The organism is Thermodesulfatator autotrophicus (assembly GCF_001642325.1).
Taxonomy (GTDB): domain Bacteria; phylum Desulfobacterota; class Thermodesulfobacteria; order Thermodesulfobacteriales; family Thermodesulfatatoraceae; genus Thermodesulfatator; species Thermodesulfatator autotrophicus.
The window spans coordinates 1-40,560 of sequence record NZ_LSFI01000026.1 but is presented as its reverse complement, the minus strand read 5'-3'; the positions used below and the strand labels follow the sequence as shown (position 1 = coordinate 40,560).

Genomic DNA, 40,560 nt, shown 5'->3' with positions numbered 1-40,560 from the left:
CCTGTCAGATTAAGTCTGAGCTAATGCAATTTTATAACATTATCAAGCCGGATATCATGGAGATAACAGGATTTTCCGTATCTATAAACACGATCATTTACAAAATCTACTTTTAATCTTATATCCTGAGGAAAGATAACGAGGCGAACAAAATCGCGGGAATCAACTTCTTTTGAAAAAGAAAACCCTGCTTCCTCAAAAAGATCAATAACTAATCGGAGGTCTTCTCTAAAAAGCTGGTTTTCATTATTAAAAAAATCTAGGTCATCACTATAACGAACTTGATAGTAAAAGCGATTTAGAGCAGTGCCACCTGTTAGATAAAAATTATGAGAAAAATTTTTTTTAAACACGATCCCAAGGACTTTGTCCTGTGCCTGATAAACTTTTTGATAATATTTATAAAGGTCGCCACTTTGCTCGGGGGATTTCATTTTTTTCTCCCAGAAATATGTTTCTCCATACTTTAATGCGCTGAGAAAGCCAGCTAAATCTTTGATGGGGGCTTATTTTTTTAAGATAGCTCTTTATTTCTTCATCAGAAAACACTTTTGTTAAAATAGCTGGGTCTTTAAGGTTTAAAAAAGCTTTCTCAAAGATAAAAAAACGTTCTTTTTGTCGTGAAGGATCAGAAAGAATCAGAATGATTTCCTCCTCATTATAGGTGTAATCTCCCCAAAAGGCTTCTTTTAAAATAGTATGAGCAACTTTCTTAATAAGTTTTCTATTTTTACAATTTTTCATGTTTTTTAGAACTTTTATAAATCCATATTACTGGACACCTTTGGCGACTGGCAAAAATTAACTCTTTTTTAACTTCTCTCATATTCCTGAAATACATACCACTAAATCTTATCTGACTCTCTTACCAAGATCCACTATTTGCAAAAGTTCCTGAACTTTTGCAGAGGGGATCTCTAGTACTTACGCCTAATTTTGGTGAATTCTCCACAATGATTGAGTGTCAAGGGATAGGGGTGTTTTATATGCCTATCAACTGTCAAACTCAGGTGGATCAAGCGTTTTTTACCATGGTGCTCATTAGAATAGCGATGAGACTTGCTTGGTGGTTGCTCCGCTAATCTTTGGTCCCTAAGATGATTTTGGAACCCCCGGTGGGGGTTATCTCTTTGCTTACATTTCTAAATATACGAGCCAGGAAGGGGGTTTCATCACGGGCAAATTTGCGGTTTTCTGGAGACCCCATACTGGCCAGGCGGATATAGTAGAGCAAGCGGATAAAGGGGTGTTTGGGCTCACAGTGTTCCATCATGGTAAAACAGCCACCAGGTTTAAGTACGCGCCAGGCCTCCTTCAGGGCGGCGTTTCGGGTGGCCGGGTCTAGTTCGTACATGGCGTGGGAACAGGTCACGGCGTCGAAGCTTTCGTCAGCAAAGGGAAGACGGGCTACATCGGATAACACAAAATATAAGTTTTTAGTTTTTAATTTTTGAGCTTTTTCGCAGGCTTTTCGTAACATACCTTTTGAAAAGTCAACACCTACTACCAATCCGTCTTTCCCGGCAACTCTGCTGGCTGTAATAGCTACAGCGCCTGTTCCTGTACAAAGGTCAAGTAAAGACCCGCCGGGTTTAAGGCCTGTTTTTTTGATCAGTAGTTCCCTTAAAAAGGCCCGTTTATCACCGCTGTGAAGGGAGATGATTTTGTCATAAAAATGAGAAAATATATCGTAATATTTACGTCGCCAGCGCTTCATATATTCTTAAAAAGCTCCTTCTGTCTTGGTTCTTTTTCTTTTATATCCCAGGGGGTGCAGAATTCAAAGGGAAGATCAGGGTTTTTACAGCCGCAAATTTTAACGGTAAGGCCAAAGGCCTGGCCTATTTTTTTAAAAAGGGCATAACCCTTTTCCCTTATTTCTCTTCTGGCAAGCTTGGTGGTAGCCGAAGTTATTACCTGGCACCAGGGTTCTCCTTGATAAGCCGGAAAAATCTTTTGCCAAAGAGTTTCTGGCAGTTCTTTTTGCATTTGTTCAATTACCTTTGGTCGAAGTACTAGGTAGCTGACCGACACCCTTTTTACTCCAGCTGCCGCCAGATGTCTCATGATGGATTCAATAGCTTCTTCTCGATCACTCACGTTAGGGATAATGGGGTCCAAGCGCACAGCAGGCTCCAGGTCAAGCCTAGCCGCATGCTCAATTTGCCTTAGACGTAAGTACGGCGATGCCGTTTTGGGTTCAAAAAGCTTATGATAGTCTGAGTTCAAACTTACCAGACCAAACGTTGCTTTAATCAAGCCTTTATGTTCCTTGAAAAGAGAAAAAATGTCTTCTGGAATGCGCCCTTTGGTGAGGAATGAAATGGCAACCTTTGCTTCCAGAAATATTTTTATGCATTCCGAAGTCACTTTTAGGATATCTTGATTGGGTTGAAAGGCATCACTTGCTGTGGAAAAGGCTACGGCTTTTGGTTTTCTATTTCTTCTTATTCGGGAAGCAAGCTCTGCTTTTATTTTTTCCGGTAAATTTTCGTAAAGGTGAACTTCGTTTTCAGGGGTTTCAGGGAATACCCTGGCATAACAGTAAACACAGCGGTGAAGGCATCCTCGGGTTACATTTATCGCTGGGATATCTTTTAAACACCCAAAGGCAGGCTTTTTAAGGACCTGTGACCTACGGATTATTTTTACTATTTTCATGGGATTTTAGTTTGAAACATTTAGAAAAATTCAGACAGAGGTTTGAAATCGCCATACTCACTACCTCGCTTCATGAGATTGCTTCGCTTCGCTCATAATGACAAAGATAGAACTTGCAATAATAGCGTAAACTGTCCTAAATACCAAAGAAGAGTTTATATCATCGGCCATTTATGCCATCTACTATTATTTTCTATTTGCAAGCTGCTAGCTCCAGTCCCTGGCCCCTGTCTGGGCGAAGCAGCCTCTTGAATAAAGTATATTTTACAAGAGTCTAAACTTGTGAATAATAAACGTTTTGATAACATTTCTTTAATGAGTCAAAATATTTTGGGTTTTCTGTTTAAAAAAATAACTTTTCCTATCTCTGGGGTAAAAACTTGGCTATTTTTACCTCCTTTGGTGGCCTTTTGCCTGGCTTATTTTGGTAGTATGGCCGGGGTTACGGGAGCCTTTCTCCTTCTACCTTTTCAAATAAGTGTTTTAGGTTATACAGCCCCTGGGGTTTCGGCCACCAATTTTTTTTATAACCTTTTTGCCATTCCCGGAAGCCTTTGGCGCTATGCGCGTGAAGGAAGGCTTAACTGGCCCCTAGGTTTTTTTATCTCTTCTGGGAGTGCCCTGGGAATTGTCTTTGGTTACTTTCTACGAATCAAGTTTTTGACCGAGCCTGCTAGGTTTAAACCCTTTGCCGGGCTGGTGCTCCTTTATCTGGCTTTTCGTCTGGGCAAAGATTTATTACATGGAGAGAGAAGGCCACCCCCTGCTAAAAAAGAAGCCATTTTTTATCTAAAAGTATCGCTTAAAGAAGTTTCTTTCTGTTTTGACCAGAAAATATATTCCTTTCTTCCGACCAGGATATTCGGTGTTTCCCTGCTAGTAGGAATTGCTGGAGGAGCTTATGGAATTGGAGGCGGAGCCATTATGGCCCCTTATTGTGTGAGTGTATTAAAATTGCCCATTCACACCGTAGCAGGAGCTTCTTTAATGGGGACTTTTGTTTCATCGGTGATCGGCGTGATAGTTTATGCCCTAGGCATAGGCGCCGAAGGCCTATCGACTAAACCCGATTATTTTCTTGGTATTTTGTTTGGAATAGGGGGCCTGGCTGGTGGTATTTTTGGAGCTCGAACCCAGAAGTTTATCCCTGAACACCCTATAAAATTTGGGCTTTTTCTAGTGGTAATACTGGTTTCTCTGCGTTATCTTCTAGGGTTGTAACTTTAAATAATTTCTAACTAGTATTAAATCCTATTTTCTTGCTTCTTGCCTCTTTAAGGAAAACAAATTTCATGTTAAGAAGGGATAAATTGTCAAGCAGGCTCTTCCATACCCGAGCTAGAAATTGAATAAGGAGGTTTTTATGCCTAAGTGGAACCCTGAAAGAAGATTATTGGACCATGAACATACTAAATTTTGGCAACACCGTTTACAGGATGTAGATGAACCTAATCTTATGAAAGAGGTTTTTCCCTATGATGATGTCCCCTATGTAGATTTTGACCATAAATATGTCATGCCCATGCCGGCCAAAGATATCTGGATTACGGATACTACTTTTCGTGATGGCCAGCAGGCACGCCCTCCCTACACGGTTGACCAAATCGTTAAGCTTTTTGATTTTTTGCACAAGCTTGGCGGGCCAAATGGAGTCGTTAGGCAGACAGAATTTTTCCTTTATACCAAAAAAGACAAGGACGCCGTCATTAAGTGTCTTGAGCGAGGGTATCGTTTTCCAGAAATCACCGCCTGGATCAGGGCCAAGGCCGAAGACTTAAAACTGGTAAAAGAAATGGGCATAAGGGAAACAGGTATCCTTACTTCCTGTTCTGATTATCATATTTTTCTCAAGCTCAAAAAAGACCGCCGCCAGGCCTTAAATGACTATCTGGCCATTGTAAAGGCTGCTCTTGAAGAGGGGATTACTCCTCGCTGCCATTTTGAAGACGTAACTCGGGCTGACATCTACGGTTTTGTTATTCCTTTTGCTATTGAGCTCATGAAATTAAGGGAAGAGTCAGGCATTGATATCAAAATTAGGCTTTGTGATACCCTTGGGGTGGCAGTTCCTTATCCTGGTGCAGCTCTTCCTCGCAGTGTGCCAAAACTTGTACGGGCGCTTATTGATGAAGCGGGAGTGCCAGGAGAACTTCTTGAGTGGCACGGCCACAACGATTTTTATAAGGCGGTAATAAATGCTACTACAGCCTGGCTTTACGGCTGTGCCGCGGTTAACACCACCCTTCTGGGCTATGGTGAAAGGACCGGCAATACCCCTCTTGAGGCCATGATATTTGAATATATCTCCTTAAGAGGCACGCATAACGGTGTTGATACCACGGTTATTACTGATGTAGCTGAATTTTATCGTCGAGAGCTGGGAGATAAAATTCCACCTAATCAGCCTTTTGTTGGTTCTGAGTTTAACGCCACCAAAGCTGGCATTCATATCGACGGCTTGCTTAAAAATGAAGAGATCTATAATCCTTTCAATACCCTTAAGCTTCTTAAAAGGCCCATAGGCATAATTATTACGGATAAGAGTGGAACCGCAGGTATTGCTTATTGGATAAACACCCACTTTGGCCTTGAAGGAGATAAGCGTATTGATAAAAAACACCCGGGAGTGGCTAAAATTTACAAACAAATCATAAAACAATACGAAGCCGGGCGCATTACGCCCATGTCTAACGAAGAAATGATGCATCTGGTGAGACGTTACATTCCAGAACTTTTCGTCTCTGAGCTTGACCGCATGAAAGAAAAGGCCTCAAAACTTCTGGTAGATCTGGTGGAAAAACTGGTTGAGAGACCGGAAATACGTTCACTTGATCCGGAAAAGATTGTCCCTCTTTTGAGGGAAGTGTTAGAAGAACATCCCTACATTCAATTTATTTATGTTATAAACCAGGAGGGTAAACGAATAACCCCTCTGGTGACCCATTTAGAAGATAAATCTCGCTATGAACATCTCTTAAAAGACGAAGACTATTCAGATCGTGATTGGTTTATAAAGCCCTTTAAAACTGGCAAGGTATATGTAACGGATTTTTACACTTCAAAAGTTACCAGTGCCCTTTGCCTTACCGTTTCAGGACCTATTCGTAACGAATACGAAGAAGTGGTTGGCGTGCTTGGTATGGATATTCGCTTTGAAGACCTGGTCAAGATGGAAGAAGAAGAAAACCAAGAATAAGCCAAACCGTGTTCAAATAAATTTTCTGCAAAAGGGCCAACTGGCCCTTTTGCTGTTTATATGTAGTCGTCATAAAAGAGGACATAGTTGCCGAAGTGAGCCCAGATCCCTTCGCTGGCGCTCGGGATAAGCAAAGCGTTTCGGAAATTGATTTAGCCTCTGATGATGCCTCGCATAACAGAGTGAGCGAGAGGCCATGCAATGACTGACCTGCCGGGGCATTTGATGAGTCCTGCGACGCAGTTTTAAAACGCCATAACATAAATAGATTCGTTTTTAGCTTTTTTAGACTATGAAAAAACTATAATTTTATATTATGCTCAACAACAAACGCTGAATAGGGGTAAGCCTATGAGTGAATTTGAGGAAACGCTGGTTATAAGCGAAGTTCCTGAAGGTGAAAACATCGAAATTCCAGAGGAACTTCCCTGTCTTGCTGTTCGCGATATTGTCCTTTTTCCTTCCATGGTGGTGCCTCTTTATATAGGTAGAGAGCCATCTCTGGCAGCGGTGGAAAGGGCCCTCAAGTCTGACCGTTTAATCGTCATTCTTACCCAAAAAGACCCTGACGTAGATGAGCCTAATCCTGAAGACGTTTACCACACAGGGGTAGTGGCAGTAATTATGCGCACTTTAAAGCTATCTGATGACCGCCTTAAAGTACTTGTGCAGGCGGTTGCCAGAGCCAAGGTTACTGCTTTTTTACAAACCAGGCCTTATTTCCAGGTAAAAATTGAACCACTGCGTGAGGAAGAGCCCGAGGAATTAGACGTTGAGTCTGAGGCCCTTATAAGAGAAGTTAAGGAGACTACTGAAAAAATTCTGGCCTTAAAAGGTCAGCTTACACCGGAGCTTAACACCGCCCTTGATGGACTGGATTCTCCTGGCCGTTTAGCTGATTTTATTGCTTCACACTTAAGGCTTAAAACCAGTGAAGCCCAGGAATTACTTGAAATAGTTAATCCTCTGGAACGCTTACGGAAACTATATCGCTATCTTTTGCGGGAACTTGAAGTGGCTACAGTGCAGGCCAAGATTCAGACAGAAGCCCAGGAGGAGATGAGCCGCACGCAGAGGGAATATTTCTTGCGTGAACAATTGCGGGCTATCAAGCGAGAACTGGGAGAAGTTGATGAGCATTCCCGTGAGATAGAGGAGTTTAAAGAGCGCATAAAAAAGGCTCGTATGCCTAAAGAAGTGGAAAAAGAGGCCTTGAAACAGCTCAGGCGCCTTGAGATGATGCATCCGGACTCTGCTGAGGCTACTATTGTGCGTACTTATCTAGAATGGCTGACAGAGCTTCCCTGGCGCAAGCAAACCAAAGATAAACTTGACCTCAAGCGAGCCAAAGAAATACTTGATGAAGACCACTACAACCTCGAAAAAGTAAAAGATCGCATTCTTGAATACCTGGCAGTAAGAAAGCTTAACCCCAAGGCCAAGGGGCCGATCCTTTGTTTTGTGGGGCCTCCAGGAGTGGGCAAAACTTCCCTTGGTCGCTCTATTGCCAGGGCTTTGGGGCGTAAATTTGTGCGCATCTCCCTGGGAGGCGTTAGAGACGAAGCTGAAATCCGCGGCCATCGGCGCACTTACATTGGTGCTATGCCTGGGCGTATCATCCAGGGGCTTAAACAGGCAGGTACTAATAACCCGGTCTTTATGATTGACGAGGTAGATAAGCTGTGCGCCGATTTTCAGGGAGACCCCGCTGCGGCTCTCCTAGAAGTTCTTGATCCTGAGCAAAATACCTCTTTTGTGGATCATTATCTCGGTGTTCCTTTTGATCTTTCCAAAGTGATGTTTATATGCACAGCCAACATGACTGATCCTATCCCCCCAGCCTTGAGAGACCGCATGGAGATAATTTATATCTCTGGCTATACCTCTGAAGAAAAACTCGCTATTACCAAAAAATATCTTTTACCCCGTCAGCTTAAAGAGCATGGCTTAAAACCTGAAGATATTCAAATTTCAGATGAAACCATTTTAAAAATCATCAATGAATATACCGAAGAGGCTGGCCTCAGAGAGCTTGAGCGAAAAATTGCTGCCATCTGCCGAAAGATTGCCAGGCGCATGGCTGAAGGGGAAAAAGGCCCCTTCAGGGTAACACGCCAGAATCTTCACAAGTATTTAGGTCCACCGATCTATGTTTTTGAGCTTGAACAGGAAAAAGACGAAATAGGGGTAGCTACCGGCCTTGCCTGGACTCAGACTGGCGGTGAAGTCCTCTACGTAGAAGCACTGGTTATGGAGGGAAAGGGAAACCTTATTTTAACCGGGCAACTGGGAGAAGTTATGCGTGAGTCTGCCCAGGCGGCTCTTTCTTATACCAGAGCCAAAGCCAGGGAATGGGGAATCCCCAAAAATTTCTATGAAAAATATGATATACATATCCATCTTCCCGCTGGCGCCATTCCTAAAGATGGGCCAAGTGCAGGGGTAACTCTGGTTACGGCTATGATTTCAGCTCTGGCTGAAATTCCTGTGTCAAAAGACGTGGCTATGACTGGAGAGATAACTCTTAGAGGGAAGGTCCTTCCGGTAGGTGGTATAAAAGAAAAATCTCTTGCAGCTCTACGCAAAGGAATTAGAAAAGTAATTATCCCTGAGAAAAACCTGAAAGACCTTGAGGAAATTCCCAAACACATGCGCCGTAAAATTGAGTTTATACCAGTGCGCCAGGTAGACCAGGTGCTTGAAGTGGCTCTTTTGCCTGAAAAGCGTAAAAAGAAAACACATCGGAAAACCGAGTAAATTTTAGAGAGGGAGGTAGCTATGTTTTTTCCTGAATATAGGCCCCGTCGTCTTCGCCGAAATGAAACCTTGCGTTCTTTGGTACGGGAAACTGAACTTTCATTAAACCACCTGGTTTATCCCCTTTTTGTGGTGGAAGGTCAACACGTAAAAGAAGAAGTCTCTTCTATGCCGGGGGTTTTCCGCTTTTCGGTTGATTTATTAAAAGAAGAAATCAAAGAGATTAAAGACCTTGGCCTTCCAGCGGTTATTCTTTTTGGAATTCCGGCTAAAAAAGATGAGATAGGCTCTGAGGCCTACGCCAAAAAGGGAGTGGTTCAGAAGGCCATCTCAGCTATTAAAAAAGTGGCGCCTGAGCTTCTGGTCATCACTGATGTTTGTCTTTGTGAATACACCAGCCACGGCCATTGCGGTATTATCAAAAACGGAGAGGTGGATAATGACCTTACCCTTGAACAATTAGCGCGTGTAGCTGTTTCACACGCCAGGGCTGGGGCAGACATGGTGGCCCCATCTGATATGATGGACGGACGGGTGGCTAGAATTAGAGAGGCCCTTGATGAGGCAGGTTTTTCGCATATTCCCATTATGAGTTACGCGGTAAAATATTGTTCAAGTTTTTATGGGCCTTTTAGAGAGGCGGCTGAGTCTGCCCCCCAGTTTGGTGACCGCCGAAGCTATCAGATGGATCCAGCCAATGTGCGTGAAGCCTTGAGAGAAGCTGCTTTAGATGTAGAAGAAGGGGCAGATATCTTGATGGTGAAGCCAGCTATGCCTTACCTTGACGTGATTGCCCGTTTGCGAGAAGAATTCAACCATCCCATAGCGGCTTACCAGGTGAGTGGAGAGTACGCCATGATAAAAGCTGCTGGTAAAATGGGGTGGCTTGATGAAGAACGGGCCATGATGGAAAGCCTTCTTTCTATTCGTCGGGCAGGGGCTGATATCATTCTCACCTATTTTGCCAAAGAGGTGGCCAAGAAGATAGCTAAATAGCATTTTTGGGCGGAACCCTCTTTTTGAGTTATGGCCCCTTCAGATAAAAAGTTCAGGGCTCAAGAAATATTTTTGCTTTCCCTGGCCCATTTCGTACATGATGTATATACTGCTTTTCTTTCACCTCTTTTGCCGCTTTTATTAGAAAAACTATCCCTTTCCCTTACACGAGGTGGTTCTTTGGCCGCTGTAATTCAGCTTCCTTCTTTGATGAATCCCGTTTTAGGGTTCTTGGCCGATAGAGTGAACCTTAAATATTTCGTAATTTTTGCTCCGATGTTTACGGCCATATTTATGAGCCTTATAGGCCTTGCCTCTAATTACTTTATTCTTCTTCTAATGCTTTTCCTGGTGGGAATAAGTGTGGCGGTGTTTCATGTGCCGGCCCCTGTGCTTATAGCCAGGATGGCTGGCCCTAGAAAAGGGCTGGCTATGAGTTTTTTTATGGTTGGCGGAGAGCTTGCTCGTACCGTAGGCCCGCTTATTGCTGTGACTCTTGTGAGTCTTTGGGGGCTGGATGGCTTATGGCCGGTTATGTTTGCTGGAATAGCCATGTCCGGAATACTTTTCTTACACTTGAGAAAAGTTGATTTTATTAGTTATCAATCAAAGCCCAGGGGCCCTCTGATGTTTTCCGGTTTTAGGCGCATTTTTTTGCCGCTCACGGGTGTTATCGCCGCTCGGAGTTTTATGCATGGAGCCTTAACGGCTTTTTTGCCAACCTATATTAAAATGAGGGGAGGAAATCTCTTCCTCGGCGGATTGGCCTTAAGTGTCTTTGAAGCCGCAGGGGTGGTAGGTGTATTAATCGCAGGGCCCTTAAGTGACTTTCTCGGCCGTTCTAAAACACTGGCTATTTCTTTAATTGGTGCTCCTGGGTTTATTTTCCTGTTTCTGGAAACCAATGGTTTATGGCAGTTTTTAGCTTTAATTGGTGCTGGAGCCACTCTTCTTTCTACTACACCGGTTATGTTAGCTTTGGTTCAAGAGCATGCTAAGGAAAGTCCGGCTATGGCTAATGGTATCTTTATGATGCTTTCTTTTGTGCTTAGGTCTTCAATGGTAATTTTTATAGGTCTTCTCGCTGACAGATTTGGACTCCATACCACTTATTACATAAGTGCTATTCTGGGTATGCTGGCTCTTCCTTTACTTTTCTTCCTCCCTCATAAGGTCTAAAGAAAGTTTTTTTCTTTGGGGTGAGGCTAAATTTTTCAAACTTGCGGGCGAAAGGAAGAAGTCTCCGTTCAAAAGAGCCTAGCAGCTGGTTATATTGAATAGTAGTTTTTTCAAGGGATTTACCCAGATCTTCTAGATGTTTACTTACTTTTTCCAGGCGGCTATACATTTCTCTAGCGGCCTGTATGAGTTCCTGAGCGTTTTCTATGAGGGCTGTTTCCTGCCAGCTAACAGCTACAGCCTTTAGCATGGCCAGTAAGGAAAAAGGCGTGGCCAGAATTACTTTTCTTCGGGCCGCAAATTCAAATATGGTTGGGTCTTCCTTGTAAGCTGCAGAAAGGAGGCTTTCAGCAGGTAAAAATAGAATGACAAAGTCAGGGGTGCGCTTAAATTCTCGGCGCAAGGCCTCCCAATAGGCCTTTTGAGACAGGCCCTTTATATGCTCTTTTATAATTCTGGCTATATTTTTATCCTGATTGAATACAGGTGCTTTGGCGTCAACCGCTAAAACTTTTTCTCCTGGAAGGTGAATTACAAGGTCAGGCCTTAACCCTTTATCTGTAGTAACCTGGGAGCTAAAATCACAATGTTCTACTAGACCGGCTAATTCTACTAGACGTTTTAACTGAATTTCACCCCAATGCCCTCTTTGTTGAGGGTTTTGAAAGATACCTTTGAGCATAGAGGTCTCTTTCTCAAGTCTTGGCAAATGTTCTTCCACTAAAGTTTTGAGCCGTTCTTCAAGTTGGCCATAAGTTCTGGCACGCTGGTTTTCTAGGCGTTTGATCTCTTCTTCTAACCTTTGCAGGTTTTCATGTAAGGGGAGGGTTAGTTTTTCTAAATGTTTTTCCCGGGCCTCAAAAATTTCGCGGGTTAAATGCCCGAGAATCTGGGCATTTTTTTCTACTATCTGGCCAGAAAGGCCATTAAGGCTTTCATTTATATGCTTTACTATTTCCTGGGAAAGCTTTTCTTTTTCACTTTTGAGGTCTTGAAGCTGCTCTTCAAGAAGATTTATCTCTTTTTGCCTAACCACCCAGGCCAGGCCAAAGCCTATAGCTAAACCTCCAAGTCCTAAAAGTATCTCCCACATATCTTTGTCCTTTAAAAACTTTCAAAAAATACTAGACGCTTTAAGTGAAAAATTCTATTTAAAAAATAGAGAGGTTCAAAACATTTTAGGAGATTCTGTTATAGATAAATGTTTAACACGGCTTTACCTGCACCGATAATATTAAAAGGAGTATTCATTACTCTACTGAACTCCGCCACGAGGCGACGTTTTCGCGGTGCAATAACTTCGTTTTTTTCATTACAAGGAGGTCCGCAAAGCCGACGTAGCGACCCAACAGGTTATTACGAGGAGCACGAAGTGCGACGAAGTGACCCACAACAGGGTCATTGCGAGGAGCACGAAGTGCGACGAAGTAATCCCCTGAGATTGCTTCGCTCCGCTCGCAATGACTCCCTTTATTTGTCACTGAGAGGAACATTTCCCCATTGTCACTGCGAGTGGAGCGGTTCAGTCTCACCAGATAGAGGAAACGAGAGATTGCTTCGGGGTTTCGCCCCTCGCAATGACACAGAAAAAAAAAGAGCAGCCTCGCAATGACGGCGAAAGGATTCGCAATGAGCGGGAGGAACATTGCAATGGCAAGGAGGGAGCCTATTGTGGTAAAGAAAGGCCTTATAATGGCCGCTCCAAAATTATCATCTGTTTTGGGCATACATTAATAAAAATACGGTCTGGCATTATAAAATGGGCCTGTAATGTAGTCAAAAGCAAAAGCTATTTTTTTCACAAAAAGAAATTTTACGCTATCAACGAGAGTTATGCTTCTAAAATCCTTTGGATTAGCAGGGTTTAGTTTTCTATTAGTGAAAAAAATAACAATATATTGACGTTTTAAAATTTAGGAATTAAAAAAACAAAACCTATAAAGGAGGTCCTTATGGACAAAGAAAAAGAATTAATAGCCAAGTATGCTGAGCAAGATGAAGAGCTTCGCAAACTAGTGGAAGAACATCGTGCTCTTGATGAGCGGCTTGAGGAGTTTCATCGGCGTCCGTATCTTACCGCCGAAGAGGAAGTAGAAAAAAAGAAAATACAGGTCCAAAAATTGGCTTTAAAAGACCAAATTTTAGCTATTGTGGAAAAATATCGTAAAATGGAGGAGGAAGGTAAATAGTGGCTAAAAAAATGACAGGGGCGCAAATTATTGTTGAAGCACTTAAAAGAGAAGGAGTTGACATTATTTTTGGCTATCCAGGTGGGGCAGTCATTGATATTTACGACGAGCTTTATCGCACCGAAGGCCTGAAACATGTCCTGGTGAGGCATGAGCAGGGAGCAGCGCATGCAGCTGATGGCCTGGCCCGTTCTACCGGTAAGGTAGGGGTTTGTCTGGTTACTTCTGGTCCAGGAGCTACTAACACTGTTACTGGAATTGCCACCGCCTACATGGACTCCATTCCCATGGTTGTTCTTACCGGGCAGGTGCCTACCAAACTGATCGGTAATGATGCTTTTCAGGAAGTAGATATTACCGGGATTACGAGGCCCTGTACTAAACACAATTTTCTGGTTAAGCGGGTGGAAGATCTCGCCTGGACTTTGAAGGCTGCTTTTCACATTGCTCGCACTGGTCGTCCAGGCCCGGTTCTGGTTGATCTTCCTAAAGATGTCCAACAGGCAAAAACCGAGTTCCACTGGCCCGAAGAGATAAGACTTCGCAGTTATAACCCCACCTACGAACCCAATAAACGGCAGGTGGAGAAGGCTTATCGTTTGCTTGAAGCCTCAACCCGGCCGGTAATTCTGGTGGGTGGTGGGGTTATTGCTTCAGGAGCACACGAAGAGGTTAGAGAGCTTGCCGAGCTCCTTCACATACCGGTTACCATGACACTTATGGGTTTGGGAGGCTTCCCGGGAACTCATGAGTATTCTTTGGGAATGCTCGGTATGCACGGTACCTATTACGCCAATATGGCGGTGGCTAACAGTGACCTCATCATTGCGGTAGGTGCCCGTTTTGACGATAGAGTTACCGGAAAAGTTGATGCCTTTGCTCCCATGGCTAAGATTGTACACATAGATATTGATCCAACTTCTATTCAAAAGAATGTTCGAGTTGACATTCCCATTGTGGGTGATTGTAAGCGCTCTTTGGCTAAACTCCTTGAGGTTGTTAAGAGTGTGGCGCGTCCCAGTAAGCTCTGGAAAGAACAGTTCAAGGAGTGGTGGGAACAGATTGACATCTGGCGCAGGCGCTATCCGCTTTCCTACAAGCAAGAAGGAGAATACATAAAGCCTCAATTTGTTATTGAAAAGATGTACGAGCTCACCAAGGGAGATGCCATTGTTTCCACAGAGGTCGGGCAGAACCAGATGTGGACAGCCCAGTTCTGGAAGTTTGACAAACCACGCACGCTTCTTTCTTCAGGTGGTCTTGGGACTATGGGTTATGGCTTCCCGGCGGCTATTGGCGCTCAAATGGCCAACCCTGATAAGCTGGTTATAGACTTTGCCGGAGACGGTTCTATTCAAATGAACATTCAGGAAATGGCCACGGCTATTGACCAGCGTTTACCTATCAAGGTTATCATTCTTAACAATGGTTATCTAGGTATGGTTCGTCAGTGGCAGGAGTTATTTTATGACCGGCGCTACTCTGCCGTTGAGTTTGCTACTATTCCTGACTTTGTCAAACTGGCAGAGGCTTACGGAGCGGTTGGCTTAAGAGCTACCAAGCCCGAAGAAGTTGAGCCTGTTTTAAAGAAGGCCCTTGAAACCAAGAACCTGGTGCTGGTTGACATTCATATTGCGCCTGAAGAAGGCGTTTTCCCCATGGTTCCCGCAGGGCGGGCTACTACGGAAATGATTCTGGTATAAGGAGAGGCATATGGAAAGAAAGCATACTCTTTCAGTGCTGGTTGAAAATACTCCTGGGGCCCTGGCTCGTATTGTTGGGCTCTTTACAGGCAGAGGTTTTAATATTGATAGTCTTTGTGTAGCGGAAACTCTTGACCCTACTCTTTCTCATCTTACTTTGGTCACTCATGGTGACGAAATGATTATTGAACAGATAATCAAGCAGTTACGCCGTTTAATTGATGTCTATAAAGTGGTTGATGTTACTGAAGAGTCTGAATTTGTAGAAAGAGAAATGGCCCTTATAAAGGTAAAGGCTGAAAAAGATACCAGAGCTGAAGTTCTGCGGATGTGTGACATATTTCGCTGCAAGGTGGTGGACGTAAGCCCAAGGACTTACACCATTGAAGTTACCGGGCCTGAAAGTAAGCTCAAAGCTGTTATTGAACTTTTAAAACCTCTGGGCATCAAAGAAATAGTCCGTACCGGGCTTATAGCCATGAAACGCGAAAAGAAAACCGTGTAACAATTTGGTAAATTAATAACGATGCTAAGGGGTAGGTAAATATTTTGTTGCCTACCCCTTAATTATTTCTTAAAACTAATATTGTGGCCAGGTTACCCTCAACCCCCCATAGTCTTAAGCTAGAAGAACTTTTTAGTTTTCTGGAATCATCTTTTTCAGGTCTTTCCTTGAAAGAAGCCAAAAAACGTTTTGAAATCTATGGCCCCAATGAACTGGAAGAGTCTCCTAAAAAGTCTCCCCTAAAACTCTTTCTGGCTCAGTTTGCCAATGTCTTAATTTTTATTTTGCTTGTGGCAGCAGGTATCTCTTTGCTGGTGGGAGATAAAATAGAAGCTGTAGTCATACTGTTAATCATTTTGGCCTGTGGGATATTGGGTTTTCTTCAGGAGTGGAAGGCGGATAAGGCCCTGGCCGCCTTAAAAGAGATGGCTGCTCCTGAGGCGGTGGTTGTTCGTGAAGGAAAACATCTTAAAATTCCAGCTCGTGAGGTGGTTCCTGGAGACATTCTGGTGCTTACAGCAGGGGACAAAATAGCCGCTGATGTGCGTCTGGTGGAAAGCGTAAACCTTAAAATTGACGAAGCCCCTCTTACGGGAGAGTCTATCCCGGTAACCAAAGACGCGTCTCTTATTTTACCTCCAGAAACTCCCCTTCCTGATAGACGCAATATGGCCTTTGCTGGCACCACGGTGATTAATGGCCGAGGCCTTGGCCTGGTGGTGGCTACTGGAAAGGCCACAGAATTTGGAAAAATCGCCCATATGCTTAAAGGGGTGGAAGAAGAAAAGACCCCTCTTGAAAAAAGGCTGGCAGTCATAGGCCGCTGGCTGGGAGTTTTATCTCTAATCGTAGCCGCGGTGGCGGCGGCCTTTGGTATAATGCGAGGACATTCCTGGCTTGAGATGTTTCTCTGGGGTGTTTCTCTGGCAGTGGCAGCCGTGCCTGAGTCTCTCCCCGCTGTAGTTACTGCTGCCCTAGCTATAGGTGTTTCGCGTATGGCTAAACGACGGGCCATTGTAAAACGTCTCCCGGCAGTGGAAACCCTTGGCTCTACCACGGTTATCTGTACGGACAAAACCGGCACCCTTACCAAAAATGAAATGACAGTTAAAAAGATATGGGCTGGAGACAAACTCTTTGAAGTTACAGGCGCAGGTTACGAAACTCAGGGGCAGATTTTATACCAGGGAAAGCCAGTAGATATATTTCATCACCCAGACCTTTATCATACTCTTTTAGTAGGTCTTCTTTGTAACGATGCCCGTTTAGAAGACGGGAAGTTTATAGGAGACCCTACTGAGATAGCCCTTCTTGTGGCCGGCCTTAAAGCAGGCCTTAAGCCAGAGGCCTTTGAAAGGGTAGCAGAGGTTCCCTTTGATAGTGACCGTAAAAGAATGAGCGTGGTGGTGCGTGAGAGGGCAAACGGGCGTTACTTGGTTTTGACCAAGGGTTCCCTTGAAAGCATTTTAGATGTTTCTTCTCACTATCAGAAAGATAATCAGATTCTTCCCTTTACGAGTAAAGAGAAACAAAAACTGGTCCAGATAACTGATAACCTGGCCGATGAGGCCCTAAGGGTTATGGCCTTTGCTTTTCGTGAGACAGAGCACATGCCTTCTCAGACCGAGATAGAAAAAGATCTTATTTTTTGTGGGCTCCAGGGCATGATAGATCCCCCCCGGCCAGAGGTGCGAGAAGCTGTTAAAAAGTGCAAAGAAGCTGGCATAAGAGTAATCATGATAACCGGAGATTATGCCAAGACAGCCCTGGCTATAGGATATGATTTGGGTATTGTTTCAGAAAGAAGTTCAGGATTTGTTTTAACGGCCAAAGAGGTAGAAACCTTTTCTGACCAGGAGTTAAAGGAAAAGCTGAAAGAGGTTTCCATCTTTGCCAGGGTTTCTCCATCTCATAAGCTTCGTCTAGTAAAGCTTTTGAAAGAAGAGGGCCATGTGGTGGCTATGACCGGTGACGGGGTAAATGATGCCCCGGCCTTAAAGGCCGCTGACATTGGCATTGCTATGGGCATTACCGGTACCCAGGTGGCTAAAGAGGCCTCAGATATCATTCTCGCTGATGATAACTTTGCTACTATCGTAGCAGCGGTAGAAGAGGGCCGGACTATTTTTGATAACATCAAAAAATATATGTTATTTCTGTTGAGCTTTAACCTTTCAGAAATTTTGGTGTTGATAGCAGGTTTTTTAAAAGGGCTAGCTCTTCCTCTTACGGCTATTCATATCCTCTGGATTAACCTGGTCACTAACGGGCCGCCAGCGCTCGCTTTGGGGGTGGATCCACCTTCACCAGATCTTATGAAACGTCCCCCCAGGCCGCCAGAAGAAGGAGTTTTTACCAGGAGGCTTGTTGCTTTAATTACGGTTTTTTCTGTGCTTATAGCTCTTTTTTTATTACCAGTCTTTGATTATGCTCTTTCCAGTTCGCAATCGGTAATATTTGCCCAGACAGTTTTATTTACAGGTTTTGTTCTTATGGCGGTGGCAGTGGCCTATGTCTCGCGGTCAGAATATTTGAATATCTGGAAATTCAATCCCTTTGCCAACAAATGGCTGAACTTAAGTGTTCTTTTTATGGTAATTTCTCAAGTTGTTATTGTTCAGTGCCCGTTTTTTAATAAGTATTTGCATACTGTTTCTATTCCTGGGAAGTGGTGGTTTATACTCTCTGCGTTGGCCCTATTTTATCTTTTTCCAGCAGAACTATTGAAAAGCCTTATAACTCGCCTTTTTCGTTATTAACCCCCCTGCCCCACAGGGGCATGGAGGTTAATAAATTTTTCGGAAAAAATACCAAAAGATTGCTTCGCTTGCCCCGGGGAGAGCGAAGGGTCTCCCCGCAGTGATAAGTTGATATTCTCTCGCGGTGACCAATGGGATGTCACCGCAGACCTCCACATTCTCTTTTTGTCATGGCAAGGCCTCTTCCTTCTGAGTCATCGCTAGCTTTTTCTAATGTTTTTGTCATTGCGAGCCACGAAGTGGCAAAGCAATCCTTGTCGCGAGGCGACACCGTCGCCATGGTGATCTGAATATAACATTAGAATTTTTGTTAATATCCTTTTGAAGCCTTTGCAAAAATATTGACTAATCAATCTTTCCTTAAGACCCTCTGAGACTGCTTCGTGGCCTTTGGCCTACTCGGAGTGACAAAGTAAACTTTTAAGATTTTGCAAAGGTTTCCTTTTTATCTGATAGAGACAGCTCTGATTTGTTTCAGGTCAGTTAGACCTTGAAGCACTTTCCAGATACCATCCTGTTTTAGGGTAAGCATGCCAGCTCTCATGGCGGCGTCTCTTATTTCATGAACCGGGGCGTTTTTTACGATGAGTTCTCTTATCTCGTCGTTGGCTACCAGTAGTTCATGAATGGCCAAACGGCCTTTATAACCGGTATTGTTACAAGAGGAACAACCTCTAGGCTTGAAGAGAGTGGCTTCTTTAAAAGCTTCTCTGGTAAGCGGAGTGGTAGGATGTTCTCCGTATTCTTCTATCAAAAGGTCTATTTCTTCTTCTGATGGTTGGTAAGGTTCTTTACAATTAGGGCAAAGCCTTTTAGCCAGACGCTGAGCGAGGATGCCAAGAAGGGCATCAGCAAAATTGTAAGGGTCCATACCCATGCCTAATAATCTGGTAACTGTTTCAGGAGCACTGTTGGTATGAAGGGTAGTAAAGACTAAATGTCCAGTCAAAGAAGCTTCAATTACCGTGCGAGCGGTCTCTTCATCTCGCGTTTCACCAATCATTATGATGTCAGGGTCTGCTCTTAGAAAAGACCTAAGCACCCTAGCAAAATCAAGCCCAATTTTAGGTTTAACCTGGACTTGACGTAAACCTTCCTGGACGATTTCTACCGGGTCTTCCGCGGTCCAGATTTTTTTGTTGGGGGTATTAATATATCCCAGGGCAGCATGTAGGGTGGTGGTTTTACCCGAGCCTGTAGGCCCAACTACCAAAATAAGCCCATAGGGCATTTGCAATAACTTTTTGAAGGCCTCAAGGTTTTCTTCTCTTAAACCAAGTTTATCAATAGGCATAGCCTCTACTGAGGCCAAAATTCGCATGACCACGTCTTCATTATTTTCAATGGTGGGTATGGTGGCTACACGTACTTCAAAGGACCGACCGTTTTTGAGCCTGAACTTGATTTTCCCGTCTTGGGGTAGGCGTTTTTCAGCCTGAACTTGATTTTCCCGTCTTGGGGTAGGCGTTTTTCAGCGATGTCAAGATTGGCCATGATCTTTATACGGGAAATAAGCGGCCTTTTGTAGGCAAAAGGGATTTTACGTACCAGGTGGCACTCACCATCTATACGGTAGCGTACTTGAGCACCGCGTTTACCTGGCAAAGATTCTATGTGAATATCAGAGGCCCCTTTGCGATAAGCCTCTTCTAAAATATGGTTAGCTAACTGAACAACGACACTGTTTGAAAGATCTTCTTCTGTAATCTCTTGGTCTTCTTCTTCCTCAACTATTTCAAGCTCAGAAAGGTCTTCAGGGAGATCAAAGTCAGATTTGCCGTAAAAATAATCTATGAACTTATAAATATCTTCTCTTATCCCTACTTTTATTTCAAACTTTTGGGCCTTTAGCACTTGGCGGATTAAGTCAAGGCGCATGCTGTCAGAGGGATCTTCCATTAGGAGAACAATTCGTTCATCACTTTCTTCAATAGGTATGCAAACATTTTGCTTAAAAAAACTTTCTTTTATTCCTGCAAGGCAGGAAGGTTTAGGCCCTAAATTTAATTCGTTAAACTCAACAAAAGGATAACCATAATATTCTGACAAAGCCTGACCAATATCAGACTTGGGGATACCGAAATTTTCTATTAACACAAATTCCAGGCTATTTCCTGTTTCCTGGCTTATTTTTTTAGCTTCTTCATAAGTCTTTTCGTCAAGGATACCGTTGGCGAAGAGGAGTTGCAGACGTCCAAATTTTTCCTGAAGGGCTTTTAGTTTTTCAATTTTTTGGGCAACATCTAAATAATGGGTGTTGTAATGGTAGGCTTTACTATAGGCATCAAGGGCTTCTTTTATTTTGTTTAGCTTTTCATAAGCCTTGCCTAGAAGATAATTTAAAGCAGCGTGTTCATCTAAGGTGAGCTCAGGGATTTCTAGGGCTAGTTTGATGGTATTTATGGCTTCTTCAAAGCGGTCAAGTTCAAGAAGGCACTCAGCTAGACCACGATAAACTTCCGGGTTTTGTGACCCTTCGTTAATTAAATTCTCAAAAATTTCAAGAGCTGCTTCATAAAAGCCGCCTTCTTTAAGAACTTGAGCTTCTTGGATAAGCTCTTCTTCAGAAGCTTCTACTTCAATAGGCAAATCTTCTTCTAATTTTTTTTGCTCTTTTAACTCTTTAATTTCTTCTATGCGTTTTAAAATTTTTTCTTTAAGGCCATTTTGAGAAATATCTTCTTCGTATTGAGAAATAAGGACTTCCAGAGCTAAAATAGCTTCATCATAAAGTCCCTGAGAAGCGTAAACTTCTGCTTCATTTAGTATTTGTTCAAAATTTGGTGCATTCATTATATTTTTACAATTGGAAATTCTTTATTTTCTATGAAAACAACCTGACTATCTCCTTTGCTCACTTTAAAGCTCTTTTCAGGGATTTCTATAAAGACGGCTTCGTTCAATAAAAGAACACCTCCGCGGTTATTTTTCCAAAGAATCATAATGAATTCCGGCTCTTCTGCCCTTTTAATTACAGGTAAAGACATACTTCTTAGTTCTTGTTCGTTTTTTTTAGATAAATCTCCTTTAAACTTATTTTTGAGTTTTATGAAAGAAAAGAAACGCCAAAAACCAAGCAAGGTTATAAGAGGGAATTTTTCATCTTTTATTTTATTTTCCCACCCCGGCTTAAAAGGACCAAAATAGGCTACCTGAGAAGCTGGGACGATAAATTCTTCTTCATCTACAAAGCAATGATAGCCTTCTTTAAAAATATTTTCTTTTTGATAAATTTTTGGTTCTCGCTCTTTAGAAACTGTTTTTTCTCTGGTAAAAGTTTTTTTAGTGGTTTTAGTTTTCTGGAGAACTTTTTCTCTTATTTTTTCTAAATCAGGTTGCTCTTCTGGTGGAAGGGCTTTAATAACTTCTTCTATTTCATTAATGGATTTCTGACATAGCCCTAACCAATGTTTAGTTTTAGGGGAACGGCTGAAAAGCCATTTTAGCATTAAAAAGCGTTGATAATCATATACCAATTGTTTAATGAGGATGTTTTTAACTTTGTCTTCCTGTGTTTCAGGCTCTTGTTTTAGTTTTTTGAGAGCGGATTGTAATTGTTTAATATAAGGGTCTATCTCTTTTCCATGGATAACTATTAAGTTTAAGGCCACTATTCCTTGATGGAGGAAATGTAGCCATTCAGGGCGTGCTTCTTCTGGCCTTTCTTTGAGCCATTGGCCTACTTCATATAGCAAGTCAAATATGGGATAAAGATCCTGGTCTGCTTTTTGTTTTATTTCTTCTAAGGTAGTTAAAAATTCAAAAGAGGTTTCAGGTGTGACTTCCCATTCAAGACTCAGAAGAGAAGCAGCAATTCGCTCAAGGTCTTTTTGACTGAGGGTTTCGCCTTCTTTTTCTTCTTCATCAGTTTCTTCAGAAACCAGCCGCAAAGTTTCTTCAAGTTGTGGGAAATTTATTACCTTGTTATCTTCGGCTTCGAGAGAAGGTTCTATTTCGTTAAGAGGTTCTAGCTCGAGTTGAACTTTTACCTCTTCTTCGTCAGCTGCTTTTGAGGACGAAGGTTCTATTTTTCCAAAAATTTCGTCTATAGCTTTGTCAACTGCTAATTCAAAGTCTTTGTCATTGGGAAGGCTCATAAAATGCCTCCTTGGGCTTTAGCTGTTTTTTTGGCAAAAATGTATTTATTGGCTACGTATTTGACGGTACGTTTACTTATTTCCCTTAGGGTTTCAAAGACGCCTACTCCTTTGACAGCAGCGGCTTCAAAATAAGGAGCTTTAAGTTCTTTATTAAGATCGTTTTCTAATTCTTCTATGGTTAAAAGAGGGATATTTACTGAAACCAGGTCTCTTTTATTGTATTGAAAGACTAGGGGTATTTCTTCTAGAGTTAAACCATATTCTTTGAGGTTATTTCTTAAATCCAAGAGACTTTCTATGTTTTTTTCTCGTCTTTTTCTCAAAGAGTCTGCTACAAATACAATGCCATCAACGCCCTTTAAAACCAGTTTCCGGGTGGCCCGGTAATGGGCTTGCCCAGGGACGGTGTAGAGTTGAATACGTATATCAAGACCGTGGATTTTCCCAAGGTTTATGGGTAAAAGGTCAAAGAAGAGAGTGCGATCTCCTTTGGTTTCAATGGTTAAAAGTTTACCACGGTATTTTTCGGCTACGGCGTTGTAGATATAAAAAAGGTTGGTAGTTTTCCCGCAGCGCCCGGGACCGTAGTAAACAATTTTGCAGTGTATTTCTCTTTTGTGAAGATCTATTAAAGCCATTTAGCACCTGCTAATCGTCCTCTACTAATAAATTGAGAAGGTCCTGAGATATCTGGTTTACCCTTAAACGAACTAGCCCCAAAGGGGTTTCATCAGTGAATATAGTTACCAATATAAATTCTTTACCTATTCGACTAAAATGGATGTTATCTTTTTTGCCCTTGTGATAAAGGATAGAAAAATCTTCTTCCCCTAAAAGCTTGGCAATTTGGGCCGTTGCTCCAAAGTTAGCTGCAGCCAGGGCTGCTAAAGAGGTAGTATCAACCCCGTTTTCTTTACCTGAAGAAGCAATAACATTTCCTGCTTCATCTATCAGGATAGCCAATGAGACCCCGATAGATAATAATTGCTCTTTAAGCACTCCTTTTAATTTTTTTACTCTTTCTGAAGTAAGAACCATCATAGCCATCACTCTTTTTTTCGGACCTCCAAAAAGAAAACTTTAAAAAATTTTTTTGATTTAAGTTTTTTAAGTAAAAGTTCCGAAAAAAGAGTTGATGGATGAAAAAAGACTTGCAGAAATAACTAAAAGGCTTGATAAATTACCTACTCTTCCTCAAACAAGTCAAAAAATTTTAAGTGCTATTGAAAAGGATGCTTCGGCTAAAGAACTTGAAAAAATCATATATGAAGACCAATCCCTAGCCGCTAAAATTTTAAAATTGGCAAATTCTCCCCTTTATGCCTCTGCCAGTGGAGAGACAAAGAGTCTCAAAATGGCTATTGTGCGCTTGGGTTTTGGAGAGGTGCGTAATATTGTGTTAGCAAGCGCTTTAAGCTATATCCTTAAACCTTCGGCTACTTTTAAAAAGTTTGATATGCTCCGTTTATGGATACATGCTATAGGGGTGGCTCGGGCAGCTTTTTTGTTGGGAGAGGCTGAAAAAAGCGAGGCAGAAACTCTTTATTCCGTAGGGTTGTTACACGATATCGGTCGTTTGGTGTTAGCTGTTTTTTTGCCAGACCATTTTTTGAAAATTTTAGCTATTCAAGAGGCAAAGGGTTGTTCTTTTTATGAAGCAGAAAAAGAAATAGGAGTTCTTCATGATGAAATCGGAGGATATATAGCCCAAAAATGGTGTTTTTCTGAAGATTTTGTAAAAGCCATAAAAAATCATCATCAACCAGTTCAAAATGGAAAAATAGATAAAGGAGCAGCTTTTATTTTTAAGGCTGACCTTATTGCCAGGGCAGCAGGTTTTGTACCTGAAGAAGGTTACAATAAGCTGCCTAAGTGGCCCAAAGCTCTTCCTTTAAATAAAAATGAGTTAACCAAAATTATACTTATCCTTAAAAAAGAAAAAGAAGATCTACTTCAAGCCTGGCATCCTATTATTGCTGCTTGAATTTTTAATGATCAAAAATCTTTTTGTTTTTACCTGGATTAGGATTTAAAAGAATATGCAAAATTTTTAAGAAAAAATGCCTAATAATAGCCTTCTTTTTTCCTTGACATAGAATTTAAATCTTACTAGGCTCGCCATAACAAGGAGTAGAAAAACTCTTCAAGGAGGTTAATTGATGTCGGAAATTAAAAAACATGACACCCCAATGATGGAAGAACTGAAGAAAGGCCCCTTCCCAAGCTTTGTAGATGACATTGAGCAGTACGGTGAAAAACACAAGAAACAGGCCTGTTTCGACCTTTTAGGCCAGCTTGAACTTTCCTACAAGCACAAGGAAACACACTGGAAGCACGGTGGTATCGTTGGCGTCTTTGGTTATGGTGGTGGTGTTATTGGCCGCTATTCTGATCAGCAGGACAAGTTTCCTGCAATTTGGGCATTTCACACCATTCGTGTAAACCAGCCCGCTTCTAAGTTTTATCACACCTCTGCCTTGCGCAAACTTTGCGAAATGTGGGACCATCGTGGAAGTGGTATGACGAACTTCCACGGGTCAACTGGTGATATTATTCTCCTGGGTACTGTTACTGAGCAGCTTGAACCTGTATTTTTTGATTTAACTCACCAGCTCAAGATGGACCTTGGTGGCTCTGGTTCAAACCTGCGTACTCCGGCTTGCTGTGTGGGTAAGGCCCGTTGTGAGTGGAGTTGTATTGATACCCAGGAACTTTGTTATGACTTAACTATGACTTATCAGGATGAGCTTCACCGTCCAGCCTTCCCTTATAAGTTTAAGTTCAAGATTTCTGGTTGTCCTAATGACTGTGTGGCTTCTATTGCTCGTGCTGACTTTTCTATTATTGGTACCTGGATTGACGATATCCGGATTGACCAGGAAGCTGTAAAAGCTTATGTGGGTGGAGAACTTAAGCCCAATGCTGGTGCTCATGCTGGGCGCGACTGGGGTAAATTTGATATTCAAAAGGAAGTTATTGACCTTTGCCCCACCCAGTGCATGTACTGGGATGGTGAAAAACTTCATATAAACAATAAAGAATGTAACCGCTGCATGCATTGTATTAACGTAATGCCTGAAGCTCTCCGCCCTGGAACAGATACTGGGGCTACCATTCTTATGGGTGCTAAAGCTCCTATTCTTGAAGGTGCTCAGCTTTCTACGGTTATAGTACCCTTTATTCGTCTTGAGCCCCCTTATGATGAGCTCAAGGAAATCATTGAAAACGTCTGGATGTTCTGGATGGAAGAAGGTAAGAACCGTGAACGTCTTGGTGAACTGATGCAGCGCGTAGGTCTGGCTAACTTTGTAGAAACGGTGAAATTAAAGCACGTACCTCAGATGATTAAAGAACCTCGCTCTAACCCCTACGTCTTCTGGAAAGAAGAAGAAGTTGAGGGCGGTTGGAAGCGAGATATTAAAGAATATCGTGAACGTCACCCTGCTTAGGTTTGAAAAAATCGGGGCCATAAAGGCCCCTTCAATAAAAAGTTTAAAAAGAAGGAGGTAAATATGTCTGAGATTTATGAAAAGATTCAAAAAGCTGAATTAGATGAAATTTTCTCTAAACCTTATGATCCGGAGTTAGGTGAGAAGCTTTATAATCCCCAAAAACCCATGGAAAACCGTATCACTGATATCGGACCTCCATATTATGCTCAGTTTTTTCCCCCGGTTATCAAAAAGAATTATGGTAAGTGGAAGTCTCACGAGATTATTGAGCCGGGTGTATTAAAGTATACCAGCGAAACTGGTGATGTAGTCTATGTGGTAAGAGTAGGTACACCGCGCTTGGCGACCACTGATTACATCCGTGAAGTCTGTGAGATTGCAGATAAGTATTGTGATGGTTATGTCCGCTGGACTACCCGTAACAATATTGAATTTCATGTAACTGATGAGGAAACTTTACGTGCCCTCAAAGAAGACCTTAAGAGTCGCAAACATCCAGGAGGTTCTTATAAGTTCCCTATTGGTGGTACTGGTGCTGGTGTAACAAACATTGTTCATACCCAGGGCTGGGTCCATTGTCACACTCCGGCTATTGATGCTTCTGGTATCGTGAAGGCAGTTATGGATGATTTGATAGATTATTTTGAAAGTATGACGCTTCCGGCTCAGGTGCGTATTGCTCTGGCCTGTTGCTTGAACATGTGTGGTGCGGTTCACTGTTCAGATATAGCTATTCTTGGTATTCACCGTAAGCCGCCTCTAATTGAAGATGACCGTTTAGAATATGTTTGTGAAATTCCGCTGGTCTTGGCTTCTTGTCCTACTGGTGCTATTAAACCCGCCACGGTAGAAATTGACGGCAAAAAGAAAAAGACTGTCCGTGTCCAGGAAAGCCGTTGTATGTTCTGCGGTAACTGTTATACCATGTGTCCGGCTATGCCCATTGCTGACGGAGAAGGTGATGGTGTAGCTATTTTGGTGGGTGGTAAAATTTCTAACCGTGTTTCTGCTCCTAAGTTCTCTAAACTGGTTATCCCTTATATTCCTAATGAGCCTCCTCGTTGGGAAACCACTGTTAAATGGGTACGCAAGATTCTTGAAACCTACGCCAAGCATGCTCGTAAATATGAACGTGTAGGTGAATGGGCAGAACGTATTGGCTGGGAACGTTTCTTTGAGCTCTGTGAAATTCCATTCTCTTCTAAGACTATGGATGATTATCGTCTGGCTTATGATACTTACAGAACTTCTATGCACTTTAGGTTTACCAGCCACGTGGATATTAAATAATTTAAGGAGGTTGTTTTTATGGATATAGAAGAGGTCAAACAAAAGATTCTTGAATTTATGGAAAAGAAAGCCAAAAGTAAGTCTAAGATTTATCTAAAAGATATGCAGAGGGCTATACCTGATGCCAAGCCCATGCTTATTAAAAAAGCAGCTAACCAGTTAGTGCAGGAAGGTAAGCTTGAGTACTTCTCCACTGGTTCTACGGTAATGTACAGCCTGCCCGGACAGGATCTCGAAAAAGGAATGACTCAGGAATAAAAAAAGGGGCCGGGTAAAACCGGCCCTTTTTTTAGGTTAAATTTATTTCCTTTCAGGATCTTTTATAAAATATCCTGAAGTGATTTTTTATCTATTACTTAGATTATTTTCTTGTCCAAATGAAATAGAAAACGTTGTAGTGTTATCATTAAGTAAAATTCTATCTTAGACTGCTTCGCTTGTCCTGGGCGAAGCGAAGGATCTCTCGCAGTGACTGGCCCATTTTGTCACTTGCGAGGCCTGGTTTGAGCCGAAGCAATCTCAACTCTACAATGTCAGAGACTGCTTTGCTTCGTTCGCAGTTACAAAAATATGTCATTGCAAATCACCATCCTAGTCATTGCTAGCCAAGAAGTGGCGAAGTAATCTTTGCCGCGAGGCGATACAATCGCCGTAGCGATCTCAACTTTAACTCAGAATTTTGTAAGGGTCTCAACGAATATAACAAAGTTATAATAATTTTTTTATAAGTTTGGGTTGAACTTTTTCATTTACTATCTTTTCAGTATCTACTACCTTTAGTTTTTCAAATAAAAAGTTAAATTTTTCAGCCAAAGAAGCCATTATTTCTTCTTTTATTTCGGGTGCTAAGTCCCACCACTCTTTTTTAAAAGGGCCGAAGCCTTTTTTGCGCACTTTATAGATAAATTGGGCCTCGGTCATGCCTTCTTTCCATTCATTTTTAAAGTTTTCTTTTAAGAAGCTATAAATTTTTTGACGGAAATCTTCTGGTAACGCCGGGTGGTCATAGATCAGGTTTTGAAAACCTGTAGCTAGGTGTATTTCACAGCACCCGACTTCAGGAAAGAGATGAAACATTTCATCGGGAAGAGTAGAGGCTCCGTGTTGAACTGCTCCTGCCAGGCCAAATTCCTTACGGGCTATCTCTGAAAGTGTTTTAAGAGTGTCAAAGTCTACTGCTACTTTGGCCACTGAGCCATCAGGTAACACTACGCCTCCGTGGGCCGTACCAGTTTGCACGCTGATTTTTGAAATACCGGGTTTTCTCTTTAAGTGGGCCAGATATTCTTCCATAAACGCCCTTAATTCTTCAGGGGTGCTATTTTCGCCGCCTATTTCTCCTATTTCTCCGCCTATGGTTACAGTAACGCCTTCTGGCTCGTGTTCGCGAATATAATCTGTCATCTCAGCGGTAAGTAAGGAATTGTAGTGCTGTTGTTCCCGAAGAGAGTCTTTTTCTAAAATCACCAGCGTAGAGGCGTCAATGTCTATCTGATAAAACTCTGCCTCCAGAGCCTCGTTAATAAGCTTTATGATATTTTGTTTTTCCTTTTCAGGTGCAGCCAAAAAGGCCTTACGGTTGAATTGAAAGTGGTCTCCCTGAATGAAGACAGGGCCTTTATAACCTTCTCGGGCAGCCGCAGCCGTTACTACACTTGCATATTCTAAGGGACGCTGTTTGGTATAGCCCATTTCTGAACGGGCGATTTCAAAAATCACTGCTCCCACATTACGCGAGATAGCTACCCTAAAAACCGTGCGGGCGAAGTCATAAGTAAGCCCGCGTATGTTTATAGCTGGCACGGTAAAGCCTAAAAATTCCCTGGCCATTTCCTTATAAAGGCCAAAAATAGAGGCAGGGATGGCCCCAAGCGCCTTGGCTACTTCTTTTACCAGAGTAAGACGCCTGTTTTTAAGCTCCTGGTCTTCGGTAAAGACAGCCTCATAAACCAGGTGATCAAGAGAGGCCCGGGCCTTTTCAGTGTCAGCTATTTTTATACCTTCCTGGGTTATTTCAAAGCCATTCATTTAAGCCTCCTTTATTTTACGGCTGAATAGAAGATAAGCGGTATGGGCTACCATTCTGTCCTCAGGCCTCAGCCTTTCAGGATTAGTTTTATAAAATCTCAGCATAATTTCTAGTACTTCGGTGTTTACAAAAGGGAGTTCTTCCAATGCTTTTAAAGTTTCACTAACTTGGTTGGCAGTGGGCAAAAGCACTCCTAAAGGACAGCCTGGTTTTAAGGCCTGCCAGGCGGCTTTAAGTAAGTCCCAGGGAGTTTTAAGGTCAAGAAATACCGCGTCAACTTCTTCTTTTTCGTCAAAGCTTCCCTGGGCCTCTCCTTTGAATATTACCCTTTCGGCCAAGCCAAAGCGGGTTAGGTTTTCTAAGGCTACTTCCTGGAAGCGTTTTTCTTTCTCATAACTTATCACCCGGCCATCCTTTCCTACCGCGTGGGCAAAGGCAATAAGGAGGCTTCCTGAGCCAGTGCCACACTCAAGTATGGTCTTGCCCGGTCCGGCGTCAAGGCGCAGTAGTATGTAACCGATATCTTTGGGATAAATTATCTGGGTTACCCTTTTTAGCTTCATTAAGTAGTCATAAACCGTAGGCTTTAAGGCGTAAGCCTTGGTGCCCTTGGCTCCTAAAATAGTTGAGCCGTAAGGCTTTCCAATTAATTCTTCCAGGTTAAAGCTGTCGCGATGGGTCTGAAATTTTTTGGCTGTGGCTTCTATTAAATAAGTGCGCCCTTCTTCCGTGCAGAAAAGTATCAGGTCTCCAGGATTAACTTTCATCTTCACCTGCCTCGTAAAAGGCTTTGTAGGCACGAAATGTCATATACAAATCGCCCTTGTGAATTATTTCAAAGGGAGAATGCATGGAAAGAAGGGGAGGCCCGCAGTCTATAATGTCCATTCCGTGATAGGCAAGATATTTGGCCACTGTGCCGCCGCCGCCTTCGTCCACCTTGCCAAAAGAGGCTGCCTGCCACACCACCCGTGCCTTATTAAGCACTCGTCTAAACCAGCCTACATATTCAGCGTGGGCATCATTGGCGGCGTATTTGCCGCCGTGGCCGGTGTATTTGGTCACCACCACACCGTGGCCAATCTTGGCGTCGTTTTGTTTTTCGTGAACTTCTATATAGAAGGGGTCAATACCTGCTGTTACATCTGCCGAGATAGCCTTGGTCTTAAAAAGGGTTTCAAGCACTATATCTGCTCCAGGAGATAGCCCCTGAAGCTTCAAAAGGTCGTAATAAATTTTTTCCAGAAGTCGGCTTTTGGCCCCGGTGTTTCCGTCTGAGCCAATCTCTTCTTTATCAAGAAAAAGAGCTACCGAAGTGTAAAGCGGGGCTTCAAGATTCAGAATAGCCGCCAGGGAAGCAAAGGCAGAGCTTCGGTCATCGTGGCCGTAAGCTCCAATAAAAGCTCGGTCAAGCCCCACGTCTCGTGCTTCTCCTGCTGGCACTACTTCAAGCTCAGCGCTTATAAAGTCTTCTTCCACCAGGCCGTAGCGCTCGTTTAAAAGCTTTAGCACCCCCAGTTTAACCCGTTCTTTTTCGTCAGAGTCAGGAAGGGGAAGGCCTCCAAAGAGGACATTTAGCTTTTCTCCCGGTATAGCCTCAGAGAGCTTTTTGTCTCCCTGGGCTTTGCGAGCCAGGTGAGGTAGAAGGTCACAGATGGTAAAAACCGGGTCATTTGGGTCTTCACCTATTTTAATTTGAACTTTTTCACCATCAGCCTTAATTACTACACCGTGAAGGGCAAGTGGCATAGCTACCCAGTGGTATTTTTTTATGCCACCGTAGTAGTGGGTCTTAAGGAAGGCCATTTCAAATTCTTCCAGAAGAGGGTGGAGCTTAAGATCAAGCCTCGGGCAATCAATGTGGCTGGCAATAAGGCGTACTCCTTCGGTAACAGGTTTTCGCCCTGCTACCACGGCCACTACCACTTTATCACGAAAGACATGGTACCACCTGGTGCTGCTCGCCGGGCTAAAGCCCCTTTTTTCAAGAAGTTTTACGATTTCAGCAGCACACTCCCTTTCGGTTTTGGCGGCGTTCAAAAAATCTTTGTAGTCTGCCGAAATAGTTTCTATGGCTTTTTTTTCGTCGTCTTCAAGCTTGTCCCACACGTGGGGGGAATTATAAGCCAGTTTTTCTTTTAACTCTTTAAGCTCGGTTTTCTCAGCCATACTACCCTCCCGCAACTTCAGTGTTAATAGCCGATTTTTCTCTATGTTGAGAACATACTTGGTCTAAGTCGTCATTATTGATAATAAGAGTATAACTTAATATAGTTTTTAAATTAATTTTTTTTGAGGCATCTATTCCTACTATTTTCCCTTCTTTCGTTGTGTCAATATTTACACCTTCTTCAATTTCTATGGTTCCATCTGGTTTCATTTTATCACTTAACTTTATATAAATAGCATCTGCTTCTCTATCATAATAAATTTTCATTTCTTTTTCTCCTTTTTAGCGGATAATTAGTTATTACTGAAAAATTTTCGTTTTTAATTATGTTTTCAATATCAGTTAAAGGAATATTATAAAGTTTTGCTCTTCGTTTTGCGTGTCTAGAAAATACAATTTTTTTCATTTTAACTTTTTAAGTTTGGTTTTTTCAGCCATACTACCCTCCTAAGCTAAACTTTGTCCGTTACCACGAGGTGGAGTGCGACGGGGTGAAGGGGTAAACTCTACCGAAGGTTGCTGGCGCATAGGTTGTGGAAAGAGGCTCATGAGTTCGTAAATCTCTTCAGGCATTTGGTTGCTCACAGGTAGCCCCAGAGCCTTGGCTTCGTCATAAGTTATGGGATAATCGTGGGTCCAGCGCCCTTGAGAAAGGAGTTTGGCAAGTTCCTTTACTTTATCTTCAGAGAAACGGCCATTTAGAAGTTCTTCCAGGTTATATTCCATTTGATTTAAGGCCTTTTCCGCTACGTCGGCAAGAATTAGGGTTTCGTCATCTATTTTGTCAAGAGGTTTGGTCTGGCGAACTTTTACCAGAGAAGCTGCTGGAAACTGGCCAACCTGGGGGTCAACTGGCCCAAGGACAGCGTGTTCACCCATGACGATTTCGTCGGCAGCAAGGGCTATCAAGGTGCCACCACTCATGGCGTAATGGGGCACAAAGGCCGTAGTTTTAGCCTTATGTCGCTTTAAGGCCTTGGCAATTTGCAAAGAGGCCAGCACCAGGCCGCCCGGGGTATGAAGTATTATGTCAATAGGGACATCAGGGTCTGTCATATGGATGGCGCGTATGACCTGTTCGGAGTCGTTGATATCTATAAAACGCATAATGGGAAATCCCAGAAGACTCATAGTTTCCTGACGATGCACCAGAAGAATTACCCGTGATTTACGTTTTTGTTCTAACTTTCTAATCATCCTTTGGCGGGCAGCCTCAAGAAATTTCTGCCGTAAAATAGGCTGCATCATCATAATAATGAAAATGAGCCAAAAGATATCAAAGCCAGATACACCAGACATAAACTTCTCCTAACGATTAAATTTTTCTCCCAAATTATAAGAAACACCCCAGGGGCGGACTTCATCCCGAAAACATTTTTTCCCTACACAAAATAGACGATGTAAAAAGAGACCTACTAGAAACCCCCCTATATGAGCCCACCAGGCTACCCCTCCTACAATTTTCCCGTGAAGTATAGAAAGCGTCCCTGAAAAGAGCTGCAACAAATACCACCAGCCGATATAAAGTACTGCTGGTATTTCAAAGAAAAAAGGAAAAAAGAAGATGGGCACCATTACAATAACTCTTGCCAAGGGAAAAAGCCCATAATAAGCGCCGAGTACTCCTGAAATAGCTCCTGAGGCACCAATCATGGGAATAGTAGAATCAGGATGAAGCCATACGTGGATCAAGGTTGCAGCTACTCCACATAACAAATAAAAAATGAGAAAGCGTTTGTGCCCCATGCGGTCTTCTACATTGTCGCCAAATATCCAGAGCGTCCACATGTTTCCTAAAAGATGAATCCAGCCCCCATGCAAAAACATGGCGGTAAAAAGAGAGATTACATTTTGAAAAGCTTTTCCGGCTTCCCCAAAACCAAACTGAGTTATGCGGGCGGGTACCACCCCGAAGTTAATCACCAGAGCTTCTCGAACAGAGACGGGCAAATTAACCATGAGAATGAATATCAGAGTATTCAGTATGATAAGACTAACCGTAACCACTGGAAAGGTTTTTCTAGGGACTATGTCTTGTATAGGGATCATCCCAGGGCTCCTATAGCTTCTCCTCTTACATTTTTACGAAAAGTTTCACTTCTGGAAACTAGTTCCTCAAAATTTTCTTGGCTTGTTTGGCCAAACTCAGCTATGTTGGACCAGTTATTAAGTGTTTCAGGGAGAGTTTTACAGGGTTTGAATTCTTTTTGGGTAGCTTCTTTCAGTAGGGCTTCTCGCCCCCCTTTGGCAAAAATTACTCCCAAACAGGCATGAAAAGCTGCCTGTGGTGCCAGGGCATAAAATTCAGCGGCACGCAGAGCGTAACGGTTACCATTGAAAGAAACGGTGCCTCCCCCTCCTTCCTTTACTAGTTCAAAGGCCTGGACGTCGGTTATGCTGTCGCCAATGTAGAGAGTTTCTTCTAGAGACAATCCAGTAAAAGAAAGGCTGCTTTTTACAGCCTTAGCTTTTTCTGACCCTCCAATTGGGTTTACTTTGTTTAGGAAATAGCCAGCGTTAGTTTCAGGGATAATTTCCCAGAAAATTTCTTCAAGTTTTAGAACAACTTTTTGGCTTTCAGCTGGGAGGTCGCTTAAGCTTTTGGCATCATCAGGGATTTCAATCATGGGTAATGTAGCTATTTCCTGGGCGATCTTTTGTAAGAGTTTTTTTTCCTCTGGAAGCAATTTTATTTTTTCCATATCCACTTCAGTGCAAAAGACATTTTCCATGGGGAAAGAGGAAATTTCACAAAGAGCTTCAAGATAAGGCCGGTAGCTTGTGCTTATTATAAATGTAGGCCAGGTTTTTTGGGCAAAACGTAGAAACGAGATAGCCTCAGGAAGGACTTTAAGGGTCTTTTTAGAAAATTCGCGCATAATTTTATTGGTCACATCATGGGCTTTTAAAAAGGGCAAAATTAGTTTAAGGGTGTCACCAGCTTTATATCCGGGGCGCTTTTCTACATCAGCCAAGAAGTCGTCATATTTTGAAATAAGAGCAAAAAACTTGTTCCCATTAGGAATAAAGGTCTCACATAGTTCAAAAGCGTTATCATTTAAAGTAAGGGGGCCTTCACAGTCTAAATTTAGCTGTGGCATATTTACCTCCTTTTGCTCTTTTCTAATAAATTTTTCTAGGATAATCTACCCATAAAAAGAGATAGGGGGAGGGGAATGAAGAAACCCAGAAGACCATGGCTTGATATTTTTTTCCAAGAACAATTTTTAAGAGTGGAAAGGTTTCTTTATATTTTAGTAGCTGTTTTGATTTTGATGGCTTCAGCGGTGGTTATTTATGACGGAGCAAAGGCCCTATATAATCTTATAGTTGATTCTCACGATTTCACTCATGGCCTTCTTAAAGTAATGGATCGCTTTCTCTTAGCTCTTATGTTTCTTGAAATTTTACACACCGTTCAGATTATTTTTGGTGAGGAGCATCATCTGGCCTGTGTGGAACCTTTTATAATGGTGGCCATTATTGCTTCAGTAAGGCGTCTTTTAATACTTTCTTTTGAAATTTCTCATGCCGGGCAGGTTCCTATTGAGAGACTTAAAATGTTTTTAATAGAAATGTTTATTATAGGTGTTTTGATTATTTGTTTAGTAGGGGCGGTGATTTTCTTACGTCGTTCTAGAGAAAGAAGGAGGCAAGATTAATGGAACATGGAGACCGCATTTTAGTATTGGATTTTGGCTCGCAAACCACTCAGCTTATTGCCCGCCGGGTAAGGGAGCTTCATGTCTATAGTGAAATAAAGCCCTGCACGGCTTCTCTTGAAGAAATCAAAGCTTTTTCTCCCAAGGGGATAATCCTTTCAGGAGGACCGGCAAGTGTTTATGATGAAGACGCTCCCACTGTACCTAAAGAGGTATTTTCTCTGGGAGTGCCAGTGCTTGGTATTTGTTATGGCATGCAACTTATGACTCATCTTTTAGGGGGAAGGGTTGAGGCCAGTAATAAAAGAGAATTTGGTCCGGCAGAGTTAAAAATCATTGACAATAGCGACCTTTTTTATGGTTTGGCCCTGGATAGAACTTATCGGGTGTGGATGAGCCATGGAGACCGGGTAGAAAAGCTTCCGCAAGGCTTTGGGGCCATTGCTGAAAGTGAAAATTCTCCCTACGCCGCCATTAAAAATTCCGAAAAAAGTCTGTACGGGGTTCAATTTCATCCAGAGGTAGCTCATACTGAAATCGGCCAGGAAGTCCTGGCTAACTTTGTTTTAAGGATCTGCGGTTGTAAGCCCACCTGGACTATGAAATCCTTTATTGAAAAGGTAGTGGAAGAGGTTCGTCAAAAAGTTGGCCCTGATGAAAAGGTTATCTGTGCTTTATCTGGGGGTATTGATTCTACAGTTACGGCTGTTTTAGTTCACCGGGCTATAGGTGACAGGCTTATCTGTATATTTGTTAATAACGGTCTTTTGCGCAAAGGTGAGGTAGAAAGTGTTTTAAACCTCATGGGCTCTCTTGGTCTTAACCTTCACTATGTTGATGCCTCAGAACGCTTTCTTGAACGCTTAAAAGGCGTTACTGACCCGGAAAAGAAGAGGCAAATCATTGGTCATACCTTTATTGAAATTTTTGAAGAAGAAGCCAAAAAAGTAGGCCAAGTAACATATCTGGCTCAGGGAACTTTATATCCGGATGTAATAGAAAGTGTTTCTTTCAAGGGTCCTTCGGCTACCATTAAAACTCACCATAATGTTGGAGCTCTTCCTGAGCGCATGAAATTAAAGCTTATAGAGCCGCTTCGGGAGCTCTTTAAAGATGAAGTGCGAGAAATCGCCCGCGAACTCGGCCTTCCAGAAGACATTATTTATCGTCAACCCTTTCCAGGGCCAGGGCTTGCCATTCGTATTCTGGGGGAAGTTACTAAAGAACGCCTGGAAATACTTCGAGAGGCAGACGCCATTGTACTTGAAGAGATTAAAAAAAGCGGGTGGTATCGTAAGGTTTGGCAAAGCTTTGCCGTGCTTTTGCCTATACGCACGGTAGGGGTTATGGGGGATTACCGCACTTATGAGCATGTTATTGCTATAAGATGTGTGGATAGCGTTGACGCCATGACCGCTGACTGGACACGGCTGCCTTATGACCTTTTAGCTCGTCTTTCTAACCGCATTATCAACGAAGTGCGAGGGGTTAATAGAGTGGTTTATGATATTTCTTCAAAACCACCAGCTACTATTGAGTGGGAATAAAATGAAGGGGGCTTAAGCCCCCTTATTTCTACCAAGGTTCTACATAAAGTTCAAAGTAAGCCCGAGCGTGGGCACAGGCCGGGCATTCTTCAGGGGCTTCAAGTCCTTCATGAATATAACCGCAGTTTCGGCAGCGCCATTTTACTTCCAGTTCGCGTTTAAAAACGCGACCTTCTTCTATTAAGCGGGCAAAGGCTTCATAGCGACGTTCGTGATATTTTTCGGCCACGGCAATACGTTCAAAAATACCCGCTATTTCAGGAAAGCCTTCCTGGCGAGCAATTTCAGCAAACTCTGGGTACATCTCCTTCCATTCGTAATTTTCTCCGGCGGCAGCGTGCTTTAAGTTTTCTAAAGTGGTGCCAATTTTGCCGGCAGGAAAAGAGGCACATATTTCAAGTTCACCACCTTCTAAAAGCTTAAAAAGCCTCTTGGCATGCTCCTTTTCGTGGTTGGCTGTTTCCTCAAAAATGTGAGCAATTTGAACAAAACCTTCTTTTTTGGCTACTGAGGCAAAGTAAGTGTAACGATTGCGCGCTTGAGATTCTCCGGCAAAGGCCTTTAATAGATTTTTCTCTGTCTTGGTTCCTTTAATTTTCATTCCATCCTCCTTAATATATCTTTTTAGTAGAGTTATACTTTAGAACAAAGTTTTGTCAATAATAATTCTAAGTTCTTTGATAATTAAAAATCAAATTCCTGCTTTAATTTCCTGGATAGCAGGGTAGAAACCATATCATAGGGATTTTCCTTTTTATAAAGGACTTGGTACACTGCTTCGCAAATGGGAGTTTCCACGTTAACTTTCTGGGCAAGTTTTCGGACAGAAGCGGTGGTGCGAACACCTTCTGCCACTTGTGTGAGGCCGGCTAAAATATCTTTTAGCTTTTCTCCTCGGCCCAGTCGTAAGCCCACGGTACGGTTACGGGAAAGGGAGCCGGTGCAGGTTAAAACCAGGTCTCCCATACCGGCAAGCCCTGAAAAGGTAAGAGGGTTAGCGCCAAGCTTAACTCCTAAACGGGAAATTTCAGCCAGCCCCCGAGTAATTAGAGCTGCCCGAGCGTTCAGGCCTAGTTCCAGGCCGTCAGAAATTCCTACCGCAATGGCAATAACGTTTTTAAGGGCTCCGGCTAGCTCTACTCCCATAACATCCAGGCTTCGGTAAGTGCGAAAATATTGGCTGGCAAAGGTTTTTTGGACGAAAGAGGTGATTTCTTCTTCATACCCAGCGATGGTTACCGCTGTGGGAAGTCTTCTGGCCACTTCTTCAGCAAAGCTAGGCCCAGAAAGGACTGTATAAAAAGAATGCCACTCGGGAAATAGAACATCTTTTATTACCTGGCTCATGGTGGCAAGAGTTTCTTCTTCAATGCCTTTTATGGTGGATACCAGGGGAACAGGTTTTTCTGGAAGATAATCCCGTAAGCTTTTTAAAGTTTTACGCAAGGCATGAGAAGGTACAGCTAGTACTATCAGCTCTGATTTTCTTAAAACATTTGGTTCAACAGTAGCTTTAAGGTTGTTAGGTAGTTTAATTCTGGGAAGATAAAATGGGTTTTCATGACGTTTATTGATGCTTTCACAGACCTCTTTACGTCTGGCCAGAAGATAAACATCTTTACCCTTTTCAGCCAAAAGCTTACCAAGGGCAGTGCCCCAACTACCTGCGCCTATAATGACCACTTTCATAAAGTTAATTTAAAACTTAAATTCGCCAGAAATAAACCTCAAAAAAAGACTTTTCCTAAATTCCTGTAGCGCACAGCGAACTTCACGATTTAATATGTCCTTCATTTTATTACTTTCTGTTACCACCAGGATCCTTTTCCATTCTTTTTCTGTTTCCAGGTATTATTGGTTATTATCCAGACGCGTTTATTTTTACTTAAGACTTCATGAACTAAGCCATTTTCTTTCAATATTTTGAAGAGACCTTTGCAAAATTCCATGAAAAACCATAATTCCCATGATAAACTTAATCAAAAACTAAAGGAGTCTGGTAATGTTCCATAATAACTCTCCTCAACTAACCATTGGCGAACATCTTGTCTACCAAAATCTACCTGAAGATTTTCTCTCTCGCATTAATAAACTTATCGACTGGGCTCCTTTTGAAAAAATCTTTGGCCAACTTCACCCCGCCAAGGTTGGCCGTAAAGCCTATTTCTCGCTTTAGAAAAGACCTCAAATCCATGAACCTCTATAGGGCTTGCTTTGATGAGCTTAAACGTCAGCTGGCCCAGAAAGGTTTTGAGCTTAAAACTGGCAAAATCGTAGATGCTCGCCTGGTCAAAGCTGCTAGAAAACCCGGTAAAGGCGACAACGATGCTTCAGGCAAAAAGACCATTTATGGCCTATAAGGATCATATTTCTGTTGAGCCCAAAAAATAATTTTGTAACGGAGTTTGTGTGTACTGCGGCCAATGTACATGATTCACAGGTAATGGAGGAGGTGCTTGAAGGCGATGAGAAGGCCATTTTTGCGGATAAGGCCTATGACACCAGGAGCTTCGTCGGAGGTGCCCAGGGAGAATAAATTTTGTGGAATTTTCTACAAAAGACAGAAGGGGAGAGCTCTTTCGAAAAAACCAGAAAAAGCGCAACAAAATATTTTCGCGGCTCAGGAACAAAGTATAAATGGTGTTTGGATATTCAGTTTACATCTTAGTCGAGCCAGAGCTAGATACGTAGGACTTTTTGCCAACGAGATTCATTTGTTTTTGACATGTTTTACCTACAATTTGCTTAATCTTTCGTGGCATTTTAAGAAGAAATGGGCTTTTTAGGGGGAAGGCAGGCGAATTATGCCCAGAATAAGAAAATATATGAAAGAAACAGCAATAAAAGTAAAAAGAGGCGAGATATAATATAAGATAAGTTTTGGTGATGGCTACAGAAATTTTTATTTTTGGTTAATATTTGTATCATACAGGTAGAAAGATTTTTTGATTTACGAAATTTTGCAAAGTTCTCAAAAGAATTTAGTTTCCAAAAACTTAAAAAAATTAAACGATGGGTAACAAATTTGATCGTCTGCTTTATATCTTAAATCTTCTTGATCAAAGACAAAAGGTACGTGTCTCCCATCTTGCTGAAGAACTGGGAGTTTCCGAAAGAACCATATATCGCTATCTGCGTTCCTTACAAAATGCCGGCTTTCCTATCTTCTTCGATCAAGAGAAAAGTAGCTATTCTTTTCCAGAAAACTTCAGTCTTCGAAGGGTTTTTCTTGAAATAGAAGAAGTCCTTATTTTTGCCCTGGCCAAAGAGCTCCTTACGCCAAGTTTAGGGGAAGAGGCGGCTAAAGTTTTAAATCAGATTGAAAAAAAGACTATTTCTCAAAACAGGCTGTCTGTAAACTTTGAAGGTATTTTGGCCATCCAAACCCATTCTGTGAGTCCTTACATCCTGAATCTTCTGCGTGATATTTCTATCGCTATCAAAGAACATCAAATTGTTGAAATAGAGTATGAAAAAGAACCTGGCAAAAGGAAAGAGCTCCGGCCAATAGAACCATATTTCGTTTTTTTACTGGAGACTTTTGGTACGTGCAGGCCTGGTGCCGTAAGAAAAACGACTTGCGCACCTTTGCTTTGGATAAGATCCGTTCATGGAAGCTTACCGAGCAATATTTTCTGCCCAATAGAAATGTCTCTTCAGTGAAAGAAGTACAGGAAACTTTTGGTCCTTATATAGGCGACGAAATAGAAGAAGTGGTAATACATTTTGCTCCAGAGGTTAGACAATATTTCCTTCGCAAAAAGTGGATCAAGGATCAGGAATACCGAGATTTAGATAACGCTTGGCTTGAAGTGCGTTTCAAAGTGCGCGGCATAGAAGGTTTTAAACATTGGCTCTACCGCTGGCTACCATATTTTAAGATCGTCTCCCCAGAATGGCTACGAGAAGAGGTTAGGAAAGAACTAAGCCAAGCACTACGGATAGTGTCCTAAATCTTTTGTGTGTCACGATTATCAGAATTTAGAATGCCAAAATCTGGCATGACATGCCCCTGTCAGTCATTTGTCTTAATCTTCCTCTCAAAAGATATTCATCTTCTTTGACAACCGAATAAGTCAAGAAAATTATCAAGTAAACACTTGAACCAATAATTAAAAGGAGGGGCCCTATGCGAAAAAGAAGGAGAAGGATTTTAGATCTTCAAGTCTCTTCCATAGTGTTTCGTCAACTGTGTCCGCAGGATAAGAGGCCTTCCTCCGCAAGCTCCTCAAAGCCTCTTAGCTTCCGTGAACGGTATCTCTCCTCCAGGCTTCTGAGTACCAAATAGACCACCTTGTAAAGCGCCCCAAGCTCACAAAAAACCTCTATTACCTTGGCCCTACGCTTGACCTCCTTGATCAGCCT

36 protein-coding genes and 2 pseudogenes are annotated in these 40,560 nt (G+C 42.4%); 18 read left to right on the top strand and 20 right to left on the bottom strand.

All coding sequences use genetic code 11. From position 1 onward, the window contains the following. Nucleotides 1-20 precede the first annotated feature (20 nt). From TH606_RS06330 to TH606_RS06315, 4 genes are all read right to left on the bottom strand, one after another. Complete coding sequence (locus TH606_RS06330; RefSeq protein ID WP_068542099.1) at nt 21-434, bottom strand: nucleotidyl transferase AbiEii/AbiGii toxin family protein; 414 nt, start codon at nt 432-434, stop codon at nt 21-23. Continuing rightward, the gene (locus TH606_RS06325) at nt 400-744 is read right to left on the bottom strand and encodes a hypothetical protein (RefSeq protein WP_068542098.1); all 345 of its coding nucleotides are present in this window, start codon (nt 742-744) and stop codon (nt 400-402) included. The genes TH606_RS06330 and TH606_RS06325 overlap by 35 nt, the downstream gene beginning before the upstream one ends. Before the next feature lie 334 nt (nt 745-1,078). Then, complete coding sequence (locus TH606_RS06320; RefSeq protein WP_068542097.1) at nt 1,079-1,717, bottom strand: class I SAM-dependent methyltransferase; 639 nt, start codon at nt 1,715-1,717, stop codon at nt 1,079-1,081. Then, a complete protein-coding gene (locus tag TH606_RS06315) occupies nt 1,714-2,661 on the bottom strand; it encodes an SPL family radical SAM protein (protein WP_068542095.1) in 948 nt (315 codons plus the stop codon). The genes TH606_RS06320 and TH606_RS06315 overlap by 4 nt, the downstream gene beginning before the upstream one ends. 282 nt (nt 2,662-2,943) lie before the next feature. On the opposite strand from TH606_RS06315, the gene TH606_RS06310 reads away from it, so the two are divergent. The 5 genes from TH606_RS06310 (at nt 2,944) to TH606_RS06290 (ending at nt 10,789) form a co-directional block, all read left to right on the top strand. After that, nucleotides 2,944-3,882: a sulfite exporter TauE/SafE family protein gene (locus TH606_RS06310; protein WP_231887751.1), complete on the top strand. Its 939-nt coding sequence runs from the start codon at nt 2,944-2,946 to the stop codon at nt 3,880-3,882. A 142-nt stretch (nt 3,883-4,024) separates the two neighbouring features. Continuing rightward, the gene (locus tag TH606_RS06305) at nt 4,025-5,857 is read left to right on the top strand and encodes a triose-phosphate isomerase (protein WP_082863553.1); all 1,833 of its coding nucleotides are present in this window, start codon (nt 4,025-4,027) and stop codon (nt 5,855-5,857) included. 351 nt (nt 5,858-6,208) lie between these two features. Continuing rightward, nucleotides 6,209-8,614 (top strand): endopeptidase La, encoded by a 2,406-nt coding sequence (lon, locus tag TH606_RS06300; protein ID WP_068542094.1) that lies wholly within the window; start codon nt 6,209-6,211, stop codon nt 8,612-8,614. Between the two features lie 21 nt (nt 8,615-8,635). After that, entirely contained in the window at nt 8,636-9,610 is a 975-nt protein-coding gene (gene hemB / locus TH606_RS06295) for a porphobilinogen synthase (RefSeq protein WP_068542092.1), read from the top strand. Nucleotides 9,611-9,640: 30 nt separating this feature from the next. Then, nucleotides 9,641-10,789 (top strand): MFS transporter, encoded by a 1,149-nt coding sequence (locus TH606_RS06290; protein WP_068542090.1) that lies wholly within the window; start codon nt 9,641-9,643, stop codon nt 10,787-10,789. Here TH606_RS06290 and rmuC read toward each other — a convergent pair. Next, nucleotides 10,734-11,882, bottom strand: coding sequence for a DNA recombination protein RmuC (gene rmuC / locus TH606_RS06285; RefSeq protein WP_068542088.1), 1,149 nt, complete (start codon nt 11,880-11,882; stop codon nt 10,734-10,736). The genes TH606_RS06290 and rmuC overlap by 56 nt on opposite strands. 859 nt (nt 11,883-12,741) lie before the next feature. Between rmuC and TH606_RS06275 the strand changes: the two genes are divergently transcribed. The 4 genes from TH606_RS06275 to TH606_RS06260 all read left to right on the top strand — a co-directional run bounded on the left by TH606_RS06275 (nt 12,742) and on the right by TH606_RS06260 (nt 17,945). Beyond that, complete coding sequence (locus TH606_RS06275; protein WP_068542084.1) at nt 12,742-12,978, top strand: DUF465 domain-containing protein; 237 nt, start codon at nt 12,742-12,744, stop codon at nt 12,976-12,978. A gap of 11 nt (nt 12,979-12,989) precedes the next feature. Then, entirely contained in the window at nt 12,990-14,681 is a 1,692-nt protein-coding gene (gene ilvB, locus TH606_RS06270; RefSeq protein WP_068542101.1) for a biosynthetic-type acetolactate synthase large subunit, read from the top strand. A 10-nt stretch (nt 14,682-14,691) separates the two neighbouring features. Further along, the gene (gene ilvN / locus TH606_RS06265) at nt 14,692-15,186 is read left to right on the top strand and encodes an acetolactate synthase small subunit (RefSeq protein WP_068542082.1); all 495 of its coding nucleotides are present in this window, start codon (nt 14,692-14,694) and stop codon (nt 15,184-15,186) included. An 83-nt stretch (nt 15,187-15,269) separates the two neighbouring features. Then, nucleotides 15,270-17,945, top strand: a complete 2,676-nt coding sequence (locus TH606_RS06260; RefSeq protein ID WP_082863552.1) for a cation-translocating P-type ATPase — start codon at nt 15,270-15,272, stop codon at nt 17,943-17,945. A gap of 445 nt (nt 17,946-18,390) precedes the next feature. On the opposite strand, the gene TH606_RS12005 is transcribed toward TH606_RS06260, so the two are convergent. The 5 genes from TH606_RS12005 to TH606_RS06235 are packed head-to-tail and all read right to left on the bottom strand — an operon-like array spanning nt 18,391 to nt 23,086. Then, nucleotides 18,391-19,350, bottom strand: coding sequence for a GspE/PulE family protein (locus TH606_RS12005; RefSeq protein WP_269451049.1), 960 nt, complete (start codon nt 19,348-19,350; stop codon nt 18,391-18,393). Beyond that, entirely contained in the window at nt 19,305-20,738 is a 1,434-nt protein-coding gene (locus tag TH606_RS12000; RefSeq protein ID WP_068542076.1) for an ATPase, T2SS/T4P/T4SS family, read from the bottom strand. The genes TH606_RS12005 and TH606_RS12000 overlap by 46 nt, the downstream gene beginning before the upstream one ends. Next, the gene (locus TH606_RS06245) at nt 20,738-22,042 is read right to left on the bottom strand and encodes a hypothetical protein (RefSeq protein WP_068542074.1); all 1,305 of its coding nucleotides are present in this window, start codon (nt 22,040-22,042) and stop codon (nt 20,738-20,740) included. Before TH606_RS06245 ends, TH606_RS12000 begins: the two co-directional genes overlap by 1 nt. Beyond that, nucleotides 22,039-22,683: a GTP-binding protein gene (locus tag TH606_RS06240; protein ID WP_068542072.1), complete on the bottom strand. Its 645-nt coding sequence runs from the start codon at nt 22,681-22,683 to the stop codon at nt 22,039-22,041. The genes TH606_RS06245 and TH606_RS06240 overlap by 4 nt, the downstream gene beginning before the upstream one ends. 10 nt (nt 22,684-22,693) lie before the next feature. Further along, nucleotides 22,694-23,086 carry a roadblock/LC7 domain-containing protein gene (locus tag TH606_RS06235; protein ID WP_068542070.1) on the bottom strand — a complete coding sequence of 131 codons (393 nt, stop codon included), beginning with the start codon at nt 23,084-23,086 and terminating at the stop codon, nt 22,694-22,696. A gap of 94 nt (nt 23,087-23,180) precedes the next feature. Here TH606_RS06235 and TH606_RS06230 point away from each other — a divergent pair, with 94 nt between their 5' ends. From TH606_RS06230 to TH606_RS06215, 4 genes are all read left to right on the top strand, one after another. Next, a complete protein-coding gene (locus tag TH606_RS06230) occupies nt 23,181-24,029 on the top strand; it encodes an HDOD domain-containing protein (protein ID WP_068542068.1) in 849 nt (282 codons plus the stop codon). Nucleotides 24,030-24,204: 175 nt separating this feature from the next. Further along, nucleotides 24,205-25,494, top strand: coding sequence for a dissimilatory-type sulfite reductase subunit alpha (dsrA, locus tag TH606_RS06225; RefSeq protein WP_068542067.1), 1,290 nt, complete (start codon nt 24,205-24,207; stop codon nt 25,492-25,494). Nucleotides 25,495-25,662: 168 nt separating this feature from the next. Next, nucleotides 25,663-26,787, top strand: coding sequence for a dissimilatory-type sulfite reductase subunit beta (dsrB, locus tag TH606_RS06220; protein ID WP_068542100.1), 1,125 nt, complete (start codon nt 25,663-25,665; stop codon nt 26,785-26,787). Nucleotides 26,788-26,805: 18 nt separating this feature from the next. Further along, on the top strand, nt 26,806-27,045 hold the full coding sequence (locus TH606_RS06215) for a dissimilatory sulfite reductase D family protein (RefSeq protein ID WP_013907031.1): 240 nt from the start codon (nt 26,806-26,808) through the stop codon (nt 27,043-27,045). Between the two features lie 450 nt (nt 27,046-27,495). Here TH606_RS06215 and TH606_RS06210 read toward each other — a convergent pair whose 3' ends face one another. From TH606_RS06210 to TH606_RS06180, 7 genes are all read right to left on the bottom strand, one after another. After that, entirely contained in the window at nt 27,496-28,815 is a 1,320-nt protein-coding gene (locus tag TH606_RS06210; RefSeq protein ID WP_068542065.1) for a class II fructose-bisphosphate aldolase, read from the bottom strand. After that, a complete protein-coding gene (locus TH606_RS06205) occupies nt 28,816-29,583 on the bottom strand; it encodes a tRNA (adenine-N1)-methyltransferase (RefSeq protein WP_068542063.1) in 768 nt (255 codons plus the stop codon). Then, nucleotides 29,573-30,985: an aminopeptidase gene (locus TH606_RS06200; protein WP_068542061.1), complete on the bottom strand. Its 1,413-nt coding sequence runs from the start codon at nt 30,983-30,985 to the stop codon at nt 29,573-29,575. The genes TH606_RS06205 and TH606_RS06200 overlap by 11 nt, the downstream gene beginning before the upstream one ends. Nucleotide 30,986: 1 nt before the next feature. After that, the gene (locus tag TH606_RS06195; RefSeq protein WP_068542059.1) at nt 30,987-31,253 is read right to left on the bottom strand and encodes a DUF2283 domain-containing protein; all 267 of its coding nucleotides are present in this window, start codon (nt 31,251-31,253) and stop codon (nt 30,987-30,989) included. Between the two features lie 180 nt (nt 31,254-31,433). Further along, the gene (locus TH606_RS06190; protein ID WP_068542057.1) at nt 31,434-32,285 is read right to left on the bottom strand and encodes an SDH family Clp fold serine proteinase; all 852 of its coding nucleotides are present in this window, start codon (nt 32,283-32,285) and stop codon (nt 31,434-31,436) included. Nucleotides 32,286-32,294: 9 nt separating this feature from the next. Continuing rightward, nucleotides 32,295-33,035 carry a rhomboid family intramembrane serine protease gene (locus TH606_RS06185; RefSeq protein WP_068542056.1) on the bottom strand — a complete coding sequence of 247 codons (741 nt, stop codon included), beginning with the start codon at nt 33,033-33,035 and terminating at the stop codon, nt 32,295-32,297. Next, complete coding sequence (locus TH606_RS06180) at nt 33,032-34,087, bottom strand: hypothetical protein (protein WP_068542055.1); 1,056 nt, start codon at nt 34,085-34,087, stop codon at nt 33,032-33,034. Before TH606_RS06180 ends, TH606_RS06185 begins: the two co-directional genes overlap by 4 nt. A 75-nt stretch (nt 34,088-34,162) precedes the next feature. Here TH606_RS06180 and TH606_RS06175 point away from each other — a divergent pair, with 75 nt between their 5' ends. Both TH606_RS06175 and guaA read left to right on the top strand, forming a co-directional pair. Then, nucleotides 34,163-34,648 carry a phosphate-starvation-inducible PsiE family protein gene (locus TH606_RS06175; protein ID WP_068542054.1) on the top strand — a complete coding sequence of 162 codons (486 nt, stop codon included), beginning with the start codon at nt 34,163-34,165 and terminating at the stop codon, nt 34,646-34,648. Then, the gene (guaA, locus tag TH606_RS06170) at nt 34,648-36,195 is read left to right on the top strand and encodes a glutamine-hydrolyzing GMP synthase (protein WP_068542053.1); all 1,548 of its coding nucleotides are present in this window, start codon (nt 34,648-34,650) and stop codon (nt 36,193-36,195) included. Before TH606_RS06175 ends, guaA begins: the two co-directional genes overlap by 1 nt. Before the next feature lie 28 nt (nt 36,196-36,223). Here guaA and rbr read toward each other — a convergent pair whose 3' ends face one another. Together rbr and TH606_RS06160 are read right to left on the bottom strand one after the other, a co-directional pair. After that, nucleotides 36,224-36,796 (bottom strand): rubrerythrin, encoded by a 573-nt coding sequence (gene rbr / locus TH606_RS06165; protein ID WP_068542052.1) that lies wholly within the window; start codon nt 36,794-36,796, stop codon nt 36,224-36,226. 83 nt (nt 36,797-36,879) lie between these two features. Further along, nucleotides 36,880-37,884 carry an NAD(P)H-dependent glycerol-3-phosphate dehydrogenase gene (locus tag TH606_RS06160; protein ID WP_068542051.1) on the bottom strand — a complete coding sequence of 335 codons (1,005 nt, stop codon included), beginning with the start codon at nt 37,882-37,884 and terminating at the stop codon, nt 36,880-36,882. A 313-nt stretch (nt 37,885-38,197) separates the two neighbouring features. Here TH606_RS06160 and TH606_RS12150 point away from each other — a divergent pair. The 3 genes and pseudogenes from TH606_RS12150 (at nt 38,198) to TH606_RS06145 (ending at nt 40,148) form a co-directional block, all read left to right on the top strand. Beyond that, a pseudogene (locus TH606_RS12150) lies at nt 38,198-38,981 on the top strand (transposase). A gap of 226 nt (nt 38,982-39,207) precedes the next feature. Then, complete coding sequence (locus TH606_RS06150; RefSeq protein WP_068542049.1) at nt 39,208-39,858, top strand: helix-turn-helix transcriptional regulator; 651 nt, start codon at nt 39,208-39,210, stop codon at nt 39,856-39,858. Beyond that, nucleotides 39,744-40,148, top strand: coding sequence for a helix-turn-helix transcriptional regulator (locus TH606_RS06145; RefSeq protein ID WP_197460518.1), 405 nt, complete (start codon nt 39,744-39,746; stop codon nt 40,146-40,148). Before TH606_RS06150 ends, TH606_RS06145 begins: the two co-directional genes overlap by 115 nt. A 232-nt stretch (nt 40,149-40,380) precedes the next feature. Here TH606_RS06145 and TH606_RS11870 read toward each other — a convergent pair. After that, nucleotides 40,381-40,560: pseudogene (locus tag TH606_RS11870) on the bottom strand (IS256 family transposase); the annotation flags it as partial.

Excerpts from the sequence above, each read along its gene's own strand:
- TH606_RS06205 (WP_068542063.1), bottom strand. The coding sequence starts at position 29,583 with ATGAAAGTTAATCCTGGAGACCTGATACTTTTCTGCACGGAAGAAGGG.
- TH606_RS06235 (WP_068542070.1), bottom strand. The coding sequence starts at position 23,086 with ATGATGGTTCTTACTTCAGAAAGAGTAAAAAAATTAAAAGGAGTGCTT.
- TH606_RS06245 (WP_068542074.1), bottom strand. The coding sequence starts at position 22,042 with ATGAGCCTTCCCAATGACAAAGACTTTGAATTAGCAGTTGACAAAGCT.
- TH606_RS06320 (WP_068542097.1), bottom strand. The coding sequence starts at position 1,717 with ATGAAGCGCTGGCGACGTAAATATTACGATATATTTTCTCATTTTTAT.
- lon (WP_068542094.1), top strand. The coding sequence starts at position 6,209 with ATGAGTGAATTTGAGGAAACGCTGGTTATAAGCGAAGTTCCTGAAGGT.
- TH606_RS06230 (WP_068542068.1), top strand. The coding sequence starts at position 23,181 with ATGGATGAAAAAAGACTTGCAGAAATAACTAAAAGGCTTGATAAATTA.
- ilvN (WP_068542082.1), top strand. The coding sequence starts at position 14,692 with ATGGAAAGAAAGCATACTCTTTCAGTGCTGGTTGAAAATACTCCTGGG.
- TH606_RS06305 (WP_082863553.1), top strand. The coding sequence starts at position 4,025 with ATGCCTAAGTGGAACCCTGAAAGAAGATTATTGGACCATGAACATACT.
- ilvB (WP_068542101.1), top strand. The coding sequence starts at position 12,990 with ATGACAGGGGCGCAAATTATTGTTGAAGCACTTAAAAGAGAAGGAGTT.
- TH606_RS06325 (WP_068542098.1), bottom strand. The coding sequence starts at position 744 with ATGAAAAATTGTAAAAATAGAAAACTTATTAAGAAAGTTGCTCATACT.
- dsrA (WP_068542067.1), top strand. The coding sequence starts at position 24,205 with ATGTCGGAAATTAAAAAACATGACACCCCAATGATGGAAGAACTGAAG.
- TH606_RS06275 (WP_068542084.1), top strand. The coding sequence starts at position 12,742 with ATGGACAAAGAAAAAGAATTAATAGCCAAGTATGCTGAGCAAGATGAA.
- TH606_RS06240 (WP_068542072.1), bottom strand. The coding sequence starts at position 22,683 with ATGGCTTTAATAGATCTTCACAAAAGAGAAATACACTGCAAAATTGTT.
- TH606_RS06200 (WP_068542061.1), bottom strand. The coding sequence starts at position 30,985 with ATGGCTGAGAAAACCGAGCTTAAAGAGTTAAAAGAAAAACTGGCTTAT.
- guaA (WP_068542053.1), top strand. The coding sequence starts at position 34,648 with ATGGAACATGGAGACCGCATTTTAGTATTGGATTTTGGCTCGCAAACC.
- TH606_RS06190 (WP_068542057.1), bottom strand. The coding sequence starts at position 32,285 with ATGTCTGGTGTATCTGGCTTTGATATCTTTTGGCTCATTTTCATTATT.
- TH606_RS12000 (WP_068542076.1), bottom strand. The coding sequence starts at position 20,738 with ATGAATGCACCAAATTTTGAACAAATACTAAATGAAGCAGAAGTTTAC.
- TH606_RS06185 (WP_068542056.1), bottom strand. The coding sequence starts at position 33,035 with ATGATCCCTATACAAGACATAGTCCCTAGAAAAACCTTTCCAGTGGTT.
- TH606_RS06180 (WP_068542055.1), bottom strand. The coding sequence starts at position 34,087 with ATGCCACAGCTAAATTTAGACTGTGAAGGCCCCCTTACTTTAAATGAT.
- TH606_RS06175 (WP_068542054.1), top strand. The coding sequence starts at position 34,163 with ATGAAGAAACCCAGAAGACCATGGCTTGATATTTTTTTCCAAGAACAA.
- TH606_RS06215 (WP_013907031.1), top strand. The coding sequence starts at position 26,806 with ATGGATATAGAAGAGGTCAAACAAAAGATTCTTGAATTTATGGAAAAG.
- rmuC (WP_068542088.1), bottom strand. The coding sequence starts at position 11,882 with ATGTGGGAGATACTTTTAGGACTTGGAGGTTTAGCTATAGGCTTTGGC.
- rbr (WP_068542052.1), bottom strand. The coding sequence starts at position 36,796 with ATGAAAATTAAAGGAACCAAGACAGAGAAAAATCTATTAAAGGCCTTT.
- TH606_RS06210 (WP_068542065.1), bottom strand. The coding sequence starts at position 28,815 with ATGAATGGCTTTGAAATAACCCAGGAAGGTATAAAAATAGCTGACACT.
- hemB (WP_068542092.1), top strand. The coding sequence starts at position 8,636 with ATGTTTTTTCCTGAATATAGGCCCCGTCGTCTTCGCCGAAATGAAACC.
- TH606_RS06330 (WP_068542099.1), bottom strand. The coding sequence starts at position 434 with ATGAAATCCCCCGAGCAAAGTGGCGACCTTTATAAATATTATCAAAAA.
- TH606_RS06290 (WP_068542090.1), top strand. The coding sequence starts at position 9,641 with ATGGCCCCTTCAGATAAAAAGTTCAGGGCTCAAGAAATATTTTTGCTT.
- dsrB (WP_068542100.1), top strand. The coding sequence starts at position 25,663 with ATGGAAAACCGTATCACTGATATCGGACCTCCATATTATGCTCAGTTT.
- TH606_RS06150 (WP_068542049.1), top strand. The coding sequence starts at position 39,208 with ATGGGTAACAAATTTGATCGTCTGCTTTATATCTTAAATCTTCTTGAT.
- TH606_RS06195 (WP_068542059.1), bottom strand. The coding sequence starts at position 31,253 with ATGAAAATTTATTATGATAGAGAAGCAGATGCTATTTATATAAAGTTA.
- TH606_RS06160 (WP_068542051.1), bottom strand. The coding sequence starts at position 37,884 with ATGAAAGTGGTCATTATAGGCGCAGGTAGTTGGGGCACTGCCCTTGGT.
- TH606_RS06315 (WP_068542095.1), bottom strand. The coding sequence starts at position 2,661 with ATGAAAATAGTAAAAATAATCCGTAGGTCACAGGTCCTTAAAAAGCCT.